Consider the following 57671-nt stretch of genomic DNA (forward strand, 5'->3'; position numbering starts at 1 on the left):
TTAGATGCTTTCAGCACTTATCCCTTCCGGACTTAGATACCCAGCACTACCGTTGGCACGATAGCTGGTACACCAGCGGTCCGTCCATCCCGGTCCTCTCGTACTAGGGACAGCTCTTCTCAAGTTTCCTGCGCCTGCGACGGATAGGGACCGAACTGTCTCACGACGTTCTGAACCCAGCTCACGTACCGCTTTAATGGGCGAACAGCCCAACCCTTGGGACCTACTTCAGCCCCAGGATGCGATGAGCCGACATCGAGGTGCCAAACCTCCCCGTCGATGTGGACTCTTGGGGGAGATAAGCCTGTTATCCCCGGGGTAGCTTTTATCCGTTGAGCGACGGCCCTTCCACTCAGAACCGCCGGATCACTAAGCCCTACTTTCGTACCAGCTCGACTTGTTGGTCTCGCTGTCAAGCTCCCTTTTGCCTTTACACTCTAACGTGCGATTTCCTTCCGCACTGAGGGAACCTTTGGGCGCCTCCGTTACCTTTTGGGAGGCGACCGCCCCAGTCAAACTGCCCACCTGACACTGTCCTAAAACCAGCTTCATGGTCTATAGTTAGAATTTCAATATCTAAAGGGTGGTATCCCAACGTTGACTCCACCTACACTGGCGTGCAAGTTTCTCAGTCTCCCACCTATCCTGTACATCAAATACCAAAACCCAATGTCAAGCTACAGTAAAGCTCCACGGGGTCTTTCTGTCCTGTCGCAGGTAGACGGCATCTTCACCGTCATTACAATTTCACCGAGCCCCTCGTTGAGACAGTGCCCAAATCGTTACGCCTTTCGTGCGGGTCAGAACTTACCTGACAAGGAATTTCGCTACCTTAGGACCGTTATAGTTACGGCCGCCGTTTACTGGGGCTTCGGTTCTATGCTTCGATTGCTCTAACATTTCCCCTTAACCTTCCAGCACCGGGCAGGCGTCAGCCCCTATACGTCAGCTTTCGCTTTAGCAGGGACCTGTGTTTTTGGTAAACAGTCGCTTGGGCCTTTTCTCTGCGGCCTCTTCTCGCTCCAAACGTGTGTTTTTCACGATATCGAGGCACCCCTTCTCCCGAAGTTACGGGGTCATTTTGCCGAGTTCCTTAACGAGGGTTCTCTCGCGCGCCTTAGGATTCTCACCCCACCTACCTGTGTCGGTTTGCGGTACGGGCACCAGCTTACCTCGTTAGAAGTTTTTCTTGGCAGTTTGGGATCAGTTACTTCGCTACTTGTTTTCGCTCCCCATCACCTCTCAGGATATGTGTAAGGCGGATTTGCCTACCTTACTCCCTACGGGCTTGGACCAGCTTTTCCAGCCGCTGGCTTAACTTACCCTCCTGCGTCACTCCATCCTCAAACGGTATCTGGTGGTATCGGATTCTCAACCGATTGTCCATCGCCTACGCCTTGCGGCCTCGGCTTAGGTCCCGACTTACTCTGGGCGGACGAACCTTCCCCAGAAAACCTTAGGTTTTCGGCGGGCAGGATTCTCACCTGCCTTTTCGCTTACTTATACCGGCATTCTCACTTCTTACTACTCCACAGCTCCTTACGGTACTGCTTCAACGCTGTAAGAACGCTCCCCTACCAATGTATTACTACATTCCAAAGCTTCGGTGATATACTTAGCCCCGTTACATTTTCGGCGCAGGGTCACTTGACCAGTGAGCTATTACGCACTCTTTAAATGGTGGCTGCTTCTAAGCCAACATCCTGGTTGTCTTAGCAACCCCACATCCTTTTCCACTTAGTATATCTTTGGGACCTTAGCTGTTGGTCTGGGCTGTTTCCCTTTTGACTACGAATCTTAGCACCCGCAGTCTGACTCCCGGTTACAATATAGCGGCATTCGGAGTTTGATTGGGTTCGGTAACCCGTGAAGGCCCCTAGCCCATTCAGTGCTCTACCTCCGCTATTCTCACACCGAGGCTAGCCCTAAAGCTATTTCGGGGAGAACCAGCTATCTCCTGGTTCGATTGGCATTTCACCCCTACCCACACCTCATCCGCCTCCTTTTCAACGAAGGTCGGTTCGAGCCTCCACTTTATTTTACTAAAGCTTCACTCTGGACATGGGTAGATCACCAGGTTTCGGGTCTACTCCAACGTACATATCGCCCTATTAAGACTTGCTTTCGCTTCGGCTCCGGCTTTTCTGCCTTAACCTGCACGTTAGATGTAACTCGCCGGTCCGTTCTACAAAAAGTACGCCATTACACTTTTAATGTGCTCTGACAGCTTGTAAGCATACGGTTTCAGGTTCTATTTCACTCCCCTCCCGGGGTGCTTTTCACCTTTCCCTCACGGTACTGGTTCACTATCGGTCGCTATGGGTATTTAGCCTTGGGGGGTGGTCCCCCCTGATTCCCACGGGGTTTCTCGTGTCCCGCGGTACTTGGGATTCCCTCTGCAAGTTTCATCCTTTCGTCTACAGGTGTTTTACCTTCTGTGCAGCACCTTTCCAGGTGTCTTCGACTAGGACTATTCTTCACGTGATGAGGGTCCCGCAACCCCAGATTTCCGAAGAAATCTGGTTTAGGCTCGCCCCTGTTCGCTCGCCGCTACTTGGGGGTTCGATATTTCTTTCTTTTCCTCCGGGTACTTAGATGTTTCAGTTCCCCGGGTGCCCTCCTCTATGCCTATATATTCAGCATAGGGTGACGGAGGTTTACTCCGCCGGGTTGCCCCATTCGGGTATCCACGATTCAATGCCTGCTTGCGGCTCCTCGTGGCTTTTCGCAGCTTACCGCGCCCTTCTTCGGCCCTTAGCGCCAAGGCATCCACCGTATGCCCTTTCTTTCTTGACCAAATCTTACTTGCTTGTTTCGGCTCGGTTACTTTTGGTAACCTACTGAAATTGTTTTTATGTCGACGCTTTACTTGTTTCGCTGTTCAGTTTTCAAAGAACACTTCTCACCAGCCTTTAGGCTGGATTTATGATTTTAATGCATGAGAGTCTGAAAAACAACCGGAAGTTTCTGGTTGTTTTGGTCTCTCAAAACTAAACAGATTAGATGATGAATGTCCGACCTTAGATAATCAGCTGTTGCTGATTTCTCCTTAGAAAGGAGGTGATCCAGCCGCACCTTCCGATACGGCTACCTTGTTACGACTTCACCCCAATCATCGGCCCCACCTTCGACGGCTGCCTCCTTACGGTTAGCTCACCGGCTTCGGGTGTTGTCAACTTTCGTGGTGTGACGGGCGGTGTGTACAAGGCCCGGGAACGTATTCACCGCAGTATGCTGACCTGCGATTACTAGCGATTCCGACTTCATGTAGTCGAGTTGCAGACTACAATCCGAACTGGGACCGGCTTTCTCAGGTTTGCTCCACTTCACAGCTTCGCTTCCGTCTGTACCGGCCATTGTAGTACGTGTGTAGCCCAGGACATAAGGGGCATGATGATTTGACGTCATCCCCACCTTCCTCCGTTTTGTCAACGGCAGTCACATTAGAGTTCCCATCTTTACATGCTGGCAACTAATGTTAGGGGTTGCGCTCGTTGCGGGACTTAACCCAACATCTCACGACACGAGCTGACGACAACCATGCACCACCTGTCTCTCTGCTTAACCGAAGTCAAGAAAACGTATCTCTACGCCTTTCAGAGGATGTCAAGCCCTGGTAAGGTTCTTCGCGTTGCGTCGAATTAAACCACATACTCCACCGCTTGTGCGGGCCCCCGTCAATTCCTTTGAGTTTCAGTCTTGCGACCGTACTCCCCAGGCGGAGTGCTTATTGTGTTAACTGCGGCACTGCAGGGGTCGATACCCGCAACACCTAGCACTCATCGTTTACGGCGTGGACTACCAGGGTATCTAATCCTGTTCGCTCCCCACGCTTTCGCGCCTCAGTGTCAGTTACAGTCCAGAGAGCCGCCTTCGCCACTGGTATTCCTCCCAATATCTACGCATTTCACCGCTACACTGGGAATTCTGCTCCCCTCTCCTGCACTCAAGTCCACCAGTATCAGAGGCAATCACGGGGTTGAGCCCCGAACTTTCACCTCTAACTTAATGAACCACCTACGCGCCCTTTACGCCCAGTAAATCCGGACAACGCTCGCTCCCTACGTATTACCGCGGCTGCTGGCACGTAGTTAGCCGGAGCTTACTCTTCAGGTACCGTCACTGACTTCTTCCCTGAAAACAGAGGTTTACAACCCGAAGGCCTTCTTCCCTCACGCGGCGTTGCTCCGTCAGGCTTTCGCCCATTGCGGAAGATTCCCCACTGCTGCCTCCCGTAGGAGTCTGGGCCGTGTCTCAGTCCCAGTGTGGCCGATCGCCCTCTCAGGCCGGCTACCCATCGTCGCCTTGGTGGTCCTCTACACCACCAACTAGCTAATGGGACGCGGATCCATCTGATAGCGTATGCGCTTTCCTTGCAGAGTCATGCGACTCCGCAAGCGTATCCGGTATTAGCAGCCGTTTCCAGCTGTTATCCCGGTCTATCAGGCAGGTTATCCACGCGTTACTCACCCGTTCGCCACTAAAATTAGAAATCGCAAGCTTCATTCTAATCTCCGTTCGACTTGCATGTGTTAGGCACGCCGCCAGCGTTCGTCCTGAGCCAGGATCAAACTCTCCGTAAAATATTTTAAAAATATCTTAAAGAGTTTTGGCTCTTTACTTATCCTAGATTTACTCGCTAGCGTCATTTAATAACGCTTGACGAGGATGTTTTTTGTGGTCGTCTTAGTTTCGAGTGTCTTATCCCCGTTACGGGGTATCTCGACTTTTGACTTGACCTGTTTTTCATCCATCATCTTCTGTTTAGTTTTCAAAGACCATTTTGTTTTAACTTGTCCCGATCTTGCGACCGGAACTTTATCTTACCACTCTAATCAACTACTTTCAAGTGGTAATTATTGTTTATCACCTTGCGGCGACGTTTGTTATCTTAACACAAATAGAAAACACTTTGCAATAGCTTCTTTGAAAAAATCTAAAAAAGTTAGAAATAAAAAAACCACCAAACTCAAAATATCCTTTATTAGGGTTACACCTAACCTTTCGTCTTGGATTGGTGGCTTTTTTATTATCATATTTCTTAATTCTAACCAGCTATTGCCGCACCTTTGGCCGGGGGGTGTTCTAGATAACGTACTTCTTTATTGCGTTCTGCTTCCCAATTGAAGGCCCATTCATTCCGAAACAAAACCACAAAGTTATCATCATCATCTTGTACAACCAGGTTGTCCATACTCTTCAAGGACTTAGTAGTTAGGTTCTCCCCCACTGCCCATCTTGCTAAGGAAAAGGGTAAATGATCTAGGCTAATATCCACACCATACTCATGGGTCAAACGATATTCAAGCACCTCAAACTGCAGTATACCAACAGCACCAATAATAGGCGATTCAAATCCAATTTCCGGATTGCGGAATCTTTGGACTGCACCTTCATTGGTAAGTTGTTCAATACCCTTAACAAACTGTTTGCGTTTCATAGCATCCCTTAGGTTTACACGGGCAAAAAGCTCAGGTTGAAATTTAGGTATGGCTTCATAGGAAAAAATGCTTTTCTCAGTCAAGGTATCACCAATGCCAAAAATACCGGGATCGAAAATACCAATAATATCGCCTGGGTAGGCCTCATCTATTGTGGTGGCATCCTGAGCCATAAATTGTTTTGACTGGGCCAGCCGAATAGTCTTGCCTGTGGGAACGTGTTTTACTGTCATTCCCCGTTGGAAAACCCCAGAGCAAATGCGTACAAAGGCAATTCTGTCCCTATGGGAAGGATCCATGTTGGCCTGAATCTTAAAGACAAAACCTGAAAACTCGGGTTGTTCAGGTTGTATAAGACCAACGCTTGATTCCTTCTCATGGGGTGCTGGAGCCATTTTAATGAAGGAGTCTAAAAATGCCCCTACCCCAAAATTAGTCAGTGCACTACCGAAGAAGACTGGTGTTAACTCCCCCCGGGAGACAAGCTCCATATCAAAGGCATCCCCAGCTAAATCTAAAAGTTCAAGGTCTTCTTTTAATAAATTGTATATCGGTTCACTCATTGACTCGACAATGGCTGAATCCGCAAGGTCACCAACCTTTGTTGGTACAATGGTACTTCCATGGCCAGTACCAGTAAACAGTTCTATTTTAGAAGTAGCCCGTTCATAGATACCCTTGAATTCTCTTCCCCTGCCTATGGGCCAATTCATCGGATAGGATTTAATATCCAGAACTTTTTCCAGCTCGTCCAGCAAATCCAAAGGTTCCTTACCGTGACGGTCCATTTTATTGATAAAAGTAAAAATGGGAATACCACGCTTCCGACAAACATGAAAAAGCTTTTTGGTTTGTTCCTCTACCCCTTTAGCTGCGTCAATTAGCATTACAGCACTGTCTGCTGCCATCAAGGTTCGGTAGGTATCTTCACTAAAATCTTGGTGACCAGGGGTATCCAAAATATTAATCTTATGATCTTTATAATCAAACTGGAGTACACTGGAGGTTACCGAAATACCCCTTTGTTTTTCCAGCTCCATCCAGTCAGACACAGCATGTTGCTTAGATTTTCTTGATTTGACTGTCCCTGCCAAGCGTAGTGCTCCACCGTACAGGAGAAGTTTCTCAGTCATAGTGGTTTTCCCGGCATCAGGGTGTGAGATGATTGCAAAGGTTCTACGCCTTTGAATTTCTTTTTTTGCTTGATTCATTCGTTATTTTATCCCCCATTTGGATTTGCTCTAATTTTTTCATCCTAAAAATCTTTTATACTTAACAATAAATTTAATTATACAATAGGTAAATAACATAGGAAAAGTTTTGTTTGATACAAATTAAGTAAAAAACCCATCTCCTAAGTTTCATGGAGATGGGTCACTTCATAATTCTTTTGATTAAGGTTTAAGTACTACTTTAATACAATTATCCTGTTTCTGGTCAAAAATTTCATAACCCTTCTCCCCTTCATCTATTTTTAAACGGTGTGTAATTATGTCAGTGGGATCAATTCTTCCTTCTTTAACCCAGCCCAATAGGTAATCAACATAGGCTGTGGCTGGGCATTGTCCCATTTTTAAGGTAATACCCCGTGACCAAAAATCACCCAAGGGAAAGGCATTATAACGCATGCCATAGACGCCAACAAGGGCTACGCTGCCACCTTTGCGCACTGCCTGAGCCGCCATAGTAATGGCTGACATGGCTCCCCCTTGCAGTAACATGGCAGTTTCCAGCATCTCAATCAGGTTCATTTTGCCATCCATACCCACACAATCTAAAACCACATCTGTTCCACCCTTGGTGATCTCCTTAATATAGGCCCCGGTGTTCTTTTGTTCCTCAAAATTAATTATTTCAACCTTATTATATTTTTTGGCATGTTCTAGACGGTAGTCAATATAATCTACGGCGATAACCCTTTCTGCTCCAAGTAACCAGGCAAACTTTTGAGCCATTAAACCTATGGGGCCACATCCTAGAACAGTCACAGTGGAGCCCTCCTTGACTCCACCAATGAGGTTCCCCCAATAGGAGGTAGGAAGAACATCTGTTAAAAATAGAACCTGTTCATCTGTTAGCTCTTCAGGCACTTTCAGGGGACCTACATTGGCATAAGGAACCCTTAGATATTCAGCCTGACCACCAGCATAACCGCCATAGGTTTCACTATAACCAAAGATACCTCCTACCTCGGCATGGGGATTGGAGTTATCACATAGGCTAAACTTATCATGTTCACAATACCAGCAATGCCCACAGGCCACGGGAAAGGGAACAATTACCCTATCTCCTTTTTTTATTTTAGTTACCTCAGGTCCTACCTCTTCTACAATGCCCATTGTCTCATGGCCCATTATAAAATCCTTTGGCATATTAGGCACCAGGCCATGAATCAAATGCAAATCGGACCCACAGATAGCCGTTGATGTAACTTTAATTATGGCATCATCGGGCTTTTCAATTCTGGGGTCCTTTACAGTTTTTACTTTTACATCCTTCATCCCTTGATAGGTAATAGCCTTCACTTATACTTCCTCCTTGTACCTGTCCTATTTGCCTTTGCCCAGTCTGGGGCCTAATGAATTAAAGGAAACCAGGCGCTTTAAGTAAGGGTGATAAATCAGACCTTCCACTAGGAGTACAGCTACCGTGCTTAAAAGGATAGTTGTCATGCTTAAATCAATCCCGAAATTTCGCAAAAGATATAGCATGAAGAAAACTAAGGCACCGTCCGCCAATGTCGCCATAAGGTTTCCGGCAGCAGGTAAAACAAAAACATCTCCTAAGGCATAAGCAATTAACCCAATCAGCAAGCTTAAGGTAATAGAAGTAAGCCAGTTTACATTCCCTACAAAAACTAGAATAAGAAATAATGGTAAGCCATTAAATAAGAGTTTGAATGTTACTGCCCTAATATGTCCCACAAGTGAACCTCCTTATTTTTGGTTGTTAAAAATTATTTCCTGTAGGGGGTAAAATTATGGATTTATAGCAGAAAAACAGAAAAAATATTTCTGAGATAGCTATAAATTCAACTAACTTAGAATAAAAATCATTTTCGGTTTTTAGGTCGTAATCTGTTTTTAACACAAAAAGGGAGTGTCGCCACTACTATAAAGTAGTTTGACACTCCCTCTCTATTCTTCTTTAATTAACAACTCTTGTTTACAAAGCAACACAGTTACCATGCAGGATATAATTGGGACTGCAATTAGTTGAATTAAAATATTAACTGGTGTAACGTCTACAGTAACCTGAGTAGCAAGAAGTCTATTTCCAGAAATAATATTACTAAGAGCAAGAATCCCAATATAAAGAGATCCTAAGATGTATTTTTCTTTATCCTCTAAATGGGACCCATGTTTATAACAATAGATCATATAGAACCAAGCGTTTAAAACCATTAACAGCATACCTATGGTTAAAAAGAGCAATGATTTATCAGAAAAGTGAATGATAGAAACTCCAAGGGTATTGATTAAGCCAAAAAATATTGCATGGGCAATTATTTTATTATTTACATTATCTTTCCTCAGCACCCTCTTCCTATATTATATACATATATTATACATATATATTGCCGCTTTGTCATTCTTCTGACAGTATTTTCTGAAAAATATTTTTAAAAGGTAACCACCAGACAAGTAAAAGAAAAGCTGCCAGTGCACTATGGCTGGCAGCTTTTCTTGCTTTCTTACTTTCCTAAAACCAATTCTCCATCCAGGTAAAGACGTGGGTTTGGCAATACAAAGTCCTCATGCAGATCCGACTCAGTTATCCCCCCCATATGGGAACTATCTCCCACTGCAATATGAATAGTACCTTTAATTTTTTCCGCTTCCAATACATTATCAGGCTTTTTAGCCTTGGGATTTGTGCCAATGCCAAGCTCCGCACAATTTCTTCGATGTTGATAGCTTTCATCCCCGAAGGAGAATAGCCTGGTGAATTCTGCACCTACTTTTCCGCCTCCCTCTAGAGATATCACATAACCATTCTTAAACTCTAGAGTCATATCTTCCTCCAGGCCCGGGTACCACCCTTTGGGAACCACCAGAATTCCGTTAGCAGTCCCTTCCAGCGGAGCAATAAAGGCTTCTCCACCTGGAAGGTTACCCCACTCACCTTTCAGTGCATAAATGCCGGTGTCAGGGCCACCTTCCCTGTTTTCTATACTAAAGGTAATATCTGTACCCAATTCCGTAGTAACCCTAGCTGTTTTGGCCTGGGTTAATCTGTCAGCAATGACCTCTGTTTCTCTGCGAATTTCTTCATAATCCACCGCCATTGGGCCATCCTCCAAGAACATAGCATATTCTATACCAGGCATACTGGCAATTCTTGCTCCCCTTTGGGATGCCCTTTCGCGGGTATTAGTATGGGATAATGAATAGCTGGTTAGCAAAAAGATAACATCATATTCTAAGAATTTTTCTGCTACCTCCAGGTCAGGCTCTTTAGCATTTTGTCCGGTGGAAGGAAAAACCAGATAATCTATTTGGCTGTCAGCAAACTCCTCTAAGGCAATATCATATACCGCCCTGGCAAATAGTGATCTGGTGGCCATATCACTGATCTCTGCATAGCTAAGTTGCCATTCCTCAGGTTTCGGGACATCGTTAACAATTAATACCTTTTCTCCTGTCTTTAATCCCATATTCACCTTGAACATCGAAACCACACCGGGTCTTATTTTTTCTACATCAATCATTGCGCTCACTCCGACTAACTAAATTTTTTCTCCACGGGAAGATATTCAATATTATATCCAAAGTGCTTAGGTCCAAAGCATTGGAGCCCTTTTTCTGTGCGCCATTCCTCTGGGGCAGGTAAGGCAAAAACCGAAACATTCATGCCCAGTTGATAGTTCGGATTAGTAACAGGTTCCTTTGTATCCTCACAAACCATGCAAATAAGGTCAGGTACCGTTACATCTACTTCCCCATCCCGCCAGGCAATAATATGCTCATTTTTATACCAAATCTTATAATTGGATCCGGTATAATCCCCGGCCCCCTCAAGGAAGGTCTCACCCACCGTGAAACCATCTATGGTATCCCAACCAAAGTCCTTTACGGTCCCTTTGAACAGCAGATAACCCTTTCCTGCTTTGCAGAGGGAGTCAGCCAGGTCTCTGTTTTCCTCCCTGGCTTCTCTGTAGGCCTGTCCTAGCTTTAGTGCGTAGGTGATGGCCCCTGGAATGACCGCTTTTCTTAAATCTTTAGCCAAAGCAGGGTGATCCACCACACTGATGGAATTTTTGCTAACCACTGCCATGGCCCTTACTAATGCCTCTGCCCGCAAATCATTAACTACTTCCTTGAGAATAACAACATCACCAAACTCATTGGCCACAGCCATTGGAGCGATAGGTAAGTCATTAATATAATAGGTTGAGTGCTGTAGTTCTGGTACCGAACGGCCAGCGGGGTCTGCATCGATAATATACTTGCCTGTCAGTGCCCCTACATAAAAGGCCTTGGCTGTATTGCCGCCGCCTAATTCAGTTGAAATAACTCCGTAAAATTCCCTGCCCATATATTCTTCCATGGCCCTAAAGGCTCGAACAGAAGCTTCCTCCTCCAGTACAGGTAGTCCGGCATACTTCCTTTCTTCTTCTTCAGTTAGCGGAGATATGGCACCACACATATAGGGTGTTGCTATATAGGCATCATCCGGCACTTCATTGAGATCCACAAGAATGAATTCCTTACCCTTGGCCAAGGCATCATCTATCATAGCCAAACCTTCCTGTAAGGCACCACCACCACCGGTGCCCAGAATTGTGCAGCCATATAAAATATCATACAGATCCTGTTTAGTTAACTTTTTCATGCAGCGCCACCTCGTCTGATTAAATTATTTTTTGATCTGATTAGCAAGTTCTTTTAATTCTGTCAAAATTATTACGCCCTTGTCCATAATTTGTTCTCCATCTAACCAAACTGATGAATTTAAGCAAATACCATCACAATGGGATTTGGCTTCAATACCATCTGGAGGACCATCTTCGGCACTGAGGTAACCTAAGCCCCATTCTGTACAACCCCATACCCTTTCATCCTCTAGAATATTGCCCGTTAGCTTTGCCCCGGGGTTAAAGCCATAACAACCATGGGCCACCCGGAACATATTGGGGTCATCAAAACTCTCTAACCAAGCTTTAAATTCCATTGCCTGTGGCCCACCGCTGATATCGGTAACAATACCTTTTTCTACCTTCAGAACCACTGGTTCTTTTAATAAGCCGCAGGGAGGCACCAGCGAACCGTCAAAGACCAAGGTTCCATTGATACTATCAAAATCCGGGAAGAAAGAAATTTGTCCCCCCAGCATATGTACTCCTGGCTGTGAGACATCTCCATCATCACAGATAATATTTCTAGTGGGCACAAACTCAAATTCTAGGTCCATTCCCACAGGAGTGGTAATACGCATCTTCTTAGCCCGGGCAGTTCTCTCTGTGACCTTGTGCTGGAATACAGACAAGGCCTTGGCATCTACTCTGCCGACAACCCTGACCATCATATCCACATCCATACCCACCAAACATATATAGCGCAGCCTTTTATTCTTTTCCATGGCTATTTCAAAGGGAGTGGAGTAGAGTAACCATTGATTATTAAATTCAACCCAAGCATCTGCATGACTTAAAGCCCCTGCCAATGCTTCCACCGGCAGTAAATGGTCAGCTGCCTTACCAACACCCTGGGGCGCCGCCAACCAAATAACCATTGGTTTTGCCCCCAGGGCAAAGGCACTGCTGGCTGCGGCATTGACTACCCTTTCGTCTGACTCTGTGTCCGCTGTGATGACAATGGTCTCACCGGACTTTAGTTGGAACATATCCTTCATTAAGACATCTGCTGCCCGCTGCAGCTCATATTCGTACAGTTTTGCCATTCCTTTGCCTCCACTTCTTTTTAGCTTTTAGCCTTTAGTTTTTAGCACTAGTCATTTAGCTAATGGCTAACGGCTAATAGCTAACGACTAAAATGACAAGCCACCTGATGCCCCTCACCAACCATCTTCAATTCAGGTTCCTTAACTCTACAGACTTCCGTAGCTTCGGAACACCGAGTATGAAAGCGGCAGCCAGTGGGGGGATTGATGGCACTGGGAACATTCTCGTCCAATGTCACTAGGGAATCTATCCCCTCTGTATCAATATCGGGAATAGCCGCAAACAAGGCCTTAGTATAGGGATGGGCTGGGTTGTTAAATACCTCATCAGAGGTACCATATTCAACCAGCTTTCCTAAATACATGACAGCAATTTTATCTGACATGTAGTTAACTACACTTAAATCATGGGAAATTAGGATATAGGTTAGGCCAAATTTATCCTTAATGTCCTTTAGCAGATCAAGGATTTGTGCCTGAGATAAGACATCAATGGAAGAGGTGGGCTCATCTAGCACTATAAATTTTGGTTTTAAAGCCAGTGCACGGGCAATGGCAATCCTTTGTCTTTGTCCACCGCTAAATTCATGGGGATATTTATATACGCCTTCTCTAGGCAACCCCACCATCTCTAAAAGTTCAGCCACCTTTGCCGCCAATTCCTCGGTGGTGGGGTTGCCATGAACCTTCAGTGGCTCTCCCACAATATCTCGGATTAAAAGTCTGGGATTTAATGACCAAAAAGGGTCCTGAAAGACAATCTGCAAATGTTCCCTGAGTTCTCTCAATTCCTTTTGGTTTAACTGGTAGATATTTTTACCCTCAAACAAAACCTCACCGGAGGTTGGTTCTTCTAATCTTAACAGCACACTAACTAGGGTGGTTTTGCCGCAGCCTGACTCACCCACTAGGCCCAGAACTTCCCCCTTTTGCAATTCGAAGCTCACCCCATCCACAGCCTTTACCCAGGCATGTGGCTTTGCTAAAAAACCTCCCCTGAGGGGAAAATACTTTTTCAAAGCCTTTACCGCTAAAAGAGGAGCACTCATTCTATAGCTCACCCCTTTCCCCATTCAGATGACAGGCGGCAAAGTGGGTGCCGCCAAGCAAATTTAGTGTAGGACATTTACTGCTGCATATATCTTGTCTTCTTAAGCATCTGGAAAAATATGCACAACCACCGTTACTAACTTCCCCGGATGCGATAAGTTTTTTGAGGTCAATTTTGTCTTGCTTACTCTTTGGTATGGCCCTTAGTAAGGCAGTGGTATAGGGGTGTACGGAGTTTCGTAAAACCTCCCTCACCGTGCCCTTTTCAACAATTTTTCCTTCTTGGAGAATGGCCACCTGATTACACACTGCTGAAACAAGACCAGGGTTATTGGCAATAAACAATACAGAAACCTTTAAGTCCCTTTGCAGCTCAGCAATTAACTTTAAAATGCCGGCTTGAATAGTAACATCTAAATTTCTGGTTGGTTCATCTGCAATAAGTAGCTCTGCCCCACAGGATAAGGCAATGGCAATAATAATGCGTTGGCGTTGCCCACCGCTTAGTTCATGGGGATATTTATGAATGATGTTTCTGGCGTCAGGCAGTTTTACTAAGTCAATGGTTTCTAGAGCTACCCTTTCTGCTTCTTTTTTGGCAAGTCCCCGATTATTTTGAATCACTTGACGCAGTTGCTCCCCCACAGTAAAAACAGGATTTAAGGTGGACATGGGGTCCTGAAAAATCATGGAAATCCTTTTACCCCGAAACAACCGCATCTCATTCTCTGATTTTGTTAGGAGATCCTCTCCTGCAAATATAATTTGGCCGCTTTCCACCACTGTGGGAGGCATGGCCAATAGTCTAAGAATGGTTAAAGCGAGCACTGTTTTACCAGCACCACTCTCCCCAATAAGACCATAGGACTCCCCTTTATTTATGGCCAAATGTTCAATATCTAGAGCCCTTTTATACCCCTCAAAGGTTTTAAAACCTACTTTGAGGTCTTTAATTTCAAAGTAATGATTCATTGTTAGCCACTCCTAAAGTTTTCGGGTTTTTGGATCCATTATTTCCCTTAACCCGTCTCCCAGCAGGTTAAATACTAAAACTGTTATGAAGATGGCCCAGCCAGGGAAAATACTGTACCACCAAGCATTTAAAAAGTAGTTTCGACTGGTACTAACCATTAGCCCCCAGTCAGGGGTCGGCGGCTGGGCACCCAGGCCTAAGAAGCTTAGAGAGGCAATGGTTAAAATCACACCGCCAATGTCCATGGAGGCTTGGACAATCACCGGAGAAATACAGTTTGGTACAATATGTTGAAATACTATTTTAAGGGGTGGTGTACCAATGGCCCGGGCGGCCTTAACAAATTGCCTTTCCCTGATAGAAACTGCTTGACCCCGAATGAGCCTTGTATACCAGGGCCACCAGGATAGGGCAATGGCCAACATAGCATTATGCAAGCTGGGACCCATGAAGGCGGCAATGGTAATAGCCAAAAGCAATGGTGGAAAACTAAGAAAGATATCGGTAATTCTCATGATTAACTCATCAACAAACCCGCCAAAATAGCCTGCTATGGCCCCCAGGGGAATGCCAATAAGCAAAGCCAGACCAACGGCCAGCAACGCTGTTTGTAAAGAAATTCTGGTCCCGTACAAGACCCGGCTAAAAATATCCCTGCCTAATTCATCGGTGCCAAAAAAGTATTGGGCCGAAGGTGCCAGAAGTTTATCCTGGGGGTTGGTCTCCAAATTAATATGTTGGGGGTAGGGTACTATCAAAGGAGCCACTAACGCGATGACAATTAAGGCCAATACGATCATCAGGGATAGTCGCGTCAGCTTATTTCTGTTTAGCAGGTATAAAGAAAACCTCATTTCTTTAATACGTGGTTTTAAAGCCTTTCCTATAGCTAAAGACATTGTTTCACCCCTCTTAAGTCCGAACACGTGGGTCCAACGCAATAATGAAGTCAGCAATCAAATTCAAGATAACATAAGCAATGGCTGAAAAGATGGTTACACCCATAATGGCAGGGTAATCCAAACTGATTACAGCAGAAGAAATATAACTACCAATCCCCGGCCAGCTAAAAATAGCTTCAATTAAAAATGTGTTCACAAGTGTATAACCAATGGACAGGGTAACTACGGTAACAGTGGGGCCAAGGGAATTCTTTAAAGCGTATCTCCATAAGACCAGACGCTCTGGCAGACCGTAAGACCTGGCGGCACTGATATAGTCTTCGTTGAGAATCTCTAACAAAGCAGAACGGGTCATTCTGGCCACCAACCCCAATGGGTATAAAGCAATGGTTATACCAGGTAAAATCATATGGATTAAGACATCTTGTAAAATCACAAAGTTTCCAGTTATTAAACTGTCAAACAGCAGAAAACCCGTAATATTAGGAATCTCATACAGTAGTTTGATATCGGTGCTTAATTGATCTCCCAAAGGAAGAATTTCTAAATAGCGGTAAAACAACAACTGTAAGAAAAGACCCACCCAAAAAGTGGGCAGAGACACCGCCCCCACTGAAAAAATCCGGCTGAAGTGATCCACCATCTGATCTTTTCTCTTGGCTGAAAGTACACCCAGGGGAATACCCAGGAATACAGCAATGATTGTGGATAGGACAACCAACTCAATGGTGGCCGGGAGATAGGCCTTTAACTCATCAGCCACAGGTTGGTGACTGCGTAGGGATTTTCCGAAATCTCCCTGGCTTAAATCCACCACATACTTGCCGAACTGCACATATAAGGGTTGGTCTAAGCCTAACTCTCCCCTTGCTGCCTCAATTTGCTGGGGAGTGGCCCGGGGCCCAACCCATTTTGCCGCGGGGTCCGATGGAATGACTCGGGTAATAAAAAAGGTTACTGAAATAACCCCTAACAAAACTAAAAGGCCCAAGCCTAGTCTTTTAAGAATAAATGAACGCACCTCGCTGCCCTCCTTTGCAAAACGAAAGTGTAAGGGGCTATTTAATAGCCCCTTATTAGTGGTTTTTATTCACGGTAGGTATCATAGAAAAATATGGTATTGGGGTAGGCTGCGTTGCTTTTGAGGCCTTTAAACTGCTTGTTAAAGACCCAAACATATTTTTTATCGTAGGTAAAGATGGACGGAGCATCCTCAATCAGCATTTCTTGAGCATCAATATACATCTTCTCAGCAGTTGCCCTGTCAATACCACTCTTGGCATTGGCATCATCAATTAAAGCATCGAATTTTTCATTTCTATAGTAGTTCAAGTTAAATAAAACTTCTTCTTCGGAATGGAAGATACTATACAACCAACTGTAGGGACTAGCATAATCCACCCACCAATACATACCTAGAATATCTTGTCTGTTTTTGGGATCCTTGCTCTTAGCCATCTCCCACTGACTATCCCAGGGCATACCCCTGACTTCCAAGTCAATATTAAGTTTAGCCAGCTCTGCCTTATAAAGCTCCGCAGCTTTCTTTTCTGCTTCATCCCCGGACATGTAGGTTAAGAGTAGCTTAAAGCCACCATTGGGCAATCCTGCTTGTGTCAACAGTTCTTTAGCTTTATTGATATCGTGCTTGTACTGGAATAGGTTTTCACCATGACCCCAGTGACCAAAAGGTATAGGACCTTTTGCCTGGGTGGCATAATTGCCCATCGAATATTTCACCACATCTTCATAGGGGAAAGCATAGGATAGGGCTTGCCTAACTAGCTTATTATTGAGAGGTTCTTTCTCGGTGTTCAAACAGAAGAATAGGTTTTGGAACGCAGGTGCCTCCATAATTTGCACATTGGCATTATTTTTTAATGCTTCAACATCTTCATAGGGCAGCTCAATGGTTACGTCAGCTTCGCCCTTTTCAACTAACTGACGCCGGGATGAAGTCTCTGCAACTTTCTTAATAATCACTTTGTCGAAATGGTTACCTTCCCAACCTTGCCAATAATCATCAAATCGTGTTAGTACCACTTCTTCACCCATCTTGGTACTTTGCAATTTATACGGGCCGGTACCTGCTTCATTGCCTTTGGTGAACCAATCTTCCGGTTGTTCAGCCACTTTGGGAGACATGATAAAGGCTGCATAACCACAACTGGCAATTAAATCTAAAGGTGCGGGATAACTCAGTTTGAATTCTACTGTATAGTCATCCTTAATATTGATTTCCTTGACAGAATCCCATATATAGGCAGCACCTTGGTTAATTTCCTTAGTTCTTTCAATGGAAAACTTAACAGCATCTGCTTTCATTTCTGTACCGTCGTGGAACTTAACACCTTGTCTTAATTTGAAAACCCAGGTCAAGCCATCCTCGGATTTGCTATACTCTTCAGCTAAAACAGGAATAACTTTGTTTTCCACAGGATCAAACCTTAGCAAAGTTTCATAGATATTATTCATCACTACGATACCATTGGAGAATTCCACGCTAGGATCCCAGTCCAACACTGGCTCACTGTTAAAGGCATAATAGGCAATTTTGGCCTTTTGTGCTCCGGAATCTGCTTGATTGCCACCCCCACAGCCAGTGGTTACAGTTAAAACAAAAGCTATTAACATAATTAATGCAATTATTCTTTTCTTATTCACGAATACACCTCCAGTAAATATTTATTGTTGCTAGACCAATCCTTCCTCCCTTGTCACCCCCATGTACTGCTAACTCAGGGTACCGTTTAACAGCATTTATTTTATACGCATGAATATGTACAACATTTTATACATATACAAAGTTATTTGGTGTATTTCGACAATAATTTTGCAGCGACCTTTGTCAAAATTACAAAAATAAAGCACTTGTTTTGTAAAATAAACAAGTGCTACAACATTTTATGAATTTTAACAGCCACCGATAGCTGTTCGTAAAAGGTTCCTTCTAATCCTTCCATCCCTAGGATTTCTTTGATCTTCGTTAAGCGATAGCGAATGGTATTTTTATGTTGGAATAGTTCCTGGGCGGTCCTATTAACATCCCCATCATTTTCGATATAGGCTAGAGCTGTTTTATACAATTGAGTATTATTTTTATTATCATATTCTTGTATAGGCAGAATAATCTCGTCATGAAACTCGTTAACTTCCGGAGATTCCTTCAGAATAGATAAAATTCTATAGACTCCTAAGTCCTTATAATTGGTTATTTTTTGGCCAAGAACCTTCTCGCCTAAGCTGTTAGCATGGATAGACTCTTTAATACATACTCCAAGATTATCCAGCCCTTTATACTGTCTGCTAACTCCAAGATTATACTCCTTCGCCGATCCTTCAATGGTTTTATTAATGTAGTTTATTTCTGTTATCAAAGAGTTATTATCTGATGTACTTACCAATATAAGAACTCCTGTCTTGTACGAAAGAACCGACCAGGCCGGATGCCCCTTATAGCTTTCCTTAAGTTTTGAAATAATTATATTATATTCTTTGGTCCCGGTACAATAAATGGCTGAGACATATTCAGAGAATTTAGGATTGATCTGATATGCTAAACTCCTGAGATTATGTTTATCCCTTTCTAACAAAAGCTTATCCACTTGCATTTCAATAATGATATTCTCTTTGTTCTGAATAATTAAATCCATAATTTCCGTAATAATCTCTGCATAGGGCAAGTCTTTAGAGATCATTAGTATCGGAAACCTTTTTCTATTTGCCAATGTCTTAATTTCTTCCGGCAGATCGTTCATGTATAGATCTAGTACACAAAGACCACTGGAACCGGATTCTATTAAGATCTTTACGGTGGTTGACAAGCATTCTAGATCATCCTTTACCGCATAAAAACTAGTTAGAAAGAAATCCCCCTCTCTCAATAATTCTTTATAATCTTCACAGTCAGGGCATTCAATGACACTGACCCGTTTAATGATCTTATCAAAACCCTTTTGACCTGCTATTATTTGTGCACCTTTAAGAACATCCAATGTCAGAGCATCCCGTATACTTACACCCATTGCCATAATTTTGTCTCCGTTTCTGTCCAGTTAGTTAAGAGCTAACTATCAGCCATAGTCTCAGTCTCCCTGGTTAGTGGGGAAGTCTTCACACATACGACTAATAGAATATTACATATGGAAGATCAATGCAGGCTTACGCTTGGCATCTGGGAGCTCTGCTTTCGGGTAACCAATGATCATGGGGCACACAACCTTGTAACTATCTGGCACGTTATATTTAGCCTTAAACTCCGGGAAATCACAAACATTTTCTGCATTACCAATCCAACAAGTACCCAGGCCATAGTTCATTGCTGCCAGCATAATGTTACCCGCGGCTAGAGCACCATCATAAACATGCCAGTGAGAACGGCTATCTCCATAAATCACTAATAAACAGGGCGCATTGTAAAACATGTTATAGTTTTCCTTGATCATCGCACTTTTGTACTGCTTCATATAAGGGAAACGGTCTTGGTTTGCTAACCAATGCTGTACTGACAGATCAGAAATTCTTTTAATCTCAGCCTGGTCACGAATTACCACAAAACCCCAGGGCTGATAGCCAGAACCCGTGGCAGCCCTGGTTCCCAGGGTAATTAATTCTTGCAAAACCTCCATTGGTACAGGCTGATTTTTAAAGGAACGTATACTTCTTCGTTGATTGATACATTTAATTACATCCATTTTTATAACTCCCCTAATAATATCTTAGCGTCTTGCACATCCTCTTCCTTTACCTGTATTTGGACAGGCCCTGATATTACATTAAAGCCTATATTTCCTACCCCAAATAATCCTTGGAGCGACTCTCCCTTCGCAAAATACATTATGCCCGAACTTTCCAAAAGGGATTTCGCCACTGCAACCACTCCAAGATCCATTGAAGAAAATACAGTAACTAATTTAACTGGGCCAATTTTAGTCTTTTCTTGCTTTAGTTCTTTAACCAAGGGCACTTTACAATCAGCGCAAAGGGAAAAACCCTCTCTATATTCACATTTACATTTAGGGCAGATCATCGCTACACCCCCCGAATGCTTTTATATCATTATTCAAGAAAACCAAACCCTTTCCCTTTTTTAAAAAATAGTTCATACTATAATAATGTTAACAAAAATAAGGAATAGGTTAGAAAATGAGACAAACTTTATCCCTAAGGGAAAAAAACCAGCAATTTTTGGCTATTTTGTGGCCAATTTTAGTAACCCAAATCCTTCTTTCATCAATGGCTACTATCGATACGATTATGTCTGGCAATGCTGGCACTCGGGATTTAGCGGGAGTGGCCATTGGCTCCAGTCTTTGGATGCCCATATTCACAGGGATCACGGGGATTTTATTAGCCATAACTCCCATTATTGCGCAATTAGTTGGAGCTGGACAAAAAAAGAGAGTCCCCTTCGCAGTTATTCAGGGGACCTATATAGCCGTAGCAATTTCTTTAATTGTTATTTTTTGTGGTTCCCTTGCTCTTAAGCCAATTTTGCATACCATGCACTTGGAACCCTCTGTACGAGATATTGCAAGGCGCTATTTGATGGGGATTTCCTTTGGCATTACCCCCATGTTTATCTATACCATATTGCGCTGCTTTATGGACTCCTTAGGGCAAACCCGGATGTCCATGTTTATTACACTTTTATCATTACCCATTAACATAGGTTTAAATTACCTCTTGATTTTTGGGAAGCTGGGTTTCCCCCGTCTGGGTGGAGTTGGTGCAGGCTATGCAACAGCAATTACCTACTGGTGTATATTGCTAATTGCTTTTTATGTGGTGCACCGTGTTGAACCCTTTTCAGATTATGGTATATTTAATAAAATTCCTGCTGTTTCCTTGTTTCACTGGAAGGAACAACTAAAGTTAGGTATTCCCATTGGCTTCACTATCTTTTTTGAGACAAGTGTTTTCTCCGGGGTAACATTATTAATGAGTCAATATGATACTATTACCATTGCAGCCCACCAAGCAGCCTTAAATTTTGCTTCACTTTTATATATGATACCCCTAAGCATCTCCATGGCCCTCACCATCGCTGTTGGATTTGAAGTAGGTGCAAGGAGATACGCCGATGCAAAACAGTACAGCCTTCTAGGTTTAGGAATTGCCCTAGGCATGGCTGTCTGTTGCGGTATTGGCCTGTTGCTCTTTGGTGAACAAGTGGCAGGTATATATACCAGCGACAAAGCTGTATTTCAAATGGCCAAGCAGTTTTTAATATATGCTATATTCTTTCAACTTTCTGACGCCATTGCTACCCCGGTACAAGGCATACTCAGGGGGTATAAGGATGTTAATATTTCATTTCTTGTGGCCTTTACCTCCTACTGGGTTATCGGCTTGCCCGTAGGTCATCTTCTTTCCCTTTATACCAACCTGGGACCCTTCGGCTACTGGGGAGGACTCATTGTGGGTCTAGCCCTAGGGGCAACCTCTTTACTCTATAGAATGTTTTGGATCCAGAAAAACGCGACAGCGGGGACGGTTCTTGATTGTCGCAATAAATAAATGCGACAGCAAGAACCGTCCCCGCTGTCGCATTTGGGGGGATGTGCCTTGGAAGGTGCAAATAATCAGGTCGTTTTTTACGTTGAGTCTAGTGAAAATGGTAAATTAATTAGGGAGTTCTTAAAATATAAAGACATCTCTGAAAGAGCCCTGAAAAAACTTCGCAATCAGGGCGAAATATTATGCAATGGGGATGCTGTTACCTGGCGTAAGGTGGTTAACACAGGGGATGAAATTACTTTAATATACCCTGATACTCAGGAAAATGAGTATCTTGCTCCGGAGCCCTTAGCTCTTAATATTATTTATGAAGATATGGATATTGTTTTAGTGAATAAACAAGCCGGGATTTGTATTCATCCTACCTTGTCACACCCTGCTGGAACCTTGGCCAACGGCCTAATTTATCATTGGTCAAGGAATAATGAAAAGGCTACCTTTCATGCTGTTAATCGTATTGATCGCAACACCACTGGTCTAGTGCTAGTTGCCAAAAACTCCTACAGTGCACAAAGGCTCTTTCGGCAAAGACAGTGCAGGCAATTAACCCGCTCATACGTGGCTTTGGTTCATGGCAGGGTAGTTGACCAAGAAAAATCCCTTGATCTACCATTGAAAAAGTGTGAGGGAAAAACAACAAAAAGGGAAATATCCGTTGAAGGTCAAGCGGCAATTACCCATTTTAAAGTTCTGGAATACTTTACGAATTGTACGTTGATCCGTCTAATACCGGAAACCGGGAGAACCCACCAAATAAGAGTTCATCTCTCTCACCTAGGCCACCCTTTAGTAGGTGATAAGCTTTACGGCGGACCAACGGACATAATATCTCGCCACTGCCTACATGCCGATAGAATGGCTTTCCTACATCCCAGAACTGGTGAGCCAATGTCTTTTCAGTTGACCTTACCCGACGATATCGTCCAGGTCATTACCTAATATTTAAAATCCTAATTCAAACTATTAGAAGGACTTGGCTTGCGCCAAGTCTTTAGACGCAGGCCGAAGCCTAGTTTGCCCTTATGCATATCGAGAAGTTTATACTTTTCTGATTGCCAAAAAATATGCGACAGGGAGAACCGTCCCCCCTGTCGCATAGTGCTAATGTTTATTGGAAAGAAGTACTCCCCCAACCCCAACATTGTCAGCTTCTAATTCCTTAATTAACACTACAAAGGCCTGTAATGGTATGTTGGAGATATCACTGGCAACTTGGCTTATATTTTGCACCATTTTTTCCTTTTGTTCCTTTGACAGTTTACCAATGTCTATGGTTATAACAGGCATACAAGTCCCCCCTATATTTTGGGTTCTTCTAAGCTCTACTACTCAATGTTTTTTAATAGCTTTTTAAATATCTAGGTGCTTAAAGGTTATCTTTCCCCTTTATCACCGATCTTATCAAGCTCTTCCATAAATGACTCAACTGTTTGGTTAAACTCCTTAGGACGCTCTTGCATCATCATATGGCCAGCTCCAGCTATTATTTTCATTCGAGAGTTAGGTATTTTATTAGCAAGGTACTGACCGTATTTAATAGGAGTCATAACATCCATATCAGCAGATATCACTAAAGTAGGCACCTTAATATTTTCTAGCCTGTCTGTTGCATCAAAAAGGTTACAAGCAGTAAAATCCGCAAAGAATACGGAGGGATGAACACTTTCCATTTCCTCCTTGGCACGTAACAAAGTTGCCGGCTGCGTATCAGTACTGTATAAAAACTTTTCCAATCCCAGAAAGTGTTCATTATTTTTAAAGGTTTCCAGTAATTGCGGCATGACCCGAAGTCGGGAGCCGGTTCCCACCAAAATAAGCCCTGCCAGTTTCTGTGGGTAATTAAAGGCAAAATCCATGGCGATGGCTCCACCCATTGAATGACCCACTAGAAAGAAAGGGGTATCTAGAACTAGTTCAGAAAAATCTTTGATAAATTGGCTATAGGCCTCAATTCGATCCAGTGCATTACCCTCAGACAGTCCATGTCCCGGTAGGTCCAATGCAATGAGCAAATAATCCTCGCTCATATGAGCTAGTTGAAAATGCCAGTTCTGATGACTACCACCTGCACCGTGAACAAAGAGCAGCCCTTGCTTTGGCTTATTGGTGGCAGGTATATTCCTTTGGTAGTGACATTGGATAGAATTTACAGTTATAAAGGGCACTGGTAATTCCTCCTTAAAAACACTAATTTTTAACTTGAATATCTGTATTTAATTTTATAATATGTATAATATTCTATCATCTTTTTCACCAACTACCACCCTTACCATACTTAACTATTTCCTGAAATGTATATTCATTATTAGTGACGAAACTAACAAAATGATTTCAGATTTATTAAATAAAATTTTTTAACCATATAAAATAGTTATAAACGTAAGCAAGATCCATAAATCATAGTATAATAATGAGAAATATCATAATTTGTGACCTATTTTGAATTTTTGAGGACAACTATAAGGGAGGTCTTTTAATGGATATCATTACTTTTAATGATACAAATCCAAATAATGATCAGTTAATAAATCAATTGGGGCAGAATATTCAACATTGTTACCAATGTGGCAAATGCACAGCTGGGTGCCCAGTGGCCTTCGCTATGGATGTTGCACCCAATCAAATTATAAGAATGTTACAGTTAGGTTTGTTAAATGAGACACTTCATACAGAGACAATTTGGCTTTGTGCCACATGTGCTACCTGTTCCACCCGTTGCCCCCGTGGCTTTGATTTAGCGAAACTAATGGATAGCCTAAGATCCCTAGCGCTACAGCAGGGTATTCAACCCAACGGCAGGGGGAGAAACGTTTCTCTGTTTAACCAACTTTTCTTAGATTCTTTGCGAAAATACGGCCGTTCCTACGAAATGGGTATGATGCTCAAATACAATCTTAACTTACACAACCCCTTTAATAATGCTAGGCTTGGGCTAAACATGATTTCCCGCGGTAAATTAAATCTTATGCCTCACAAAATAAAAGGAAGTAAAGAAATTGTAAAAATCATGGAAAATATTAAGAAGTTGGAGATGAAGTAACGTGAAGATCGCATATTATCCCGGGTGCTCTTTACAGACCATGGCCAAAGAATATGACATATCTGCCCGGGTCGTCAGTGAATTCCTGGGTGTGGAATTAGTAGAGATACCGGATTGGAATTGCTGTGGCGCCAGTGCCGCCCATGCTTCCAGTGAGTATCTACCAATAGCTTTATGTTCTCGCAATTTACACATGGTAGAAAAAATGGGTTTGGATGTAACCTCACCCTGTGCTGCCTGTTATCAATCTCTATCCTACGCTAACTGGAAATTGACTGGTGATGCTGATCTACTGCAAAAAATCAACGAGGCCACTGGCCAACCTTATAATGGAAATGTTAAAATCAAATCCTTTATCCAGGTTTTTTCTAACTTGAATCCCGATATAATTACTTCCCAGGTAGTGCAACCCTTAAAGGGCTTAAAAGTTGCAGTCTATTATGGCTGTTTACTGGTTCGCCCCGCCAATGTGGTCGACATCGATGATCCCGAGGATCCTCAGGTATTGGATAACCTAATGAAGGCTGCAGGTGCTGAAACCGTTGATTGGACCCATAAAGTGGAGTGCTGTGGTGGTTCTTTATCCTTAACTAATGAGGATATTTCTTTAAAGTTAGTCAATGATATTCTAACCAGTGCAAAAGATGCTGGTGCCCACTGTATTATCAATGCTTGCCCCCAGTGTCATTTTAATTTAGATATGAAGCAAGAAAAAATTAAAAAAGTTTATAACATCGATCATAACATACCTGTTTTTTATTTTACACAATTATTAGGTCTAGCCCTAGGGATAGAACCCAATTGCCTGGGTATCGATCTAGGTATCGCACGATCCATCTTAAAGAGAATTAGCAGCTAAGGAGAAGGTGAAGCTATGAACCGTATTGGTGTCTTTATCTGCTGGTGTGGTTCCAACATCAGTAGTGTCATAAATGTATCACAGTTAGCGGCAACTGCTGCTAACTTTCCCGGAGTGGTTTTTAGCACTGACTACAAATATATGTGTTCGGTTCCTGGGCAAGATTTAATTGTACAGAAAATCAAAGAACATCGTCTCGACAAAATCGTATTGGCCTCATGCTCCCCAAGATTGCATGAACAGACCTTTAGAAAAACCCTAGAAAGGGCCAGCCTTAATCCGTACATGCTTGAAATAGCGAATATTAGAGAACAATGCGCCTGGGTACACGCCCATGATAAGGAAAAGGCTAATGAAAAGGCCCTTGCCCTTGTGCGTCGGGCGGTGGCCAAAGCCACCGATACGGAACCCCTTTATGAAGATAGGATTCCAGTAACTAAGCGAGCACTGGTAATTGGTGGTGGTATCGCTGGAATGCAGACTGCCCTGGATATTGCCGATGCAGGACATGAAGTAGTGCTGGTGGAGCGCGAACCTTCTATCGGCGGTAAAGCAGCTATGCTTGACAAAACCTTTCCAACCCTAGATTGCAGCGGCTGAATAGTTACCCCCAAAATGGTTGCTGTGGTACAGCACCCCAACATTAAACTTTATACCCACGCTGAGATCTACGAGGTGGGTGGCTATATTGGTAACTTCAAGGTACGCATTAAACAAAAGGCTAAATACGTAGACCACGAAAAATGTACAGGCTGTGGCTCCTGTTGGGAAAAATGTCCTGCCAAGGTTAGTGATAATTATAACCTGAACATGGGGGTGCGAAAAGCCATCTATATTAGTAGCCCCCAGGCAGTACCAAACAAACCGGTTATTGATCCCACGGGATGTCGTATGCTTTTAAGCGGCAAATGCGGTGTATGTCAGAAGGTTTGTCAGGCCGGGGCGATTAATTATCAAGATACTGATCAGTTCATTGATATAGAAGTAGGCGCCGTGGTGATGGCTACAGGCTACGATTTATTTGATTGGAGTCGATCCTACGGCGAATATGGTCACGGTAAGTACCCAGACGTTATCACCAGCTTACAGTTTGAACGACTCTTAAATTCTTCTGGTCCCACAGGTGGTAAAATACTCCGACCATCGGACAATAAAGAACCCAAAAGTGTTGTGTTTATCAAATGTGTTGGTTCAAGGGATGAAACAAAGGGTAAATCCTATTGCTCCCGGGCCTGCTGTATGTATACTGCGAAACACGCCCATCAAGTCTTGGAGAAGATTGAAGGAGCCCGAGCCTATGTCTTTTACATGGATGTGCGAACTCCCGGAAAGGGCTATGAAGAATTTTACCAACGTTCGGTGGAGGAGGGTGCTTGTTACATTCGAGGTAGGGTATCCAAGATATATCACAAAGGTGAAAAATTAGTGGTAAGGGGTGCCGATACGCTACTGGGTCGACCAGTGGAGGTTGAGGCAGACCTAGTGGTATTAGCCACAGCAATTGTACCTAGCCTCGGGTCCGACCATTTAGCCAAGGTGGTTGGTTTCTCCACTGATAAAGATGGTTTTTATCAAGAGGCCCATCCTAAACTTAAGCCTGTGGAAACCAACACTGGCGGCATTTTTTTATCAGGTTGTTGTCAGGGGCCAAAGGATATTCCGGATACAGTCTCCCAAGCAAGTGCCGCTGCAGCAAAGGTTATTATTTTGTTATCTAAGGATGAACTGGCTACCAACCCAATGGTATCGCAAATTGATGAAAGACGATGCACAGGCTGCCTAGCCTGCCAGGATGTTTGCCCCTTCAATGCAATTGAGGCCAAGACAATTGTTGATATGTCCCACGGTAAAGAAACACTACGAACAGTAGCTTCCATCAATACAGGTCTCTGTCAGGGTTGCGGTGCTTGTTCCTCTACATGCCGCTGCGGTGCAGCAGATCTAAAGGGCTTTACAAACCAACAGATCATAGCTGAGATCAAGGCCCTATGTCTATAATTTAAAAAAAATGGGGTAAGGCTTGCATTTTTGACGAACCTTACCCCATTTTTGCTATTAGTCATTAGTTATTAGCATAAAAACTCTAGGCGAGAACCTAGATAAATTTTCCGCAGGGAGCAAACTTATAACCCAAACCAACTTTACAAGCGAGCAAGTGCCTAGCACCATTAAAGGCATGAGCTAGTTTTTAGATTAGATTAGCTAAGGGCTAAGGGCTACTGCTACATGCCAAACCCTTTCTCTTTAAGTTTTTCCCAATCAATCACAATAATTGAACCGTCCTTAGCAGTCTTAATTACACCATCTTTTTTTAACTGAGTAATAGCATTGGTTATGGATACACGATGAGCACCGGCAATGCCTGCTAATTCCTGTTGGCTTATATGAATTGACTTATGTTTCTCCTTGCCCTCTGGAGTTTCCGCCAGAATACAATATAGGATTCGAGAAACCTTTTCTACCGTGTTACGAAAAGCCAAGTCTTCGATCTGGCTGGCCAGGATGCGGGATTTAAAACTTAGGGAGTTCAGTAATACATGGGCTAACCCGGGGCTGGCAACAATATCTTTTAGAAACTTACGGTCTATTTCAATGGCCTCAACATCCTCAATGGCTAAGGCACTATATATAGTTGGCTGTCCATGAAAAAATGGTTCTTCCCCAACAAAACAACCAGGAGTAACATAACAAACCGGCTTTTCTACACCATCCGAACTCAATAGACTACTTCGAATTGTCCCCTTCAATACATAATACATGTAGTCACCCCGACTACCCATACCTGAGATGATAGTGCCTTTAGGATACTTTTTCTTTTCACCGATTCTTTGTATAAGGGCAAGATCCTCTTTGCTCATATTTTCGGATCTAAGGAATTGAGCTTTTACCCAGGGTGATGTAGTAAGTAATGCTTCATGTTCCTTCATCCCACTACCCTCCTCCAACGGTTCGTCCACCAGCCTTTATTCTAACACAAGGGGAAGAATCGCCAAAAGTAAAGCCCCACACCTTTTATTATTAATGCAAGGTATTACCTTTTTCTTATTTAATAACACTTGAAACATCTGCAGCATGGTAGGAACTTCTTACCAGTGGGTCTGAAGCCACATATTTGAAGCCCATTTTGTAAGCCGCATCCTTATACTTTTTAAACAGGTCCGGGTGGATATATTCGACAACTTCATGGTGTTTGGCCGAGGGGGCCAGATACTGACCGATGGTCAGTAAGTCACAGTCAACATCCCGTAAGTCACGCAAAACGTTGATAACCTCTTCTTCCTGCTCGCCTAAACCAACCATGATGCCTGATTTGGTGAAGATACTGGCATCAAGTTCCTTGGAGTTTTTCAAAAGTTCCAGGGAACGAGCATAGTTTGCCTTTGGGCGCACAGTGGAATATAACCTAGGTACCGTTTCGATATTGTGATTGAGAATATGAGGTTTGGCATTAAGAACAGTGGCCAGCGACTGACGATCACCCTGGAAATCTGGGATCAGCACTTCTACAATCACATCGGTGGCCCTAAGTTTTTTAATAACCTCGGCAAAGTGGCCGGAACCACCATCCGGCAAGTCATCCCTGGTGACAGAGGTAATGACGGCATGTTTTAGGCCCAACTCCTTAACCGCCTCGGCCACATGGCTGGGCTCATGGGGGTCAACTGCTTGGGTGTGTCCTTTGGTGACATTACAAAAGGTACAATTACGAGTACAGACACTGCCTAAAATCATAAAGGTAGCAGTCTTACGACCAAAACACTCGATTAAGTTGGGACAGTTAGCCTCCTGACACACGGTATGCAAAGACAACCGATTGAGCATCTCTTTGACCTGCTGAGATTTTTCGGCCCCCTGCAATTTCACCCTTAGCCACTCTGGTTTTCGCTTATTCATGGGTACACCCTCCTAAAATATTTTGTAAGTTTTGCCGGTCAATAAGCTCTGCTTCACAGTTGAAAACCCGGCTAAAGTGTGAAATCACCTGATCATTTACCTTCCCAATGTCCTGGGGCCGTCCCAGGATTTTCTGCAGTGAAGTGACACCCCGATCGGTAATACCACAGGGATTAATCCAGTGAAAATGATTTAAATTGGTATTGACATTAAAGGCAAAGCCATGCATAGTGACCCAACGTTTCACCGCACAGCCAATGGCTGTGATTTTCTCCCCGCCCACCCAGACGCCGGTATATTGGCTGTCACGACCGGCTGTAATACCATATTCATACCCTAATAACTGAATAAAGACCTCTTCTAGTTTGTCCACATAAACCCGCACACTTTTACCATAACCGTTTAGATTGATGATAGGGTAACCAACAATTTGACCGGGGCCGTGATAAGTAACATCACCGCCCCGGTTAATTTTATAGATTTTAACCCCTTGCTTTGCTAACTCCACTTCGGGAGTAATGATATTATGACGGTTTTCTCTGGTTCCCAAAGTTAGCGTTGGCGGATGCTGCAACAGGAGCATAATATCCGGCACTTTGTTTTGCTGCCTTAATTGCAGAAGCTTTTCCTGCATGGCTAAGGCATCTAAATAATCTATTTCGCCCAAGGGTGCAACTAATAACTTCAATGTAATATCACTCCTCAACATCCGCCAACAAATACTAGCCGTGAATACTTAAACCGTGAACATTCTCCGCAGCCTCCATAATGGCCTCGGCCAGAGTAGGATGGGCATGGATGGTTGCGGCTAGATCTTTAGCTGTTAGACCATTCTTCACTGCCAAAGTGGCTTCGGCAATTAAATCCGAGGCATGGGGTCCAATGATGTGTATACCCAGTACCACATCGGTTTCGGCGTTGGTTACGACCTTGACAAAGCCTTCCCCTTCACCCATGCTTAGTGCCTTACCATTGGCCATAAAGTTAAACTTACCGGTTTTCACTGGAATTCCTTTATCTTTTACCTGTTGCTCCGTCATACCCACCGAGGCTATCTCGGGGCTGGTAAAAATGCAGCTGGGTACAGCACTATAATCCATACGGGTCTCTTTACCCATGATATCTTCGGCAGCCACAATACCCTGGGCTGATGCCACGTGAGCCAGTTGGTATTTCATAACCACATCACCAATGGCATAGATACCTTCAATGTTGGTTTGCATCTGGTCATTGACCAATATCTGGCCTTTTTCACCAAAGGCAACCCCAACCTCTTCCAAACCCAGATCTTTGGTATTGAGGGTCCGACCAATAGAAATTAAGGCTTTCTCTGCTGTAATGACATCGCCGCTTTCCAATTCTGCTTGAATACCGCCTTGTACCTCTTCTATTTTCTTAATTGATACATTGGTTTTAATATTAAACTTTTTCTTTTTAAATATGGTCTGCATACGACGTGAAATATCTTTATCTTGAATAGCTAAGATGCTCGGTGCTGCTTCCACCATAGTAATTTCAGTTCCCATACTACCATAAATATGGGCAAATTCACAGCCGATAACACCGGCACCAATTACTAAAAGGCTTTTGGGAACTTCAGTTAATTCTAGGGCCTCTTCACTGGTGATGATGGTGGTTCCGTTGTACCCCAGGGACTTAATTAAAGCTGGACTGGAACCAGTGGCAATTACAATGTTTTCGCATTGTAATTCCTGCGTTGTACCATCATTCTCAACCTCTACTACCCCGGGTGCTTTGATTTTAGCAGCGCCATTAAATAAATCTACCTTGTTCTTATTTAATAAAAAATTAATACCGCCCACCAGCTTCTCAACGACTTCGGCCTTTCTGGCCTGAACCTTGCCAAAGTCAACCACAGGGCTACTCACTTCAATACCAAACTCAGCTGCATCTTCCACTGCTTTCAGTTTATCCACAGCAGCAATCAAGGATTTGGTAGGAATACAGCCTCTATTTAAACAGGTACCACCCAGTTTGTCCTTTTCTACCACGGCAACCTTGCCGCCCAGTTGGGCAATGCGGATGGCAGCCACATAGCCGCCGGGGCCACCGCCAATAACCACAGCTTTATAATTCATGCTCTTACCTCCCTATATTTAATAGCCGTTAGCCTTCAGCCATTAGCCATATGTTATTTGCTTTTTACTAACTCTAGGGCTAATGGCTAAAAGCTAATGGCTATAATGGGGGGCAGCAGCCCCCCATTAATAAATAAGTTTTTTACTCTTCTACTTCATCTCCAGCAGCTACACAAAGTGCTCTGTCACCCTGGTATGGTTTTGTGCCTTCTATAACGGTTGTTTTCTTGGCACCCATGGCTGCTGCACCTGGCATCCGGAAGGTGGTTACATCCACAGGCTCGATGGCTGTTTCCACAGGACGCTCCAGTTGGGGTACCCATTCGTAGGGTAAACGGTAAGCACGATAGACCATGTTAGTGGGCATTTTTTCACCTTTATAAGGGCTGATGTATTCCCAAACAATTTCGTATTCGGGGGTAACTTCAAAGATACGTCCATCGGATCCCTCAGTAATCAAGGTGTTACCATTGGGCAAACGTTGGGCACTACTGATGTAAGGGCTGTAAAAACGTTCTGCATCAGTTGGCATCAAGAAACCAGCTTCAGCAGGAGTATACTGCCATACAATTTTCAGAGTGGTGGGATCGATTTCCAGTACCCGGGAGTAATCCCTACGAGCGTTCTTTGCTCCAGTGGGAGAAGCAGGGTTAGGCACACCGTAACCGGCCCAGCCTCCATTATCAAAGATTAGGATGTTTCCTTCCCCGGGCAGACCCTTGGGAATCATGTGAGCATGGTGCTGGCCAATAATCCAACCAATTTTCTTAAGTTCTTCACTGCTATCATAGTTGGGGCCTAATTTCCAAACAATCTTACCTGTTTTCTTTTCAATGATACAAATAATGTTGGTTTCCCGGCCATCAATAATGATGTTCTCGGGATTAAAACGCTCATCCCCAGCATCATAAAATCTGTTGGGACCAAGTACCGACATAGAGTTGATGTGCATCCAGTCACCCATACCACCACCAGAAGTTCTCATGTTGGGGTCACGGCAGAGAATATTTTTTGCTGCTTCATCAAAACCTAATTCATCAAAATGCTCGTTACAAGCCCATTCCCAAACAATATTGCCTTCCCAGTCTACTTCGATAATAACATCATCTAACAATAATTTGTCAGAAATCTTAGGGTTTCTAATATTTTTGTGACAGAGTATCAGAGTGTTGCCTTTGTCGGTTAGCGGCTCCATGCCAGGTACATAATAACCTACTGGGTTACCTTGACGCTGGTAGTCATGGTGTTGTCTAGCCATCCACTGTGGCTCTTCACCGGGATCTTCGATAAATTCGTACTGGTTAAACTTCCAAACAATATTACCATCCCAGTCAACCTGTACTAAGTCAGTCTGATCCTGCATACCAAAGTTATTGTTTCTTTCACCTAGGTGACCAAAAACATAGCCACCTGGCAGCATTTTGTTAGGAAAACCATGCAGCCCCTTCCAGAGATTTACTTCGGTTCCATTCATATCAATGAGCATAGCCCCTACTTCTCTGGCCTGAAAGATGGTATAACCATTCCAACATTTTTTGGGATTGTAAACGGTAACCCCGGTTGGGTATACGGTTGGATAACTCATGTTATTGTGCCTCCTGTTTTACTATTTGATAAAAGGGTTACAGACAATCTAGTATCTATAACTCTTGGTTTCGCAACACTAATGAAACTAAGCATTTGTTTTAAATTCACAGTAATAGCTATAAGGCCTTGCCTATTGTTTCACTGTTTTTATGCCTTTTCAACTTCTACAAAAACCTGATGGGCCCTAGCTGCGGTACGGTAAGGTAACAGTGCTTCGGCAGCCATTGCCTCTACCGCATTAAAACGCTCATCCTTACAATCTTTAGGCTTAAATAATTTAATTAGATAGGGGTTCTTCATACTACCTGTAGCTTCGGCAATGAATTTCGCTGTGTTACCAACTTCCTTAGTAGTCAGGTAGCTAATTTCACCGTCTTCATGAACAACAGGACTAACCGTAGTCTGGAATTTATACTCGGGGAACTTAGTAACCATGGACAAGGATTTCTCAATTTCTGTAGTATCAACCTCCTTGCCTAAAAGCTTACTGTACAGTTCTCTAGGGCCTAAGACATTCATGATCATTACATCCGCCAAACCCTCAGCTAATATTTGCTCTAGGATAGAACTGTTGAGACCATTGGTATCCACCTGGAGCTTCATATTATTGGTTTTTTTAATGTAACGTAAAACTTCTAGGAACCCTTCAGCATCCTCAGGGTTGCCGCCGGAAACGTGGATACCATCCACCCATTCCTTGTGCAGGGTTCCTGTGCTAAAAAAACTATCCAGTTTACCTCCACCGTAAAGATAGGCGACACAGGCACCAATCCCCTGGCGAATGACTCCTACTCCTGTATCGTGCAAGAGAGGGAATTCCACACCGTCGGGACCACGAAATATCGCTTTCCGGTTAGCAGCATAAAACTTTTGAAAAGCCTCTTTACCTTCAGCTTTCATATCCTGTTCTTCAAAGACAATGCCTCGTTCATGCATGAGTTGTTTAATAATCTTGCATCGGGTACAGCCCGTGGCTGTATAGATTGTAAAACTCATCAGAAGTCTCCTTTCATTGTGATTAAAATACTTTGTGCAAGGCACTATTTAATTTGATTTAGATAATCTTCTTTGTTAAGCAGTTCTTTTAATTCATCCAGGTTGCTGGGCTCAACTACTATCATCCAACCTGCGACATAGGGATCTTCATTGACATTTTGGGGAGCTTCTTCTAATTCGCTGTTTACCTCTACAATTTTGCCGCTGACAGGCATGTAGAGGGCAGATACAGTCTTAGCAGATTCTGCTTGACCGAACTCATCGTTTTTACTGTAGTTCTCACCAGCATTTGGCAATTCCACAAAGATAATACTGCCCAATTGATCCTGTGCAAAGTCAGTAATACCAACCTTCACTAAATTGCCTTCAACCTTGGCCCAGGTATGCTCGTGGAAGTAGAAGATATTGTCGATGAAATTTAATTCTGCAATTGGTTTAGTCAAACATCAACATTCCTTTCCGATATCTATTTTTTTCTTTTCTATTTGGGAAAATTATCACTGATTTATTGATATAAGATTAGCATACCGGAATCAGTAAATCGGTAGTGCACACTACTTGTGAAGAAAAACCTAACTAATTTTGTCGTTTATTTGACATGTGTGTCGATTTAGGTTAACTTGTTTAGCTATAGGGGTTGTGTTAATCTAGTTGATATTAAAGGAATTTTCATTATAAAGGTGTGGTTGTATGGATATCAATCATCTTCGATATCTGGTAGATGTGGCCCAAACAAAATCTATCACACTGTCAGCCAAACGACTTTTTATTTCCCAACAAGGGTTAAGCCAAATCATGGTGCGGCTAGAAAACGATTTAAAAGTGCCCCTTTTAAATCGTCATCGTCAAGGGGTTACCCTAACCGAAGCCGGTGAAGATGTGGTGGCAAAGGCCCAGGAAATTCTTCAGAAATACAATGAGTTACTGACAACTGTACAATTTTATTCTCAGGTTGGTCCGCAAAACTTAACCGGAAAATTGTTCATTAGTGTAGTTCCCTTTATCAGCAGCAATTTGCTGCCAGAAGTACTTGACTTATATCATAAACAATATCCCGGGGTGGAGGTTCACGTTCAGGAGAAGCAACCGGATGAGATTATTCAAGATATTAATAACTGTGACATCGATATCGGCCTATTTATTCTGCCAGAATTCCAGTTTAACGAGCAAATTCTTTGCTGTAGCGGCACCTATGAAAAAATCCTAGAAAATGAAATGTTCGCAGTGGTAGCAAGCCATTCTCCCCTGGCAAAAAAGAAAAAATTGACAAAAGCCGCTTTATATCAACAACCCCTTGCGATCTATAATTTTGCAGCTTATCTAAAGATCATCAGTCAAATGTTTAAGGATTTAAACCGCCTAAATATCTTAGTTAAAACTAATTCCGTGGAGCTATATAAAAATGCTATTCTCAATCGTCAAGCAGTGGGTATAACCTCTTCCACTGACACCAGGCTATTAAGCGATGATTCTCTGGTTACCTTACCCCTAGAGGAATCGGTCAAGATGTTCTATGGCTGTTTTATACCTTCCTCTTGCTCAATTTCTGCGGCTGCGGAAGCGTTTATTTCTATTCTCAAATCCCAAGTAAGCAATCTATTAAACCGTAAAAAATAACAAGAAGGCTGATGATGATTCCCTTTAAAGTGGACCCTATGTCAAGGACAGTTTAAAAAAGAGCATTAGGCTGCTAAAAGCTGGTTCCTGTATTGTACAGGGGCCAGCTTTTTTAATCCCCATTGATATCTATGGTTGTTATAGTAATTGATATAGTGGTCAATTAGTTTTTCTACTTCTTGAAACGTATTACAGGTTCGATAATCAATTTCATCCTTCATGTGACCAAAGAAGGATTCTTGTGGAGCGTTGTCCCAACAGTTGCCACGCCTAGACATAGATTGGCCTAAACCATATTTCTTGAGAAGCCTCTGGAACGTTGGACTGGTATAATGGCATCCTTGATCGGAATGAACAAATGCTTCAGAATGCAGTAGTTCACTGTTATGATTTATCAAGTTTTCAATGGTTTTTGTGGCAATATCTAAGGTGATGCGCTCAGATACATGATAAGAAAGAATTTCATTTGTAGAAGCATCTTTAATTGTTGATAAATAGGCCATTTTAGATACACCAAATGGAAGATATGTAATATCAGTTAGAAGTACCTTTCCAGGAATACGCTGTTTGAATTGTCTATTTAAAAGATTGGGAACTACCCTATGTTCTTTTGTGGCTTTTGCCATCCGTCGGTAAGGATTAGCCTTCCTGATTGGACATTTAATATCATATTTACGCATGATTCTTTGTATCCGTTTTCTATTAAACACCAATTCGAATTCCTGTTCTAATACCATTTTTATTGAACGTGAGCCTTTCTTGTATCCATGCTTGTAATAGGCGTTAAGAATCATATCCCTTGCATGGAGGTCTTTTTCTTCCTGTAACTGTCGAGTTTCTTCAGACGACAAGTAATTGTAATACCCAGACCGTGAAACCCCCAACATATCACAGAAATACGATACCATACCCTTCATTTTATATTTTGAAATGGTGTCGCTAATTAACTGAAATATATCACTTGTTGCGAGACTTTTTCCTGTGTTTACCATCCTCCTTTCGATTTTGTCTAACTTTTTTAGCAGTTCTATTTGCTCCTCGAGTAACTTTATCTTTGCCTCCTGGCGGGTAATAATTTCTTCTTGTGAAAGTTCATTAATCCGTGGACGACCGGAATTTTCTGTACGAGTATCTCTTAGTCCTAAGATTCCATCTTCATTATAGGACCTAATCCATCTGTAAGCAGCCTGCTCATATCGTTTTACTCCAATAATATCAATATCGAATCCAGCATCCGTAAATATAGCTCGAGGCAACTTACCCTTCAAGTATTGGTCAATGAACAAACGCTTAAAATCATTGGTGTATGTGATGGAACGTTCAGAAACCTTAGCAACATAGGGGTTTGTCTCCAGTTTTTTGATGTCATCGGATGAAAATATAATTTTGCTCACTTTATCCTTCCTCCTGTTGCTATGATTGTACAAAAAAAGAACCCTATGGGTAAAACACTTTTTTTCAAGTGTTCATTCCATAGGGTCCATTTTACTTATCAGCCTTCTTGTTTTTTCCTGGAAAGAGTATACTTAGGCTACTTCTTCCAAGGACTTACCGCCAGTCCGTTCACCAAAGACTAATACAGTAACACCTAATACAATCAAGAAACCAGAGATTACAGTAAATACGCCACCAAATCCAAATTTTGCATAGATAACCGGTACCATCAGTTGGGACCCAGCCACAGATAATCGTCCCATGGCGTTATGGAATCCAGTGGCGGTATTACGCATCCTTGTTGGATAGGACTCAGCTACATAGGAGAATAAGGTAAAGCTCCCAGCTAAGTTAAAGGCATTCATACCCATACCAATGGCAATGATTAAAGTTAAATTGTTGCCCAGATTAGCAAAGACGGCTGCCAGTGCCGCCCAGCAAAGGGCCATAACCCCAATGGGAATTTTTCTTCCACCTTTATCGGAGATGAAGGAGGAAAGGAAACATCCAATGGGAGCACCTAGAATAATCAGAGAACTAGCAAACAAGGATTGTTCCAAGGAAAAACCCTTTTGTTGCAACAAGGTAGGTGTCCAGGCCATAAACACAAATCCGGGAATGCAGACACTTATAAAGGAAACTAGCAGCACCACTGTTCTTTTAATATATCCTCTACTAAACATTCCAACCAGAACTTCCATTACATTTTCTCTGGGCTGTACTTTCTTAGCTGCTTCACTTAAATCAACCTGACGACCAGTTAGCTCAAACATTACCTGCTCTGCTTCTGCTACCCGTCCCTTAGATACCAACCAACGGGGAGACTCTTTCAGATACTTAAGTCCGAATAAGAAACCAATTAGTCCCAGACCACCCATGTAAAAGATATAGCGCCAAGCATCGGGACTCATCGGAACGATCATCCTAGCGATTACGCCGATCACAGGCATAGCCAGAAAGCCAATACCTGCAGTCATGTTCTGCCACTTCCCCCTGCTTTCTCCGGGAGTCATTTCTGAAATATAGGCAATGGATACAACCATCATGCAAAAGATACCAAATCCGGTAACTGCTCTGGCAATGGCAAAGGTCATTAAGTCGTTGGCAAGTCCGTTCACAATGGAAGCTACTGAGAATATAACAATACTGGCTAAAAATGTTTTTCTGCGTCCAATAAAGTCTGAGATAACACCCCCTAGTAAACCACCTAAGGTCATACCGACAAAGTATAAGGAGGTAATATGAGCAATGTCTTCCATCGAAATGCCCCAAGATTTAATAAGGGCCGGAGCAACGAAAGAAAAGTTGTTGTTATCCAGTTGTTCAAAGAAATAGGCCAAGATAATAATTAAGAAAATACCCATATGATTCCTAGAAACCGGTAAACCATCAAAGTAATTGTTTTTAATTCTGACACCTGCATTTACATCCACACTACTACCACTCAAAGGAATTCCCGCCGGGATACTGGCACTGGCATTTTTCTGCATAAAGCTTATCCTCTCCCTATCTGCATTTATCACTCTCTGATATTGTGATAATAATCTTTAATACAATCTTACACATGAGTCATCCTCGTGACAAACAAACAGTCATTGTGAAGACACAACAAATTCTTGTAATTATAGCTCAAATATTTATAGCACTAATCTATAAAATCTAATGTTTATGAATGACTTTTTATTAAACCCCCAAGATCTTCTGTCACAAAACCGAGGAAAAACATGATGGCAAAGATTATTTACATAACCAAAAAACAAAATTGAGGGTGATCTTTATCACAGACAGTTTAGAAACTATTATGCTATTATTACATATACTAAGTATTATTTGCTACCTAACCATTTATTATTGGGGAGGGAAATAGCATGTTTCGATATTTACTTGCTGTAGATGGCTCGGAAAATTCAAAAAGGGCAGCACAATACTTAGCAGAACTTACAAAGTTACGTGACAAAATGGACATTACTGCAATTCACGTTATTAAGCCAAAACCCGGTAATCAAATCGGGGATACTCCCTTAACCAAAGACTCCGACATTGAACGGGGCTGGCAAATACTAAACGAGCAAACTTTTGAATTTCAAAAATTGGGGTTTCCAATAAAAAAGCAACTGGTTTTTGGAAAGCCAGAGCAGGCAATAATCGACTATGCCCAAAAGAATGATTTTACACAAATCGTTGTAGGTTCCAGAGGGTTAACAGACTTCCGAGGGTTACTATTTGGAAGTGTGAGCCACCAAGTATTGCATCAGTCCCATTGTCCTGTCACCTTAGTAAAATAAATAATCTTTATACTAAATCAACCGGGCACCTTGAGGCCCGGTTGGTATCATGTACCAGAATAATATATAAGTGAGATGGTAGCTTAAATAATGATCATGTATGACGTATATCTTAAAGCACTGGCACGGTAGCCAGTGCTTAATTTTATTAATATTTTTGACCCGCTACTACCCCATAAACTGATGACTAAGGCAATCTATTTCATATATCCAGTTATTATTTTGAGTAAAATGTGGCTTAGTCGAATAAAAATTAAGAAGGGATACTGACTTAATTGTCTAATTATTCAAATAAATGGGTAAAAGGAGCTTGGGTATATGTATAAAATAATAGATGGTCATGTGCATTTATACCCCGAAAGATTAATGAAGGCAATCCTGAACTGGTTTGAAAAACATGAAGGCTGGGATATGCCCTTCAAATGGCCTGCTGAAAAACATATAGAATATTTGCATAATACCGGGGTATCCGAAATTATGGTTATGGCCTACGCAAGTAAAGTAGGCACCAGTCAAGAACTAAATGAATGGTTGGCAAATCTAACGAATCAATACCCAGCAATAAGGCCCTATGCCTGTGTACACCAAGACGATATCAAAAAAACTGAAATGCTTAAAATCTTTTTGGAACAATATAACTTTTACGGTGTGAAAATTCACTGTTTTGTTCAAAGGGTATCTATCACTGATGACAGGTTCAGGGAAGTGTTACAGTTACTCTCTGATCGGGGTAAGGGGTTAGTCCTTCATGCCAGCTCCATGCCGGCTTATTCACCTTTACCTACACCTGATGAAGTAGCTTCTTTGTTAAGAGAATATACAGGAATAAAAATCATGATAGCTCATTTAGGTTTACCAGATTATCATAACCAGTACCTAAAGCTTCTGGATAAATACGAGAATTTATATCTTGACACTGCCTATATCTTTGGCAACCAAAGGTATGACATAATACTTGGTGATAACAATAAGAGTATAGATTTTCTAAAAGAAACCTTAAAAAACTATCCAGATAAAATTATCTATGGCAGTGATTTTCCTATTATGGATTACCCGCCTGAAAAGGCCATAGAGCACATCCGCTCCTTTGGGCTTGGGGAGGAAAGAGAGGAGAAAATTTTCTACTCCAATGCTCAAAGATTTATGGGGAGATAAGTGTCCTGAAATAAACACTGAAATTCAGTAGGGAAATGAAAAGTCCGATAGGTTTAGGGTTTAGCCTTCAGCCCTCCGCCTTCAGCCTTCAGCTTTTTTGCATGTTTTTCCTATGGGTTAGCTGATGGCTGACGGCTAATGGCTGACAACTGAGATTAGGCTAATCTAAACTGAACTCCATGTCCTCCCCGGGGATAGCGCCACTCGATATTATTGTGGGGACAGGCGATGCGGCAGGCACCGCATTCTAGGCAGCCTTCATAGCCCACAGCAATACGACCATCCCTCCATTCATAGACTCTGGCGGGGCAAAATACGGTACAATTCTTTTCTGAACATTTCTCTGCACAGATGGATTGATCTTTAATTACCAGGTGTGATTGTTGGTCAGGTTTCCAGCGGTTTAGATATAATTTATCATCAATGTTAACTTCCTTATCCAGGTACTTCAAACCTTCCTTTGGCTCACTTATTTGCTCCCTCATTATTTCACCGCCCTCCAAGCTTGATATATATCTTTACCCATAGAGTACATGGATCTGCCGCTTAATAGTCTCCGTGCAATAAGCTTCTGTTTGTCCCTTTTACTGGTACCATCCACAGTTAGCATTTCACGTAGGGCCATATTTGCTGCTGGTATATACTGGTTGAAATATTGGGGCCTGTTCTCAAACAATTCCGAGGTATCCTTATATTTTTTCAAATCTGATATTACAAAACTATCTCTTAATTTTTCTTGATAATGAGATAAAGCCCGTTCATTAAATTCACCAATTTCATGGGCTCTAATTATTGCCTCTGCAGCCAATCTGCCTGAGGTCATGGCTAAATTGCTACCTTCCCGATGGATACTATTGACCAACTGAGCCGCGTCCCCCACTACAACAACTCCGTCACCCACCATTTTCGGAATGGCCTTATAGCCTCCTTCAGGAATTAAATGAGCATAGTACTCCACAGGTTCGCCATTCCGAATGAGTGGCCGAACCATTGGGTGATTTTTTAAATTCTCCAGTAGGTCATAGGGTCGGATCTGCCTTTCCCGCACTTGAGAAAGCAGTGCCCCCACACCAAAAGAGATATGTTCCTTGTTGGTATAAATAAAGGATGTCCCAACCATACCCAAGGTACCACTGCCAAAAATTTCAATGGTGGTTCCCATTCCCGGTTCTAGGTTAAATCGTTCTTCAATAACCTGGGAAGGCAGTTTTAATACCTCCATCACTACTAAAGCCACCTGCTGGGGTTGCCATTCTCTATGAAAACCCAGTTCCTGAGCCAACAGTGAGTTTACTCCGTCGGCCAGTACCACAACATTGGCATAAAGGTCCCCGTCAGGGCGAGTGGTCCTAACCCCTACCACCTTCCCATTCTCTACAATGCAGGATTCCACAGTGGTTTCATTAATAATGATGGCACCAGCTTCGGTGCACTTACGGGCAAACCATTGGTCAAACTGACCCCGAAATACTGTAAAGCAGTTATAGGGTTCCTGGGCCCAGGACTGACCTTTATAACTAGTGGTCACCACTGAATCTTCATCCATAAGCCAAAACCTTTGTTCAACCACTGGCCGCTGTAAGGGGGCTTCTTTCCAGAATTCTGGTATTAATTCCTCCATCATAGCACGGTAAAGAACACCGCCCATCACATTTTTTGCTCCTGGGTAGTCACCCCTCTCAATTACTACAACAGCTAAACCTGCTTTAGCCAATTTATAGGCTGCGGCGAGGCCCGCAACCCCGGCACCCACAACAATAGCATCAAATTTTTCAGGCACAGCGAGTCCCCCCTTTGCCCGGCGTGACATCATTAGATTTTTTGTCTTTAAATAATTCCTTTAATGGTTCTATTAACGAAGGTACTATTTGGGTGGCATCCCCAACTATTCCATAGGTACATTCCTTAAATATTGGAGCATCCGGATCAGTGTTGATGGCAATAATGATATCTGAACCACGAATTCCCACAATATGTTGAATAGCACCCGAAATCCCTAAAGCAAAATAAATTTTGGGTGCTACGGTTACTCCAGTTTGACCCACCTGATATTTAGGTTCAATCCAACCTGCCTCCACAGCAGCCCTGGACCCTCCTACTTTGCCACCAATGGCTTCAGCCAAGCTAAAGCAGGTTTTACGGAAATTTTCCTTATCCCCTAACCCACGACCACCAGCAACAATAATTTCTGCTTCCTGAAGGTTAATCTTGTCCCCTTGATCCTTGACAATCTCTAAGACCTTAGTAAGCATATCCGCTTCGTTTAAGGTTATTTCTGGTTTGATTAGTATACCTTGCCGCCCTGTCACCGGGTCGGCCATCTTCATAACCTTAGGACGAACCGTTGCCATTTGGGGACGATGATTTTTAGAAACAATGGTAGCCATAATATTCCCACCAAAGGCAGGTCGAGTGGCTAACAGCAAGCGTTTTTCTAGATCAATATCCAGCACCGTGCAATCGGCTGTTAATCCAGTAGCCAGTTCGGTAGCCACTGCTCCAGCTAAATCCCGCCCAGTAGTGGTGGCACCCATTAAAATAATTTCCGGTAAATACTGCTGAACTAATTTGACAAAAACCTGCATATAAGTTTCAGCACGATAATAATGAAGTGAAGGATTATCTAAAAGGTAAACCTTATCTGCTCCATACTCATATAATTTTGCTTCCAACCCACTTATTTTATAGCCAAGTATGACACCAGAAAGTTCTACCCCTAGTTTATCTGACAATCTCCTCCCAGCCCCTAATAATTCTAAAGAAACTGGTGCAATCTCACCTTCCCTTTGCTCAATAAACACCCAAACACCCTTATATTTAGCCAAATCCCCAGTTAGTTGGGCCGCCACTTGGGAATCCTGGTTTTCCAGAGGGCTTGCTTCTGCAGGCGTGTTTTGAGTTCCTAATTCTTTAGAGGTATCCACTTGTTTGGTGGCCAGTTCTAGGGCAGCAACTGGGCAAACCCCTACACATTCACTACATTCTGCACACTTATCCTCAATAACTTGACAAACTCCATCTTCATTTATAAAAAGGGCCTCATGGGGACAAGATGCTATGCATGCCTGGCAACCCATACAGGCAGGTGTTACTTTGACAGCCATGTGAACCACCCCTTATAGTTTTTCAAACTACTTTTTGAGATAATTTTTGAATTAAAATATCAACTACATTCTTGTCAGAACCTTTGAGTATTTCCCCTTGACCCCTTTGTGACGGGGCAAATATTTTGGCAACCGAGGTAGGAGAACCCTTAAGCCCCATCTGAGTAAGATCTGCATTAAGATCTGATGCTCCTAAGATAATTGGCTGGTAACGAGCTGCCTTTAACAAATTTGGTAGACTTTCATATCTTAACTCATTAATTTCTTTCTCCACTGTAATTAAACAGGGTAGTTTTGACTTAACCACTTCATAACCATCATCTAGTTTACGATGGACAGTTATCTCTTTCTCATCAATGTCCCCTACTTCAATATCCTGCACATAGGTAAGTTGTGGTATGCCCATCCTTCTGGCAATGCCTGGACCAACCTGGGCAGTATCTCCATCAATGGCTTGTTTCCCACAAAAAATCAAATCAATTGGTTCTCGACGGCTAATCTCTTCAACACCCTTGGCCAAAATATAGCTGGTGGCCAAGGTATCTGAACCGGCAAAGGCCCGATCACTTAAGAGATAGCCTTCATCGGCCCCTAACATGATACATCTTTTAATAACCTCTACGGCAGCAGGAGGCCCCATGGAAAGAACGGTAACTTTTCCTCCAAAACGTTCTTTAATCCTAACAGCCTCTTCCACTGCATGGCTATCATAGGGGTTGATAATGGCTGGTGCACTGGATCTGTCTAAGGTATTTGTCTCGGGATCAATGCGAACCTCTGTCGTATCAGGAACTTGCTTTACACACACCAGAATATGCAAATCAATCACCTCTCTTGATGTATTGAATAATTTTTTTAAATATTATGAATTAGGTATTTAAAAACAATATTTTTTAAACTTTATCAAAGGTTGAACTGTTTAACTGTTAGATTTATCACACTTTCGATAATTTACGACATTTTTTGACTGACTTTATTACAATTAAATATTGATATAAAATCATTATGGGCAAAAATAGTCAATTATTTCCTAAAGCAGTCAATTATTATTCTTGCCAGATTCTCAAGAAACATTGCTTTAATTTTTCTTGTATAAGAATAATTGGCATTTTTTGACTGCGAAGTGGGGAAACTTGACTATGAAAAAATTATCATAAAATGGAGGCACTATGGGTTTATATCAATTCCAGGTCTTTAAAATGGTAGCTGACAAGAATAGTTTTTCTGGGGCAGCACAGGCACTATTCATTTCCCAACCAGCTGTTAGTATGCATATTCGATCATTGGAAGATCATTTCAAAACAAAGTTATTTGAGCGCACCAGCCAACAAATTACCATTACCCATTCTGGTCTTATTCTTTATGGATATGTTGATAAAATTCTAACCCTTATTGATCAGGCTGAAAAAGACATCGCAAATTTTACAGGCCACATCCAAGGACCCCTATCGGTGGGAGCTAGTTTTACTGTAGGAGAATATGTAATACCAAAAATTCTTGGTATCTTTAATAAGGAACATCCACAGGTTAAAGCAAGACTATTGGTTACCAATACTGAGCATATAGTAACCATGGTTTTAAAACATGAATTGGACTTAGGCTTGGTTGAACACGGTGTAGATGCCCAAGAATTAATTGTCACCCCCTTTATGCAGGACGAGCTTATCGTTGTCTTTTCGCCAGGTCACCCGCTGGCTAACCGAAAGATTATCTCTATAGAAGAGCTTATTGGCCTTCCTCTGGTTTTGAGGGAATTGGGATCGGGAACAAGAAAAATAGCTGAAGAACGCTTAGAAGAGATGGGAGTTAATCTAACTGCTTTAAATGTGGTTATGGAATTGGGTAGCACTGAAGCTGTTAAAGAAGCTGTGGAGGCTGGCTTTGGTACCACCGTCCTTTCCAAATGGGCCGTACAAAAGGAACTAAGATTGGGTACACTGGTACCAGTTAAGGTTAAAGATATGCCTTTACATAGGGAGTTTTATCTAATTCATCACAAGGATAAATTTAAACCCCCGGTGGTTGAGGAATTTATTGATTTTCTTTTTGACTACCGACGCAAATACTCCGATACCTTAATGCCATAAAAAAGACAAGGGTCCTTTGCGTGACGCAAAGGACCCTTGCCTTTTTTATATACCCAGGGTAAAAACTAAGGTAATACTAAACACTGCCATAATTAGAGAGGCAACTAAACCGACCACAAAGGGCTTAATTCCTACGGTCTTCATATCACTAAAGCTAGTTAACAAGCCAACACCTGCCATAGCCGTAACAATTAAAAATTTAGAAAGGGTCTGGGCATTACTTAAAAAGCTTGTCCACATTTGACTATTCAGCCAAATAGTGTCACCGAAGGTACGTAAGCCTGCCATAGCTAGAAAACCCACTACAAACCAAGGGAAAATTCTAAAATAGTTTACCTTTTGACCTTGGCTACCGGCGACATTTCTTTGTTTCCTGGTATAGATTACACCCAAGATCAAAACAATGGGAGCTAATAAAACGGTACGGGTTAATTTAACCACTGTAGCAATTTGCCCAGCGGGATCACTGTAGGCAAAACCAGCGGCCACCACCTGTGCTGTTTCGTGAACGGCAACCCCTGCCCAGGTACCGAACTGCATGTCTGTAAGCATAAGTGCTTTACCAATTAAAGGGTATAAAAATATTGCCAATACTCCAAAAATTGTAATGGTAGCAACAGAAAAGGTAACTTCCTCATCCTTTGCATCGATGGCTGGAGATGCTGCTACGATCGCTGTACTACCGCAAATGGCTGTTCCGATACCGATCAGTGTAGCTAGTTTATCTGGTAAACCCATTTTTCTACCAAAGAGATAGGTTATAGTAATGGCAAAGGTTACACAGATGACAATAATAATTAAAGCCTTTGATCCGGTAGTAACTACTGTAATAAAACTTAATCCGAGTCCTAGCAAGAAAATAGCTGCTTTAAGAACCTTTTTCATGGCAAAATTTATGCCTGGTTCAAAAACCTTATTAACACCCAGGGTATTTTTGACTAACATTCCCAGGAGGATAGCAATAATTACTCCACTAATGGGTTTTTGACCTCCGATGACAATGCTCTTGTGAATAAACTCTGATGTGTAGGCAATGATAAATGCTAGGATCATTCCTGGAACAATACTATTTCTTATGCTTATATCCTGCTTCATAAGATCAAACCCCTTCTGCCAATTTTTCTGCGTCGTTTATAGTTAAATTCTAATGTGCTCAGTAATTAAAGTAAAATACTTATAAATTATGAGACTCATAACCATTCCCTTATGACAGAAATTTAATTATATTCAGAACTCATTGAATTCTATTCTAAACAAACAAAAAAAGCAGGTGGTTAATCCACCCGCTCCTTACTAATTTGCATATTCACTTATTAATTCAGCACCCCAAATTGACGCCATTAAAGTCTTAGCAGTTTCATTATCTGGCTCAGCCTTTAAAATCTGCTCTAAAAACTCTAGGGCCTGCTTTGTCTGGTTGCTTTTTATAGCGTTATTTATTACTTCGCTGAGATATAGTTGTTGTTTAAAATAGGATAATTCCTGATATTTTTGAAGCCAAGTAGCTAACTGAACACTTACATTGTCGGCTAATTCAAATCTACTGCCGGACTGCAAACCAAAGAAAATACTTAAGGCAACAATTATTAACCAGAAATAACCCAGTGACTGGTTACTAAAGAGAAGCTCGGTTACCACTACTAGTCCTAAAAACCAGCAAAAGGTATATAACAATCGTTTCACTCTGCCGCCCCCTTGTGAAAACCCTTTCTTTCATTATAGATAATAATAAGTTATTCATCAATAACCAATTATAACCACCTATCGTTAGAGTTGACAGGGAGCTAAGGGGACGGATACTGCTTATTCAAAAAGCCGTGGAGTCCCCCACGGCTTTTTTGATAAATTATCTATTTTGGCCGTTACCGGCACCCATGCCTCCACCAAATCCACCGCCGTTACGCATACCTGCTCCAGCTCCTTGCCCTTGACCAAGACCAAAACCTACACCATATTTTCTGCCTATTTTGCCATTGCCACTGCCATCACAAGTAGCCTGATTGTTTTTAATATTATTGTATATTTCATCTGCTTGTTCCTGGGTTAATTGACCATCCTCTACTCTTTGATCAAGTACTACTTTCTTCTGTTCCAGACTTTGTGCTTTAAATTCTTCAAGGACTCCGGCTTCCTTAGCAATGGTACCATAGGTGTTGCCACCAGAACGTTCCTGATTTACATCTGCGATTGATTTTCCTGTCAATTGGGCTACAATTTCAGCTGGTGCCATTGCTGTAGCTGCAAAGGCAGCACCTGTAACTCCCAATATACTGGCCATTGATACAACTACTACTAGTTTCTTTAAACTTTTCATCCGTCACACGCTCCTTTTTTATATTTGGTACTCCTTATGTTTTTATTATAAGAAGCAGTTGTGATAGAAGTATGATAGAAAACTAAAAGAAGGGTGAAACTTAATTAAATGTTTTTTTGAGCTCAAACCAGAAGGTTGTGCCAACTTCCCTTTGGCTATTCACACCATAAGCAACCTGGTGAACATCTAGGATGCTTTTGACAATGGCAAGCCCCAACCCTGTTCCCAGTATTCTTTTATCTCTTGTTTTTTCCGCTTTGTAGAACCTCTGCCAAATGTGACTAAGCTGTTCCTCTGGTATACCGCTGCCTGTATCCGATACCTCAACTTTTACGGTCTCCGGCAAGTCATGCACTGAGACCGTAATGATGCCACCTCTAGGTGTATGGTTAAATCCATTAATTATTAGGTTAAACATGACCTGCTCAATTCTCGCTTCATCTGCTTCCACAAATCCATCACTAGAACCCCGCAGTACAATTTGTACACCGGTTTCCTGACTTAGCACCTCATAGCGGCTAACCACGACTTCAAGGGTCTTCCATATTAAGAAGGAGCTTTTATTAAGGGTGACATAGCCGGACTGGAGCTGGGAAAGATTTAAAATATCGTCCACTATTTTGCTCAGACGCTCTGTCTCTTCAATAATTATACCAAGCTGCTTTTCTCTTTTTTCTGGCACGTCCCCGCTGACATCCCGTATGGTTTCCGCATACCCTCTAATCAGGCTTAGGGGAGTTCGCAGTTCATGGGATACATTGGCAATCAAATCCTTTCTCAGCTGTTCTACCTTAGCAAGCTGTTTTCCAAGATAATTAATTGTTTCTGCCAATTGGCCAATTTCATCCTTGTTTCTATCTGTTATCCTGGGAGAAAAATCCCCAGCCGCCATTTGCTCCGACACTCGCTTGATTTCTAATATCGGCCGGGTAAAAGTTTTCGAGATGATAAAGGATATAATAATTGCAGCAATGAGTAGTATAAAAGTAATAATAATTAACTGTTTCTTTAAGATTAGGGCTGTATCCTCCACCGGTGCTAAAGGCATGTTGATCAAAAGTACTCCCATTATTTGTCCAGAGTATTTGACAGGAAAGCCCAGCAGCATAAACTTGTTCCCGAAACGAGGGTGAGTCAAGGGAACAGTAAGTTCCTTACCAGTCAGAGCTTCCTGAAAAGCATAAATCCTAGCATTATTTTGCAACATTGCCATGGGGCCATTGGTTGTCGAACCAGTTAAGTAGACAGCTTTTCCCGCGGAATCCAGCAAATCAATACTCAGGTTATTACGAAAGGCAAAAGCGTCCAGCTTATTTTTAAATTCACTTGTCATGCCACCTTGATCAAGCATTTTGACGAGTGAAACACCTTCCTCTTTTATTGCAGATATTCTCATATTGTTATAAAAGCTTTCAAGAAATACAATTTGAAAAAACCATAGGAGTAATAAGACTACTATTACCATCGCCATCATGCCAGCCCAAAGTTTTATGCCAATACTTTTCATCTTTTGACTCCTACTTCAAATTTATAGCCTATCCCCCATACTGTTACGATGAATTTACGATAGGGACCCAGACTTTCCCTGAGCATTTTGACATGTGTATCTACAGTTCGGTTGTCCCCTGTAAAATCATAACCCCAGATCGAATTTAGAAGTTGTTCTCTAGAAAACACCTGGTTAGGATTGTGCACAAAGTAGTTCAGTAATTCGTATTCTTTAGGCGTAAGACTAATTTGCTTTTCATCAACATAAACATTTCTCGAGTTGAATTCTATAACTAAACCTTCATGGTTAATACTTTCACCCCTAAAATTTTTAGGACCAGCTAACGAACTTCTTCTAATAATTGCCTTGATGCGGGCAAGGAGTTCTTTCGGACTAAAAGGTTTTACAATATAATCATCCACACCTAACTCAAAGCCAAAGAGTTTATCATACTCCTCCCCTCTGGCTGTCAACATAATAACAGGAACGTGAGATATCCTCCTGATTTCTCTGCACAGGCTCCAACCATCCATTTTAGGCATCATCACATCGACAATAATCAGTGAGTATTCCTGTTGTTTAAAAAGCTCTAAAGCCTCAATACCATCTGAGGCTTCATCAATATCATATCCCTCTAAAATTGTATATTCCCGAATCATTTCCCTAATTCGTTCTTCATCATCTACAATAAGAATTCTTGACTTTTCCATACCTCCACACCTTCTTTGTGAAGTTTTGCCTATAATTATAGACTTAAATTGTGATAAAAGTATAAAAACTAGACTCTTATTTTTAAAGTATATTTTGGAGTATTCATAAAGTTTGTTGACTCGCATGAAAAACCCTCATAAAATAGAAGCTGTAAAATGAATAATCATTCATTTTATAGCTTCGTGAGGTGATTCTAAATGGCCTACCGGCAAACGAATAAAATAACAGAAAAATTACAGTTCAAAAAAAAAGAAATACTAAAGGCCGCCCGAGAAGTTTTTGCAGAAAATAGTTACCAAGGAACATCCATTAAAGCCATAGCCAAAAAAGCGAAGATTGCCACCGGGACCTTTTATCTGTATTTTACCAATAAAGAAGCCCTTATTAATATGATTGTTGAAGAAATGTTTCATGAGCTCCTGGATTATATCAAGAAAGAACGGGCATGTTTTACAGACAGTTTTGATAAACTGCAGGCTTCCATGGAAGCCTGTATTAAACTTTTCGTTAAAGAAAAGAACATGGCCAAAATTCTCCTTGTCCAAGTCCCCGGAGTTAACAATGCCTTTAATGTTAAGCTCATTGAAATCGAAAATGAACTAATCAAATTAACCAAAGAAGACCTGGATGAATTAAAAAACCAGGGCAGAATACCAGCTGAGGATACCTTTGTGGCTGCCCTAGCCTTTGTCGGAAGCTTCCGCCAGGTGATTATCAACTGGTTAAGGGAAGGAAAACCAGAGAACTTAGAGGAATCCTTTGCAACATTAATGGAATACAATTTGAGGGGAATGGGGAAACCGGATGCCAACAGTTGATTATCTTTCAATAAAATCTCTAAGTGTCAATTACCTACAAAGGGGAAAGACAGTCACTGCGCTGAACTCGGTTGATCTAGCACTTTCCCATGGTAAAACAGGCGTTATCATCGGACCCTCAGGTTGTGGTAAAAGTACACTTTTTAACGTATTAGCAGGTCTAAATACCCAATATTCAGGCAAGGTGCTGATTGATGATAAGATACCCCGTGGCGGAGGGGAAACAGCCCTAATCTTACAGGATTACGGGTTACTTCCTTGGAAAACGGTCTGGGACAATGTTACTTTAGGGTTACAACTAAGAAAAAAAATACCTCAGGAAATCCAAACCCAAACAGAAACAATGTTGGACAAACTGGGTCTTTTACCACTGGCCAAAAGATACCCAGCCCAACTAAGTGGCGGTCAAAGACAACGTGTGGCCATAGCTAGGGCTTTAGTTTTGGAACCAAAGCTGCTGCTCATGGACGAGCCCTTCTCATCTTTGGATGCCCTGACCCGGGAAGAAATCCAAGATTTTCTTTTGGAAATCTGGCAGGAAACTCAGTTGACCATTTTATTAATCACCCACAACATTGAGGAAGCGGTCTTTCTTGGCCAAAGAATCTTTGTTATGTCACCGGGTCCAGGACAAATCATACAGGTAGTAGAAAACGAAATGGCCGGAGACTACGACCTGCGGGGCAAGGTCCCCTTTTTAGAAAAGTGTAACTTCTTGCGTTCATTTTTGCACAGGAGGGAAAAGTATGCGGCAGGCGTTTAAAATTACAGAAAAGACATTTCCTTTTCTCTCCTCATTGGTCATACTATTGCTACTGTGGTGGCTACTTGCGATAGGCTTAAAAAGCCCAGCAGTTCCATTACCACTGGATGCTTTACAAAGCTTTTTTGAAAGTGTCCGGGGTGACCTCCTAACACATTTAGGGATGAGCCTTTATCGGGTGCTCTTGAGCCTAATTTTGGCCACAATATTGGCTGTACCACTGGGAATTTTCCTAGGAAAGAATCCGAAAATTGATACCAAAATGGCGCCAATGCTTTACTTAACCTACCCTATTCCCAAGGTTGTCTTTATGCCTATTTTCTTAATTATTTTGGGAATCGGTGATAGTTCAAAAATTCTTTTGATTACTCTAATTACCTTTTACCAAATTTTAGTGACCACTCGGGATGCAGCTAAAAATATGGAGAAGGAATATATCTTTTCCTTGAAGTCTCTTGGTGCCAGCTCTTGGGACCTCTACCGCCACGTTTATCTGCCTGGTTGCCTGCCAGCAATTCTAACCTCCCTAAGGCTGGGCTTAGGTACCGCCATGGCAGTACTCTTTTTAGCTGAAACCTACGCTACTCAAACAGGCATTGGCTTTTTTATTATGGACTCCCTAAGCCGGATGAATTATGAAGAAATGTTTGCAGGTATTATTGCCATGGGCTTAATGGGATTTATACTTTACTTAATATTGGACATAGCGGAAAAAAAATTATGTTCCTGGATTCACCTATAGCATACGCAACACATGACTGTATTTGACAAAAAACGCCTGAATCAACTGATTCAGGCTGCTTATTATTACTTAGATTTTTCCCACTAGGTAACCGAAAGAAAACAAAATGCTGAAAATTAAACCCAAGCGGGCGGTACCAGCTAGAGTTGCATTGAGGGGCCGCCCCTGCTTTGTACGGATGTCCTGGATCAGCGGCAGCACAAAGGGCAAGGATAACCAAGAACAAAGGACCCAGGCCCCAGCGAGACCCTGCAACCACATGATTAGAGGCACGGCATAGGAAGCAGCCACGAGCAGATAATACTCCCACTGGGTACCCTTTGGACCCAGGCGAACTGCCATAGTTCTTTTGCCTGTCTTTTTATCCGTAGATAAATCCCGCAAGTTATTAACTACCAAAATTGCTGTGATTAAAAATCCCACTGGTAGGGACGCCCACCATGCCGCAGGACTGACAGTTCCGGCCTGAACATAGTAAGTACCACAGACCGCCACCGGGCCAAAGAAAATAAAAACAAATATTTCACCCAATCCATTATAACCCAGCGGAAAAGGACCTCCGGTATAGGCAATGGCCGAGATGATAGCAGCAATCCCCAGAGCAAGTATCACCCAACCACCTACCCAGGTGAGATAAAGTCCTAGGGCAAAGGCAAAGGCAAATACTAGCCACATCCCCCCCATAACCTGTTGGGGTGTTAAGAGGCCAGCCTGAGTAACCCGTAGAGGGCCAGTTCTCTCCTTGGTATCAACACCCTTTTTGAAATCAAATACGTCATTGGCTAGGTTGGAACCGATCTGCAGCAGCAGTGACACCAGTAGAGCCGCTAGGGCTGGAAAAAAATCAAAAACCCGATCACCAACTGCCAGGGAAGCACCTACTATGACTGGCCCCATGGCCGCAGGCAAGGTTTTAGGACGTATGGCCAGCATCCAAATTTGAAAACCACTTAGATTTTCTGATTGTGACATGTAAAACAATCCCCTTAAAAACCGTATTGATCAATATAGTTTAATGAAATTCGTTTTTTTATGACATTTTCCTTCTCCTAATAAAAAATGACTAAATTTGTTACCCTTGGGACAAAGCTATTGACTTTCTAAAAAGGAAATTTTAAGATAGGATCAATAAATGAATCGGTGTTCATTTTTTAAAAATTTAGTTGTTGGATAGGAGGTTCTAAAGGTGGCATTGGGAAAGAAGTTTAAAACAATGTTTTTACTGCTACTGACTATCGCTTTATTGTCAGGCTGCACACAGGAAAAGAAAACGCCTCAAAAAGCAGAACCAGAGCAATTAAAAATTGGCGTTTTACCCGTTGAGGACATTATGCCGATGCTGGTGGCGGAGAAGAACGGTTATTTTACTGAAGAAAATCTTCAGGTGGAATTAGTTCGCTTTCAAAGTGCTATGGAGCAGGGTAACGCCATGCAATCAGGTCAACTGAATGGCATGAATACAGACATGATCGTGGCCACCATGATGAAAGATTCCGGGTTGGATCTGAAGATGACATCTTTCACCCTTGGAGCAAGCCCCCAAGAGGGGAAATTCGCTATCGTTGCAGCACCAGGGTCTAATATTCAGACACTACAAGATCTAAAAGGTAAAAGCTTGGGTATTTCGTATAATTCCATTATTGAGTATGTTTCCGATGGACTGCTAAAGGATGCCGGTATTGAGCCCTCTGAAGTCAAGAAGGTTTCTGTGCCTAAAATCCCCCTGCGCATGGAAATGCTCTTTAGTAGTCAAATTGCTGCCATTACAGTACCTGACCCTATGGTAACCTTTGCTGAGTTTAAAGGTGCAAAGGTGATTGCCCAGGATACCACCCACAATCTTTCCCAGGCAGTAGTAATTTTTAACCAGAAAACTCTTGATAACAAGAAAGGCGCCGTGGCAGGCTTCTACCGAGCCTATGCCAAAGCAGTTAATGATCTAAACAATCACCCGGAACAATATAAGCAATTACTGGTAGAGAATGTGAACATCCCTGAACCAATTGCTAAGGATTACAGCCTTCAGCACTACCCATTGCCCCAAGTCCCGACCGAGAAAGACGTTAACAACATTCTTCAGTGGATGAAACAGAAAGATTTATTGAAAAATAATTTACAATATACAGATTTAGTTCAAAAAATTTAAGGATTTTTTCACGAAGAAGGCTGCCACCATTCTAGGACGCAGCCTTTCTTTGCTCCACAAAGACCTTCTCTTCGGGCAACGTAAATTCCTTAATACTCCGCGTGGCCCATTTGATATCATTAGCTATCACAGTAACATACATAAAGGCATGTAAAAAAGCTGCTCCGGTCATTCTGGTATGCCATTTGTCGATAAAGATGCTCAGTTCTTCCCAAAATTCATCACTAATGGGTATGGGTTTTGGTTCTTGTCCTTCAATAACATAGAGATAGAGATCATGATTTAATCTTTTAAAAGAACCAATCCCTCTTTCTAACATTTTTAAAACCAGGGTAAATTCACTAGAAATAGGAGGATCGCCCCTTTCTGCCCGCCATTGAAGTCTTTGCTGAATTGCACTATATATTTCCTGGCTTTTATAAAACAGTTTAACATTCAAATCCAGATATTTTTCCCAACGTTCTTCAACTTCCAAGGGCACCATATTTAAATAACGGTTTTGTTCTCTATGCAGTTCAAATAAATTCCTTGTGGTTCTTAGCAAATCTTTAATTTCATCTCTTCTAATTTTAAACTCCTCATTATCCATTGGTTGTAGTGTAATAAAACCCCTCATTAGTTGTTCAAAAAAGCTCGCTGTTTGTTTATTAAAATTACCTAAGTGGGTTAATAAACTATCCTTATATCGAGGTTGTGGTAACAGGTTATTTACAACGAGTGCTGCCCCTAGCCCAACAAATATCACATAGGAGCGCGTAAGGGCGTGGTTAAAAAAGTCATGCTGAGGTGCACCTAAGACAAATATCCCGGCCACAATACCCATGGACAGCCCTTGTTTCATGTTGAGCTTTACATTGGTGGTAATAATGAGAATGGTAGCCAATCCCATAATGATCGGATTACTGCCCAGTAGATACCCACAAATAACTGCAATAATTACTGAAATAATGTGGATGAAAACTTGATCCAAGGCATTTCGAAAGGATCGATAGATGGAAGGTTGAATATTCATAACCGCTGATACAGCGGCAAAAATACTCGGTTCCAGTTTCAACAGGGAGCAAATATATAAAGCTAAGGCAACTGCTAGGCCAGTCTTTAGTATTCTTGCGCCAAAGGGACGCCCTTTACAGATTTTCATCTAATTCACCTTCTTAATTATGAAAATACAAAAAGGTACTGAAAATTTTCAGCACCTTTGCTAAACTTGTATTCCGTTTTTTAAAGCATAACACTTTACGTTTCTATTATCAACTAATACGTCGATGAATACAATATTTCTGAGGTAGGGCTTTACCTTTTTCTATAACTATCAGCTGGTCACCTAAATACTCTGCTTCTTCTTCATCATGTGTTACTAATATAAAAGGAATCTGCCAACTCTGATGTAGATTTTTTAGTTCTTCCCTTAGGCAAAGCCTAGTATTCTTATCCAAAGCACTAAAGGGTTCATCTAATAACAGCAACTTTGGACGGATGGCCAATGCCCTAGCCAAAGCCACCCTTTGTTTTTCACCGCCAGATAACTGCCGAGGGTAACGATTTACTAAATGACCTACACCAAAGGACTCTAATAACTCCATAGGATTTAAATATGTGTCTGCTGCTGCTCGCCGGCTTTTTAAGCCGTAATAGACATTTTCTTTAACAGTCAGATGAGGAAAAAGGGCATAATCTTGAAATAGGTAACCAATGTCCCTGTGCCGAGTTGGCACATTGATATTCTGTTCTGCTGAAAATAATACCTTGTCATTAACTTTAATACTGCCTGACGATGGCTTCAATAATCCCGCCAAGCATTGTAAGATTGTTGTTTTCCCTGAACCAGAAGGACCTAAGAGCACCACTATTTCATTATCCGCCTTTAGTATTAGCTCAAGATTAAAATGCCATAACTTCTTGACCAAATTAACTTCTAACAAGTGCTCACCCCCTATCGACCTGCCTCCTAGACCAACGGTTAACCCAAAAAATGACCAGGAAACTAAAAACTGTAACAATAGCCACTAGGGTTCTGGCAGTAGTGTTGTCACCTGCATCCACAGCAAAGAAAATAGCCACTGGAATGGTTTGGGTCTGACCGGGTATATTACCTGCCACCATTAAGGTAGCACCAAATTCCCCTAACGCCCTAGCAAAGGCTAACACTAACCCAGCTAATAAACCCGGCCAGGCCAGGGGCAGACTGATGGTAAAGAAAATCCTCAGTTCACTAGCTCCTAAGGTTCTTGCTGCCTTCTCAAAGCTTACATCTACACTTTTAAATGCTGCCTTAGCACTCTGATACATCAAGGGGAAGGATACCACAGTGGCCGCCATTACCACCGCCCACCAGGTAAAAATAATAGTTATCCCCACTTGGTCCAAGAGTTTCCCCAATATACCGTTTTTGCCTATCAGTATTAACAAACCATACCCAATCACCGAGGGGGGCAACACTAAGGGCAAGGTTATGCATGACTCCAACAAATCCTTGCCAGCAAAGTCCCCTCTGGCCATGATTCTGGCTAAGGGCACCCCCAGGCAGGTAACAATAATTAAAGCAATCACTGCTGTGCGTAGCGAGAGGATAACCGGTGACCAATCATAAAGTTCAAACATAAGCTCCCCTCTTTATTTATTTCTTATTTTAAACCCGTATTTTTTAAATATATCAGCTGCCTCACCACTGGCCAAAAAATCTACATAGTCTTCAACTGTCTTTTGTTGCTGTGTTCTTTTGATAATAGCCATTGGATATACA

Annotated in this window: 53 protein-coding genes and 2 rRNA genes (1 of these 55 running past the window's edge); 13 read left to right on the forward strand and 42 right to left on the reverse strand. The window is 42.2% G+C overall.

Going from position 1 to position 57671, the window contains the following annotated elements:
- The 17 genes from ACYQ03_RS00005 to ACYQ03_RS00085 form a co-directional block, all read right to left on the reverse strand.
- Positions 1–2796 (reverse strand): 23S ribosomal RNA (locus tag ACYQ03_RS00005); the annotation flags it as partial.
- Between the two features lie 257 nt (positions 2797–3053).
- Positions 3054–4583: ribosomal RNA gene (locus ACYQ03_RS00010) — 16S ribosomal RNA — on the reverse strand.
- A 464-nt stretch (positions 4584–5047) separates the two neighbouring features.
- The gene (locus tag ACYQ03_RS00015; RefSeq protein ID WP_459906669.1) at positions 5048–6652 is read right to left on the reverse strand and encodes a peptide chain release factor 3; all 1605 of its coding nucleotides are present in this window, start codon (positions 6650–6652) and stop codon (positions 5048–5050) included.
- Positions 6653–6835: 183 nt separating this feature from the next.
- Positions 6836–7966: a zinc-dependent alcohol dehydrogenase gene (locus tag ACYQ03_RS00020; RefSeq protein ID WP_459906670.1), complete on the reverse strand. Its 1131-nt coding sequence runs from the start codon at positions 7964–7966 to the stop codon at positions 6836–6838.
- A gap of 24 nt (positions 7967–7990) precedes the next feature.
- A complete protein-coding gene (locus ACYQ03_RS00025) occupies positions 7991–8365 on the reverse strand; it encodes a DUF2512 family protein (protein ID WP_459906671.1) in 375 nt (124 codons plus the stop codon).
- Positions 8366–8578: 213 nt separating this feature from the next.
- Positions 8579–8980 (reverse strand): hypothetical protein, encoded by a 402-nt coding sequence (locus ACYQ03_RS00030; protein ID WP_459906672.1) that lies wholly within the window; start codon positions 8978–8980, stop codon positions 8579–8581.
- Positions 8981–9135: 155 nt separating this feature from the next.
- On the reverse strand, positions 9136–10152 hold the full coding sequence (locus ACYQ03_RS00035) for an aminopeptidase (RefSeq protein ID WP_459906673.1): 1017 nt from the start codon (positions 10150–10152) through the stop codon (positions 9136–9138).
- A gap of 14 nt (positions 10153–10166) precedes the next feature.
- Complete coding sequence (locus ACYQ03_RS00040) at positions 10167–11276, reverse strand: S-methyl thiohydantoin desulfurase family protein (RefSeq protein ID WP_459906675.1); 1110 nt, start codon at positions 11274–11276, stop codon at positions 10167–10169.
- 24 nt (positions 11277–11300) lie between these two features.
- The gene (locus ACYQ03_RS00045; protein WP_459906677.1) at positions 11301–12344 is read right to left on the reverse strand and encodes an aminopeptidase; all 1044 of its coding nucleotides are present in this window, start codon (positions 12342–12344) and stop codon (positions 11301–11303) included.
- Between the two features lie 80 nt (positions 12345–12424).
- On the reverse strand, positions 12425–13393 hold the full coding sequence (locus ACYQ03_RS00050) for an ABC transporter ATP-binding protein (protein ID WP_459906678.1): 969 nt from the start codon (positions 13391–13393) through the stop codon (positions 12425–12427).
- A gap of 1 nt (position 13394) precedes the next feature.
- Positions 13395–14366 carry an ABC transporter ATP-binding protein gene (locus tag ACYQ03_RS00055; protein WP_459906679.1) on the reverse strand — a complete coding sequence of 324 codons (972 nt, stop codon included), beginning with the start codon at positions 14364–14366 and terminating at the stop codon, positions 13395–13397.
- 12 nt (positions 14367–14378) lie between these two features.
- Entirely contained in the window at positions 14379–15266 is an 888-nt protein-coding gene (nikC, locus tag ACYQ03_RS00060; protein ID WP_459906681.1) for a nickel transporter permease, read from the reverse strand.
- A 13-nt stretch (positions 15267–15279) separates the two neighbouring features.
- A complete protein-coding gene (locus tag ACYQ03_RS00065; protein WP_459906683.1) occupies positions 15280–16290 on the reverse strand; it encodes an ABC transporter permease in 1011 nt (336 codons plus the stop codon).
- A 65-nt stretch (positions 16291–16355) separates the two neighbouring features.
- Entirely contained in the window at positions 16356–17933 is a 1578-nt protein-coding gene (locus tag ACYQ03_RS00070; RefSeq protein WP_459906685.1) for an ABC transporter substrate-binding protein, read from the reverse strand.
- Between the two features lie 230 nt (positions 17934–18163).
- Complete coding sequence (locus tag ACYQ03_RS00075; protein WP_459906687.1) at positions 18164–19300, reverse strand: PucR family transcriptional regulator; 1137 nt, start codon at positions 19298–19300, stop codon at positions 18164–18166.
- 105 nt (positions 19301–19405) lie between these two features.
- Positions 19406–19963 carry a nitroreductase family protein gene (locus ACYQ03_RS00080; RefSeq protein ID WP_459906689.1) on the reverse strand — a complete coding sequence of 186 codons (558 nt, stop codon included), beginning with the start codon at positions 19961–19963 and terminating at the stop codon, positions 19406–19408.
- Positions 19964–19965: 2 nt separating this feature from the next.
- Positions 19966–20298, reverse strand: a complete 333-nt coding sequence (locus tag ACYQ03_RS00085) for a putative signal transducing protein (RefSeq protein WP_459906691.1) — start codon at positions 20296–20298, stop codon at positions 19966–19968.
- 116 nt (positions 20299–20414) lie between these two features.
- On the opposite strand from ACYQ03_RS00085, the gene ACYQ03_RS00090 reads away from it, so the two are divergent.
- Both ACYQ03_RS00090 and ACYQ03_RS00095 read left to right on the forward strand, forming a co-directional pair.
- A complete protein-coding gene (locus ACYQ03_RS00090) occupies positions 20415–21788 on the forward strand; it encodes an MATE family efflux transporter (RefSeq protein WP_459906693.1) in 1374 nt (457 codons plus the stop codon).
- A gap of 48 nt (positions 21789–21836) precedes the next feature.
- The gene (locus ACYQ03_RS00095) at positions 21837–22727 is read left to right on the forward strand and encodes an RluA family pseudouridine synthase (RefSeq protein WP_459906695.1); all 891 of its coding nucleotides are present in this window, start codon (positions 21837–21839) and stop codon (positions 22725–22727) included.
- Positions 22728–22889: 162 nt separating this feature from the next.
- On the opposite strand, the gene dmpI is transcribed toward ACYQ03_RS00095, so the two are convergent.
- Both dmpI and ACYQ03_RS00105 read right to left on the reverse strand, forming a co-directional pair.
- A complete protein-coding gene (gene dmpI, locus ACYQ03_RS00100) occupies positions 22890–23075 on the reverse strand; it encodes a 4-oxalocrotonate tautomerase DmpI (protein WP_459906697.1) in 186 nt (61 codons plus the stop codon).
- A gap of 86 nt (positions 23076–23161) precedes the next feature.
- Entirely contained in the window at positions 23162–23953 is a 792-nt protein-coding gene (locus tag ACYQ03_RS00105) for an alpha/beta fold hydrolase (protein ID WP_459906699.1), read from the reverse strand.
- A 311-nt stretch (positions 23954–24264) separates the two neighbouring features.
- Between ACYQ03_RS00105 and ACYQ03_RS00110 the strand changes: the two genes are divergently transcribed.
- The 3 genes from ACYQ03_RS00110 to ACYQ03_RS00120 are packed head-to-tail and all read left to right on the forward strand — an operon-like array spanning position 24265 to position 27685.
- Complete coding sequence (locus ACYQ03_RS00110; protein WP_459906701.1) at positions 24265–24828, forward strand: 4Fe-4S dicluster domain-containing protein; 564 nt, start codon at positions 24265–24267, stop codon at positions 24826–24828.
- A 1-nt stretch (position 24829) separates the two neighbouring features.
- A complete protein-coding gene (locus ACYQ03_RS00115) occupies positions 24830–25687 on the forward strand; it encodes a CoB--CoM heterodisulfide reductase iron-sulfur subunit B family protein (RefSeq protein WP_459906703.1) in 858 nt (285 codons plus the stop codon).
- 15 nt (positions 25688–25702) lie between these two features.
- A complete protein-coding gene (locus ACYQ03_RS00120; RefSeq protein WP_459906705.1) occupies positions 25703–27685 on the forward strand; it encodes an FAD-dependent oxidoreductase in 1983 nt (660 codons plus the stop codon).
- A gap of 224 nt (positions 27686–27909) precedes the next feature.
- Here ACYQ03_RS00120 and ACYQ03_RS00125 read toward each other — a convergent pair whose 3' ends face one another.
- From ACYQ03_RS00125 to gcvH, 7 genes are all read right to left on the reverse strand, one after another.
- Positions 27910–28614, reverse strand: coding sequence for a Crp/Fnr family transcriptional regulator (locus ACYQ03_RS00125; protein WP_459906706.1), 705 nt, complete (start codon positions 28612–28614; stop codon positions 27910–27912).
- 115 nt (positions 28615–28729) lie between these two features.
- Positions 28730–29581, reverse strand: a complete 852-nt coding sequence (gene lipA / locus ACYQ03_RS00130; protein WP_459906708.1) for a lipoyl synthase — start codon at positions 29579–29581, stop codon at positions 28730–28732.
- Positions 29574–30269: a lipoyl(octanoyl) transferase LipB gene (gene lipB, locus ACYQ03_RS00135; RefSeq protein ID WP_459906709.1), complete on the reverse strand. Its 696-nt coding sequence runs from the start codon at positions 30267–30269 to the stop codon at positions 29574–29576. The genes lipA and lipB overlap by 8 nt, the downstream gene beginning before the upstream one ends.
- A 34-nt stretch (positions 30270–30303) precedes the next feature.
- Positions 30304–31680, reverse strand: a complete 1377-nt coding sequence (gene lpdA, locus ACYQ03_RS00140) for a dihydrolipoyl dehydrogenase (RefSeq protein ID WP_459906711.1) — start codon at positions 31678–31680, stop codon at positions 30304–30306.
- A gap of 142 nt (positions 31681–31822) precedes the next feature.
- Positions 31823–33265: an aryl-sulfate sulfotransferase gene (locus ACYQ03_RS00145; RefSeq protein ID WP_459906713.1), complete on the reverse strand. Its 1443-nt coding sequence runs from the start codon at positions 33263–33265 to the stop codon at positions 31823–31825.
- A 149-nt stretch (positions 33266–33414) separates the two neighbouring features.
- Positions 33415–34263: a hypothetical protein gene (locus ACYQ03_RS00150; RefSeq protein WP_459906715.1), complete on the reverse strand. Its 849-nt coding sequence runs from the start codon at positions 34261–34263 to the stop codon at positions 33415–33417.
- Between the two features lie 44 nt (positions 34264–34307).
- Positions 34308–34706: a glycine cleavage system protein GcvH gene (gene gcvH, locus ACYQ03_RS00155; protein WP_459906717.1), complete on the reverse strand. Its 399-nt coding sequence runs from the start codon at positions 34704–34706 to the stop codon at positions 34308–34310.
- A gap of 247 nt (positions 34707–34953) precedes the next feature.
- Here gcvH and ACYQ03_RS00160 point away from each other — a divergent pair, with 247 nt between their 5' ends.
- A complete protein-coding gene (locus tag ACYQ03_RS00160; protein WP_459906719.1) occupies positions 34954–35880 on the forward strand; it encodes a LysR family transcriptional regulator in 927 nt (308 codons plus the stop codon).
- 65 nt (positions 35881–35945) lie between these two features.
- On the opposite strand, the gene ACYQ03_RS00165 is transcribed toward ACYQ03_RS00160, so the two are convergent.
- Both ACYQ03_RS00165 and ACYQ03_RS00170 read right to left on the reverse strand, forming a co-directional pair.
- Positions 35946–37274 (reverse strand): IS3 family transposase, encoded by a 1329-nt coding sequence (locus ACYQ03_RS00165; protein ID WP_459906721.1) that lies wholly within the window; start codon positions 37272–37274, stop codon positions 35946–35948.
- A 132-nt stretch (positions 37275–37406) separates the two neighbouring features.
- Positions 37407–38804 (reverse strand): MFS transporter, encoded by a 1398-nt coding sequence (locus tag ACYQ03_RS00170; protein ID WP_459906723.1) that lies wholly within the window; start codon positions 38802–38804, stop codon positions 37407–37409.
- A 378-nt stretch (positions 38805–39182) separates the two neighbouring features.
- Here ACYQ03_RS00170 and ACYQ03_RS00175 point away from each other — a divergent pair, with 378 nt between their 5' ends.
- Together ACYQ03_RS00175 and ACYQ03_RS00180 are read left to right on the forward strand one after the other, a co-directional pair.
- On the forward strand, positions 39183–39599 hold the full coding sequence (locus ACYQ03_RS00175) for a universal stress protein (protein ID WP_459906725.1): 417 nt from the start codon (positions 39183–39185) through the stop codon (positions 39597–39599).
- Between the two features lie 318 nt (positions 39600–39917).
- Positions 39918–40754, forward strand: a complete 837-nt coding sequence (locus ACYQ03_RS00180; protein WP_459906727.1) for an amidohydrolase family protein — start codon at positions 39918–39920, stop codon at positions 40752–40754.
- A 155-nt stretch (positions 40755–40909) separates the two neighbouring features.
- Here the strand turns inward: ACYQ03_RS00180 and ACYQ03_RS00185 are convergent, their stop codons facing one another.
- The 4 genes from ACYQ03_RS00185 to ACYQ03_RS00200 are packed head-to-tail and all read right to left on the reverse strand — an operon-like array spanning position 40910 to position 44678.
- Positions 40910–41239, reverse strand: a complete 330-nt coding sequence (locus tag ACYQ03_RS00185; RefSeq protein WP_459906729.1) for a ferredoxin family protein — start codon at positions 41237–41239, stop codon at positions 40910–40912.
- Entirely contained in the window at positions 41239–42534 is a 1296-nt protein-coding gene (locus ACYQ03_RS00190) for an FAD-dependent oxidoreductase (protein WP_459906731.1), read from the reverse strand. Before ACYQ03_RS00190 ends, ACYQ03_RS00185 begins: the two co-directional genes overlap by 1 nt.
- The gene (locus ACYQ03_RS00195; protein WP_459906733.1) at positions 42527–43858 is read right to left on the reverse strand and encodes an FAD-binding protein; all 1332 of its coding nucleotides are present in this window, start codon (positions 43856–43858) and stop codon (positions 42527–42529) included. The genes ACYQ03_RS00190 and ACYQ03_RS00195 overlap by 8 nt, the downstream gene beginning before the upstream one ends.
- A gap of 22 nt (positions 43859–43880) precedes the next feature.
- Positions 43881–44678 (reverse strand): electron transfer flavoprotein subunit beta/FixA family protein, encoded by a 798-nt coding sequence (locus ACYQ03_RS00200; RefSeq protein ID WP_459906735.1) that lies wholly within the window; start codon positions 44676–44678, stop codon positions 43881–43883.
- Between the two features lie 349 nt (positions 44679–45027).
- Here ACYQ03_RS00200 and ACYQ03_RS00205 point away from each other — a divergent pair, with 349 nt between their 5' ends.
- On the forward strand, positions 45028–45945 hold the full coding sequence (locus ACYQ03_RS00205; RefSeq protein WP_459906737.1) for a selenium metabolism-associated LysR family transcriptional regulator: 918 nt from the start codon (positions 45028–45030) through the stop codon (positions 45943–45945).
- Positions 45946–45990: 45 nt separating this feature from the next.
- Here ACYQ03_RS00205 and ACYQ03_RS00210 read toward each other — a convergent pair whose 3' ends face one another.
- The 5 genes from ACYQ03_RS00210 to ACYQ03_RS00230 all read right to left on the reverse strand — a co-directional run bounded on the left by ACYQ03_RS00210 (position 45991) and on the right by ACYQ03_RS00230 (position 50458).
- A complete protein-coding gene (locus ACYQ03_RS00210; RefSeq protein ID WP_459906739.1) occupies positions 45991–47040 on the reverse strand; it encodes a YeiH family protein in 1050 nt (349 codons plus the stop codon).
- 198 nt (positions 47041–47238) lie between these two features.
- Positions 47239–47628 carry a hypothetical protein gene (locus tag ACYQ03_RS00215; protein WP_459906741.1) on the reverse strand — a complete coding sequence of 130 codons (390 nt, stop codon included), beginning with the start codon at positions 47626–47628 and terminating at the stop codon, positions 47239–47241.
- 163 nt (positions 47629–47791) lie between these two features.
- Positions 47792–48259 (reverse strand): DUF2680 domain-containing protein, encoded by a 468-nt coding sequence (locus ACYQ03_RS00220; RefSeq protein WP_459906743.1) that lies wholly within the window; start codon positions 48257–48259, stop codon positions 47792–47794.
- Positions 48260–48359: 100 nt separating this feature from the next.
- A complete protein-coding gene (locus ACYQ03_RS00225) occupies positions 48360–49766 on the reverse strand; it encodes a HAMP domain-containing sensor histidine kinase (protein ID WP_459906745.1) in 1407 nt (468 codons plus the stop codon).
- A complete protein-coding gene (locus tag ACYQ03_RS00230) occupies positions 49763–50458 on the reverse strand; it encodes a response regulator transcription factor (protein ID WP_459906747.1) in 696 nt (231 codons plus the stop codon). Before ACYQ03_RS00230 ends, ACYQ03_RS00225 begins: the two co-directional genes overlap by 4 nt.
- Positions 50459–50656: 198 nt before the next feature.
- On the opposite strand from ACYQ03_RS00230, the gene ACYQ03_RS00235 reads away from it, so the two are divergent.
- Genes ACYQ03_RS00235 through ACYQ03_RS00245 form a run of 3 tightly spaced genes read left to right on the forward strand, consistent with a single transcriptional unit; the run spans position 50657 to position 52782 of the window.
- Positions 50657–51277 (forward strand): TetR/AcrR family transcriptional regulator, encoded by a 621-nt coding sequence (locus ACYQ03_RS00235; protein ID WP_459906749.1) that lies wholly within the window; start codon positions 50657–50659, stop codon positions 51275–51277.
- Positions 51264–52040 (forward strand): ABC transporter ATP-binding protein, encoded by a 777-nt coding sequence (locus ACYQ03_RS00240; protein WP_459906751.1) that lies wholly within the window; start codon positions 51264–51266, stop codon positions 52038–52040. Before ACYQ03_RS00235 ends, ACYQ03_RS00240 begins: the two co-directional genes overlap by 14 nt.
- Positions 52024–52782, forward strand: coding sequence for an ABC transporter permease (locus ACYQ03_RS00245; RefSeq protein WP_459906753.1), 759 nt, complete (start codon positions 52024–52026; stop codon positions 52780–52782). The genes ACYQ03_RS00240 and ACYQ03_RS00245 overlap by 17 nt, the downstream gene beginning before the upstream one ends.
- Before the next feature lie 69 nt (positions 52783–52851).
- Here the strand turns inward: ACYQ03_RS00245 and ACYQ03_RS00250 are convergent, their stop codons facing one another.
- Entirely contained in the window at positions 52852–53754 is a 903-nt protein-coding gene (locus ACYQ03_RS00250; RefSeq protein WP_459906755.1) for a 1,4-dihydroxy-2-naphthoate polyprenyltransferase, read from the reverse strand.
- A gap of 214 nt (positions 53755–53968) precedes the next feature.
- Here ACYQ03_RS00250 and ACYQ03_RS00255 point away from each other — a divergent pair, with 214 nt between their 5' ends.
- Entirely contained in the window at positions 53969–54928 is a 960-nt protein-coding gene (locus ACYQ03_RS00255) for an ABC transporter substrate-binding protein (protein ID WP_459906757.1), read from the forward strand.
- Between the two features lie 31 nt (positions 54929–54959).
- On the opposite strand, the gene ACYQ03_RS00260 is transcribed toward ACYQ03_RS00255, so the two are convergent.
- The 4 genes from ACYQ03_RS00260 to modA all read right to left on the reverse strand — a co-directional run.
- Positions 54960–56069 carry an FUSC family protein gene (locus ACYQ03_RS00260; protein ID WP_459906759.1) on the reverse strand — a complete coding sequence of 370 codons (1110 nt, stop codon included), beginning with the start codon at positions 56067–56069 and terminating at the stop codon, positions 54960–54962.
- A 109-nt stretch (positions 56070–56178) separates the two neighbouring features.
- The gene (locus ACYQ03_RS00265) at positions 56179–56850 is read right to left on the reverse strand and encodes an ABC transporter ATP-binding protein (RefSeq protein ID WP_459906761.1); all 672 of its coding nucleotides are present in this window, start codon (positions 56848–56850) and stop codon (positions 56179–56181) included.
- Between the two features lie 4 nt (positions 56851–56854).
- Positions 56855–57529: a molybdate ABC transporter permease subunit gene (gene modB, locus ACYQ03_RS00270; RefSeq protein WP_459906762.1), complete on the reverse strand. Its 675-nt coding sequence runs from the start codon at positions 57527–57529 to the stop codon at positions 56855–56857.
- A 12-nt stretch (positions 57530–57541) separates the two neighbouring features.
- On the reverse strand, positions 57542–57671 hold the 3' portion of the coding sequence (gene modA / locus ACYQ03_RS00275; protein ID WP_459906763.1) for a molybdate ABC transporter substrate-binding protein. 668 nt of this gene lie beyond the right edge of the window; the window shows 130 of its 798 coding nt (coding positions 669–798); the start codon falls outside the window, past its right edge; it ends in the stop codon at positions 57542–57544.

The sequence above is a fragment of the Desulfotomaculum defluvii genome, from assembly GCF_054657375.1.

Excerpts from the sequence above, each read along its gene's own strand:
- ACYQ03_RS00015 (WP_459906669.1), bottom strand. The coding sequence starts at position 6,652 with ATGAATCAAGCAAAAAAAGAAATTCAAAGGCGTAGAACCTTTGCAATC.
- ACYQ03_RS00035 (WP_459906673.1), bottom strand. The coding sequence starts at position 10,152 with ATGATTGATGTAGAAAAAATAAGACCCGGTGTGGTTTCGATGTTCAAG.
- ACYQ03_RS00040 (WP_459906675.1), bottom strand. The coding sequence starts at position 11,276 with ATGAAAAAGTTAACTAAACAGGATCTGTATGATATTTTATATGGCTGC.
- ACYQ03_RS00045 (WP_459906677.1), bottom strand. The coding sequence starts at position 12,344 with ATGGCAAAACTGTACGAATATGAGCTGCAGCGGGCAGCAGATGTCTTA.
- ACYQ03_RS00050 (WP_459906678.1), bottom strand. The coding sequence starts at position 13,393 with ATGAGTGCTCCTCTTTTAGCGGTAAAGGCTTTGAAAAAGTATTTTCCC.
- ACYQ03_RS00055 (WP_459906679.1), bottom strand. The coding sequence starts at position 14,366 with ATGAATCATTACTTTGAAATTAAAGACCTCAAAGTAGGTTTTAAAACC.
- nikC (WP_459906681.1), bottom strand. The coding sequence starts at position 15,266 with ATGTCTTTAGCTATAGGAAAGGCTTTAAAACCACGTATTAAAGAAATG.
- ACYQ03_RS00075 (WP_459906687.1), bottom strand. The coding sequence starts at position 19,300 with ATGGCAATGGGTGTAAGTATACGGGATGCTCTGACATTGGATGTTCTT.
- ACYQ03_RS00080 (WP_459906689.1), bottom strand. The coding sequence starts at position 19,963 with ATGGATGTAATTAAATGTATCAATCAACGAAGAAGTATACGTTCCTTT.
- ACYQ03_RS00085 (WP_459906691.1), bottom strand. The coding sequence starts at position 20,298 with ATGATCTGCCCTAAATGTAAATGTGAATATAGAGAGGGTTTTTCCCTT.
- ACYQ03_RS00090 (WP_459906693.1), top strand. The coding sequence starts at position 20,415 with ATGAGACAAACTTTATCCCTAAGGGAAAAAAACCAGCAATTTTTGGCT.
- dmpI (WP_459906697.1), bottom strand. The coding sequence starts at position 23,075 with ATGCCTGTTATAACCATAGACATTGGTAAACTGTCAAAGGAACAAAAG.
- ACYQ03_RS00110 (WP_459906701.1), top strand. The coding sequence starts at position 24,265 with ATGGATATCATTACTTTTAATGATACAAATCCAAATAATGATCAGTTA.
- ACYQ03_RS00125 (WP_459906706.1), bottom strand. The coding sequence starts at position 28,614 with ATGAAGGAACATGAAGCATTACTTACTACATCACCCTGGGTAAAAGCT.
- lipA (WP_459906708.1), bottom strand. The coding sequence starts at position 29,581 with ATGAATAAGCGAAAACCAGAGTGGCTAAGGGTGAAATTGCAGGGGGCC.
- lpdA (WP_459906711.1), bottom strand. The coding sequence starts at position 31,680 with ATGAATTATAAAGCTGTGGTTATTGGCGGTGGCCCCGGCGGCTATGTG.
- ACYQ03_RS00145 (WP_459906713.1), bottom strand. The coding sequence starts at position 33,265 with ATGAGTTATCCAACCGTATACCCAACCGGGGTTACCGTTTACAATCCC.
- ACYQ03_RS00150 (WP_459906715.1), bottom strand. The coding sequence starts at position 34,263 with ATGAGTTTTACAATCTATACAGCCACGGGCTGTACCCGATGCAAGATT.
- ACYQ03_RS00160 (WP_459906719.1), top strand. The coding sequence starts at position 34,954 with ATGGATATCAATCATCTTCGATATCTGGTAGATGTGGCCCAAACAAAA.
- ACYQ03_RS00170 (WP_459906723.1), bottom strand. The coding sequence starts at position 38,804 with ATGCAGAAAAATGCCAGTGCCAGTATCCCGGCGGGAATTCCTTTGAGT.
- ACYQ03_RS00175 (WP_459906725.1), top strand. The coding sequence starts at position 39,183 with ATGTTTCGATATTTACTTGCTGTAGATGGCTCGGAAAATTCAAAAAGG.
- ACYQ03_RS00180 (WP_459906727.1), top strand. The coding sequence starts at position 39,918 with ATGTATAAAATAATAGATGGTCATGTGCATTTATACCCCGAAAGATTA.
- ACYQ03_RS00185 (WP_459906729.1), bottom strand. The coding sequence starts at position 41,239 with ATGAGGGAGCAAATAAGTGAGCCAAAGGAAGGTTTGAAGTACCTGGAT.
- ACYQ03_RS00195 (WP_459906733.1), bottom strand. The coding sequence starts at position 43,858 with ATGGCTGTCAAAGTAACACCTGCCTGTATGGGTTGCCAGGCATGCATA.
- ACYQ03_RS00205 (WP_459906737.1), top strand. The coding sequence starts at position 45,028 with ATGGGTTTATATCAATTCCAGGTCTTTAAAATGGTAGCTGACAAGAAT.
- ACYQ03_RS00210 (WP_459906739.1), bottom strand. The coding sequence starts at position 47,040 with ATGAAGCAGGATATAAGCATAAGAAATAGTATTGTTCCAGGAATGATC.
- ACYQ03_RS00220 (WP_459906743.1), bottom strand. The coding sequence starts at position 48,259 with ATGAAAAGTTTAAAGAAACTAGTAGTAGTTGTATCAATGGCCAGTATA.
- ACYQ03_RS00225 (WP_459906745.1), bottom strand. The coding sequence starts at position 49,766 with ATGAAAAGTATTGGCATAAAACTTTGGGCTGGCATGATGGCGATGGTA.
- ACYQ03_RS00230 (WP_459906747.1), bottom strand. The coding sequence starts at position 50,458 with ATGGAAAAGTCAAGAATTCTTATTGTAGATGATGAAGAACGAATTAGG.
- ACYQ03_RS00235 (WP_459906749.1), top strand. The coding sequence starts at position 50,657 with ATGGCCTACCGGCAAACGAATAAAATAACAGAAAAATTACAGTTCAAA.
- ACYQ03_RS00240 (WP_459906751.1), top strand. The coding sequence starts at position 51,264 with ATGCCAACAGTTGATTATCTTTCAATAAAATCTCTAAGTGTCAATTAC.
- ACYQ03_RS00245 (WP_459906753.1), top strand. The coding sequence starts at position 52,024 with ATGCGGCAGGCGTTTAAAATTACAGAAAAGACATTTCCTTTTCTCTCC.
- ACYQ03_RS00250 (WP_459906755.1), bottom strand. The coding sequence starts at position 53,754 with ATGTCACAATCAGAAAATCTAAGTGGTTTTCAAATTTGGATGCTGGCC.
- ACYQ03_RS00260 (WP_459906759.1), bottom strand. The coding sequence starts at position 56,069 with ATGAAAATCTGTAAAGGGCGTCCCTTTGGCGCAAGAATACTAAAGACT.
- modB (WP_459906762.1), bottom strand. The coding sequence starts at position 57,529 with ATGTTTGAACTTTATGATTGGTCACCGGTTATCCTCTCGCTACGCACA.